This is a genomic window from Peribacillus sp. NPDC056705, from assembly GCF_043656335.1.
Genome location: NZ_JBHTYI010000028.1, coordinates 1 through 57,671 on the forward strand (window position 1 = coordinate 1; position 57,671 = coordinate 57,671).

Here is a 57,671-nt window from a genome sequence, read left to right on the forward strand (position 1 = left end):
TCCCTTATAAATCCATTTGGATACAATTCAAATACTCAAAATATTTTAAAATTATTTTTTTAAATATGTCCTGGTGTTATTTGTATTAATAATACTAGCTGAGTAGGCACATGCTATTAATATTTGGTATATTTCTATATAGTAAGTAACTAAACCATATTCCATAACAGCTAATCCAATTATTAATGAAATGAAAATTGCTGCATAACTATTGTTCTTTAACGACCTAAATAGTTTATAAATAATTCCTAAATATAAACTATAGTAAACCAATGTACCAAAAATCCCCATACCTACAAGAAGCTCAATATAATTATTGTGAGAATAAACTGAAAATGAGCTCACAGAAACAAAATTGTCGATTCCGTAACCCAAAAAGGGTTTCTCTATAAATAATTGCATACCATTTTCAATCATTTTCATTCTTACTAATGTACTTTCATCAACAGCTCCTTGACCTAAAAATGCATTTATTAAGCCTTCAATCCGAATACCTAATAAGCTATAGAGTACTGGATTAGTCATCGTGATATTCCATAATAAATATATAATAAAGATCATAATTGGAAGTACAATAAAAATACGTCTTCTTTTTTTTATTGTTAAAAAAGTAAGAAATATCAATCCCATTAAAAACATTAAAAAGGCCTTTCGTGAACCCGTCAAAAAAGTAATTAACAAAAATATTGCACCCAATATAAAATAAGATGTTTTTTTATTTTTTTTACCAAAGTATATAATAATGAGTGATGAAATAGTCATTTTAAGTGCTAAATCATTAGCATTTAAACCTATACTTTCCCCTAATCTTGCACTTCCCCAATAATTTATAGGTGTATATATAATTAATAATACAGTTGTATACAATGCACTTATAATTATCGAGATTAACACAAAATTTAATTTTTTTTCATCATTATTAATAAATAACACTAATGAATTACCTATTAATAGAATTTTAAGTACATTAATTGTCTGCATAGCTGCAGCCTCTTGATTAACTGCATATGTACATGATAAAAGACATATTGTAAAAAAAATAGCACTCCATAATGCATACATTCCAATTTTTCTATTTTTTTTCATTGATATAAAACCTATAAGAATGATATAACAAAATTCAAAAGAATATAGTATTAATCGCTCGTTTTTATATACGAAACTTAATAATATTAAAACAAATGTAGCTCCGTAACAAATAATTTCAAGTATATCCTTTTTTTTTATATTATAATTTGATAATTGAGCTTCCATAACTTTCCCCTTACTAGTTATTGATACTGTAAAGTAATCTCTAAATAGAATTATCACTTATGGTTTATCGTGTGATATACAAAGTTCCTTTCTATAATCTCTTCCCACATAGAAATTATATTTTCTATTTTCATACCTTGTACAGATTCTTTTCCATTCTTACCTAAATTATATGCTTTTTCTTTATTATTAATAAGTTCACGTATTGCCATAGCTAATTGTTCTTCATTACCAATCTCGATTATTAATCCATTATGATTATTTTTAATAACTTCATTTGAGCCAGCACAATTTGTTGATACGCATGGCACCCCCATCAACATGGCTTCTAATAATGCATTCGATAATCCTTCATAGTTTGAAGAAAGTACAAATATTTCAGCATCCTCCATTTTCTTATGAATGTTTGAAACATTTCCTAAGAGAAGTACTGCATCCATGATTTCTAATTCATGTATTTGATTTGTAAGTTTCTCCCTTAGTTCCCCTTCTCCATAAATAAATAATTTATATTCTGGAAATTCATCATATATTTTTTTAAACGCACTAATTAATAATGAATGATTTTTTTGTTCTACTAAACGTCCTACTGCCACAATTTTTTTCTCTTTCATGTTTGCAGCTTCCATAGTTATATTAATAGGATTTGAAATAATCATACTTTTTCTTTGAATTCTTTTTGGAAAACATGACTTTGCCCAAGTTGTTTGAAAAATTACACAATCTGCTAGAGGATATAATATATATGTTGCAATTCGTACTAAAGCAGATCTTCCATCCTTTTTTGGATCGTTTCGCTCTGATACAATTATTCTTTGATTTAACCCAATACAAGAGAGAATGGTTATAATATTAATACGGGCAATAAAAGAAACGATTCTGTCTGGCTTATTTTCAATAATATGTTTTCGAATACTATTTATCCAGCTCGGCAACTTCCTAATCCTGGAACCCCCTTGTTTTCCTATTAGTTTTACGTTAATACTTCTATTTAGTTCATACTCATTATTGTCATCAAGAAGTGTTAGAATATCTACCTCCCATCCCCTTTCAGCATAATTGTTTGCTAAAAGGGATATTACTCTCTCCGCTCCGCCTCTTCTCATACTTCCTATTAAAAAAACTATTCGTCGTTTATTATGATTGTTATTCATTGTCGGGGTACCCCTTATTTTATATATTCACTATATAATTTTCTCATTTCTTCTTTGACAACTGTGTTATCGTACTTTTTAACTTCTTCAAAATTCCTTTTCCCCATTAACTTTCGGAGATCAGCATCACTTATTAGTTTTTCAATACTTGTTGCAAACCCATCGACATCTTCAGGCATATTTAGATATCCCCCATTGCCATCTTCTATGAGATCTGTATTCCCTCTTATTGATGAACAAATGATAGGTAATCCTGTGGCCATTGCTTCCATTACAGATACAGGTAGTCCTTCTTGATATGAAGGGAATAAAAAAAGATCAGCGGCCAAACAAATTTCTGGGATATCATTTCTATATCCTAAAAATCTTACATTATTTTCAATACCCAAATTTTTGCTAAGTTCTTTTAAATAATTCTCTAATTCCCCTCTTCCACAAATCAAATATACAAAATTTTTGTGTTTCAACTTTGCGATTGCTTTTAGAGCAGTCTCATGATTTTTTCTTTTTATCATTTCACCAATGGATAACAGAACTACATCATTCTTTGTTATACCTAGCTCCGCACGCTTTTTGTCCCTATTAATTGTAGATGTTAAAAATTTGTTAGTATCAACACCAATTCCGGGAACATATATAACCTTCCTTGCTTTAAATGTTTGCCCTCTGTCATAGTCCTCTTTATTAATTGTTATGAGCACATCAGTAAATTTAGATAAGAATTTTTCAACCGGATAATAAACCAACCAATTAATAAGTGATGCTCCTTGATAAAAATGAAAACCATGGGCAGTATATATTACAGATGAAATTCCCAAAGATTTAGATACTAACCTCGCTAATACTCCTCCCATTGGAGAATGACAATGAACTATATCAAAATTCTCTGATTTCATTATCTTTTTAAATTGTTTATATGCTTTTATATTTTTTAGTGAGAATGGTGACCTTTGTATATCAAAAGGCTGTCTAATTATATCTAAGTCATTCAATCTCTCATTCGCATCACTAAAATTAGCAGCAGCATGTATCTCATATCCAAGTGATTTAAGAACTTCTATATTACTTTGTTCAAACAGATAGAACTGTCTACTTACTGTTGAGACAATCAAAATCTTTTTCATTTAAATCCCCCGACATAACTTTTTAAAATCTCCACAAATGATGAACTTGATGACAACCAACTTGTTTACAACCAACCTTTTGATAAAAGTTAATAGCACCAATATTCCGCACTTGTGTTCCAACTCTTATTTCACCACAGCCACGTTGATGTGCTTCATTTTCAACTGCTTTTAATAAACTTGTACCAATACCACCATTAGCAACATTTTGAGACACAGCAATAAGCTCTATAACACAGGCATTATCTGAATAAGAATGTAATAGAAACCCGTTTATTTCCCCAGTCTCATCCTTAGATAACGCATAAAACTTCTCGGACTTATCAAATGAATTTATTAGCCATTTATGATAAACTTGATCGCCACCACGTTTAGCCATTTCTGGATCCTCTGTAAACTTCGAGAACTGAAAATCTGCAATCTCAATCACTTGATCATTTCTTCCTAACGATTGATGAACTGTGATGTTTTTTTGTACTTCATGCGGACCCTTTATCTTCTTGACAAACTGAATATTCACATCAGCCAAAAACGCAGAAGTATCCTTCCCGATTTTCTGTGCATTTTCAGGTTCTGAATTTAGATTCACAATGGAGATAAACTGATAATCTTTAAATTTAGTTTTCAATTCAACCCATTCATTTATTGAAAGTGGCCTATTTAAAGTGGCTTTGGCACTTGTAACACCAAAATATTCTGTATCCCATTCTAAATCGTAGAAGGTTACCGCATTCTCTGTTATCTCCTCTTTCATTTATTCTCTTGCCTCCTACATTCCTATTCTCTTGTTCTCACTTTACTTTTTACTATTCTCAGAAACAAATACATCTTCACGCTTTAATACGGATACCACCGTTTTAAAAAATATTTTTATATCAAGCCAAAAGGATAGGTTATCAATATAGTATATATCGTGTTGAATCCGTTCTTTCCACGGGACAGTATTCCTATAATAAGCTTGATTAAAACCAGTTACACCAGGTCTAACGTCTAACTTACGATTTTCGTTACCCTCGTATATCTCTGCATGTTCTGGTAAATCTGGCCTAGGTCCAATGATACTCATGTCACCTCTAATAATATTTAAAAGTTGTGGGGTCTCATCTAAACTGGTTTTACGAATAAACTTACCAATCTTTGTTAGCCTAGGATCGTCTTCCGCATTAAAGGTTGACCCATCCTCATTTCTTAGATCGGGTGCATTCATTTTCATAGAACGGAATTTATACATTTTAAATACTTTTCCACTTTTACCAAGTCGTGGTGCATTATAAAAAATCGCCCCTTTGTCTTGCAAGTAAATAATTGGACCAATAATAGCCAAGATAATAAACCAAAATGGCAGAGCTATTATTGCTATTATTAAATCAAATACTCTTTTAAAAATGCTCTTATACATTCTTTAACCCCACTTGAGACCCCACACTTAAAACTTCATTAATTATTTTTTTATAACTCGCTATCACATACTCAACATCCTCATCACTAAGCAGCGTATGAAGCGGCAATGTAATTTCATTCTTATACATCTCAAAAGCATTAGGGTAATCCTTAATATCAAACCCTAAATTTTTATAAGCCGTTAACATAGGTAATGGCTTATAGTGGACATTACATGAAACTCCAGCTTCAGCCATCTTAACGATTATTTCGTTTCTCTCTGCTTCATTAATTCCCGGAATCCTAGTCAAATAAAGATGTCCCGAGGATGCAAAATCCTCGCCATAATGTTGCAAGCTTTGAATACCTAATGGCAAAAGTGCTTTATCGTACATCTCAATAATCTCTTTACGTCTTTTCTTAAGTCCTTCATATCTCTTTATCTGAATTAAACCAAAACCTGCCATAATATCTGTCATATTACATTTGTAGGCAGGATAAACAATATCATACTCCCAAGAACCTTTTTGGGTTTTCGCTAGTGCATCTTTAGATTGACCATGAAGACTATATAACATGTATTGCTTATACATCCACTCATCATCTAATCCAAGGTCATTTCTCCAAACGACTGCACCACCTTCAGCAGTTGTCAGATTCTTAACTGCATGGAAAGAGTAGCAAGTAAAATCAGCAACTTGCCCACATTTCATACCATTCCTCTCAGCTCCAAAAGCATGAGCAGCATCTGTCATTACAATTACTCTATTTATCAACTCTTGAAGTTCATTATTAGCCCTAAACAGTTCTTTTTTACTCTCTACTATTTCGAATATTGAATCGTAATCACACATCTTTCCTGCAATATCAACTGGAATAATCGCTTTTGTGTTCTCAGTAATTGCATTAGCAAGCTGTGAATAATCCATTTGAAAGGAATCAGAGGCTGTATCAACCAGTACAATTTTTGCACCTACATGATCAATAATTGAAGCAGTTGCTGTATAAGTATATGCTGATGTTATGACCTCATCTCCAGGGCCAATTCCTAAAATACGAAGAGTGAGCTCCATCGCTGCTGTTGCGGAATTTAAACAAACCGCTTTATTTGTCCCTACATATTCTGCTATTTTTTTTTCAAACTCTTTTGTTCTTGGTCCAGTAGTAATCCAACCAGATTTCATTGCTTTTATGACTTCTCCAATTTCCTCATCTGTAATATCTGGTGGAGAAAATGCTATGTTTCTTACTTGTACGTCAACCACTTTAGTTTCCTCGCTTTTTTCAAGTTTAGATTTAATTATTTGAAATTATTATTTGGAATTTTTCTTAATTAGTCCAATCAGGAAGACGGAAAAACAATACAGATTCAAATTGACTGATTAAAAGGTCATTTAATTCCTATGCATTAATCTTTTCTGAGGAAATATCCTTAACCGTTTGTTCTAAAAACTCTACTAAATCACCCTTGATTTCTTCATTCTGCAATGCAAACTCTATCGTCGTTTTCACAAACCCTAACTTCTCCCCAACATCATATCTTTTTCCTTCAAAATCATAAGCAAAAACTTGCTGTAATTGGTTTAACCGTTGAATCGCATCCGTTAACTGAATTTCACCGCCTGCACCAGCTTCCTGCTGATCAAGCATACTGAAGATTTCAGGAGTCAGGATATATCTTCCCATTATTGCCAAATTGGAAGGAGCAGTTCCTAAGGCTGGTTTTTCTACAAAGTTCTCAACTTGATAAAGTCGTCCATCTTGAAAAGCGGGGTCAATTATCCCATAGCGATTGGTTTCTTCCTTAGGTACGGTTTGCACTCCGATAATTGAATTGTTTGTTTCCTCAAACTGGTTCATTAACTGCTTTAGGCAAGGCGTTTCACTCTGGACAATATCATCACCTAAAAGTACGGCAAATGGCTCGTCCCCAATGAATTTACGAGCACACCATACTGCGTGACCTAATCCTTTTGGTTCCTTCTGCCTAATGTAATGGATATTAGCAAGTTTAGAGGAATATTGTACCTTATTGAGTAACTCTACTTTTCCTTTTTCCAATAGATTTTGTTCGAGCTCTGGAGCGTAATCAAAATGATCCTCAATCGCACGTTTGCCTTTTCCAGTTACGATTATTATGTCTTTTATTCCTGATGCAACGGCTTCCTCCACTATGTACTGAATCGTTGGTTTATCAACGATTGGGAGCATCTCCTTTGGCATGGCTTTAGTGGCAGGCAAAAAACGAGTACCCAATCCTGCTGCCGGAATGATTGCTTTTGTGATTTTTTTCACTTATTAGTCCTCCTACTTATTGCTATTTCACTACCGAGAAAGTTTTGTTCTTTCTTCGATTTGCTAAATTTATAACGAATTCTTTAAGTTCTGTTATGGAAAAATTATCATAAGAGCTTAAAAGATGCTGTATTTCCTCTTCCTGTTCCAGCACCGCTTTCCCTATGAAAATTTTAGGAAATACTGCTTCACTATGAACCTCTTTTTCCCCTAATAGCTCTTCGTACATTTTCTCACCAGGACGGATTCCAGAGAATTCAATCCCAATTTCGTCTATGGAATAACCTGATAGCTGGATAAGGTTAGTTGCTAATTCGACAATCTTAACAGGTTCACCCATATCAAGAACGAATATTTCTCCGCCTCGAGCCAAAGAACTTGCCTGAATGACTAATCTGGATGCTTCGGGTATGGTCATAAAATACCTTGTCATATCTGGATGTGTGACCGTCACTGGTCCACCGGACTGTATTTGTTTTTTAAATAAAGGAATGACACTCCCTCTGCTGCCTAAAACATTTCCGAAACGAACCGCAACAAATTTTGTTGAGCTATTTCTTGCTAACTGCTGGATGATCATCTCAGCAATACGCTTCGTTGAACCCATGACGTTTGTTGGGTTAACGGCTTTATCGGATGAAATCATCACAAATGCACCTACACCAAAAGTATCTGCCGCCTCTGCAACATTCTTTGTACCAAAAACATTATTCTTAATTGCTTCACGAGGGTTGTATTCCATTAGTGGAACATGTTTATGTGCAGCCGCATGGTAAACAACATCAGGCCTGAAGGTTTCCATCACTTCAAAAATTCTATCTCGATCTTGAATATCTGCAATTAAAGGTATTATTTCAATTTGATTTGCATATAACTTTTTCAGTTCCATATCAATCTGATAGATACTATTTTCTCCATGTCCTAGGAGAATAAGTTTTCCGGGTGAGAATCTGCATATTTGACGGCAAATTTCTGAACCAATTGAGCCCCCGGCCCCAGTTACCAAGATCGTCTTGCCCGTTACATATTCAGAAATACTGGTTATGTCCAATTCAACGGGTTCTCTTCCTAATAAATCTTCCACTTCTACTTCTTTAAATTGATTTACCGCTACTTTTCCTAACATAATATCTTCAAGCATCGGCATGATTTGCGTTTTGGCATTCGTTTTCACACATTCATCAAAAATGACCTTCAATTCTTTTTTACTTAATGAAGGTATTGCAATGACGATATTATCTATATGATATTTCCCCACCATTTCTGGGATATGTTTTGAGTTACCCACAACTGGTATTCCTAAGATGTCTAGCTTATCTTTTTTCGGATCATCATCTATGAATGCTACTGGTTTAAGTTCCGTATCATGATTGTTAAGAAGTTGACGTACAACCATGGTTCCAGCAGATCCAGCTCCGATTACCAATGTATTCCTCGTTTCCTTCCGATTATTTATCAAACGGTCACGCAGCATTCTCCAAGAAAATCGCGACCCGCCAATAAGGAGGACATGCATCATCCAGGTCAATGCTATGGCCCTTACATAAACATCTTGAAAAACCATTAACTGAATGGCGATAACAGAGATGACCGATAAGCTTACGGCTTTAACAATGGACAGTAACTCTCTTATACTTGCATACTCCCAGGCCTTCTTATACAGTTTATAAATAGAAGCAAAAAAATGATGGCTGATTAATAGGGAGACTGATGTGACTAACAGTGTTGGTAATTTAAATATTTCCAAATAGGGATACAAGAATAAATAACTTACATAAATGGCCGATAATACTATTAATGAGTCTAATAGGGCCAAAAGTGTTAATCGTTTTCGGTAGGCCAACCACATTTCCCCCTTTGATATTGTTGATTTACTCTCTATTAAAAACAGTCTATTTATGAATGTATTCTATTTCACATGCTTTTCATTGTTTATATAAGAATGAATGATACTGTTTATGTTTCTGTATTTTTTGACTATTTTAAAAATACCAATATGATTTAAGGGCATTTTGTCGTTGAACTATTGGTCGTTCAGAAACAATAAACCCTAAAACTTTATAAGAAGACAAAATTTTTTTAATATTAAATCGTTTCCTAATTATCTATCACTTTAAAAGATTCCGAAAATTTTTCTTTTAAAAGGCACTGGTTTTTCAACAGCAGGACTTTGGTTCTTTAATAGCTGTTCAGCATTTTCTTTAAAATAAAATGTACGTTGTATTCCATATGACTTTGTGATTGTTTCATAGGCATGTTGTAACGTGAACCCTCTAGAGCCAATATTATGGGCATCTGTTGCAATAAAATGGGCCAAATTATGTTCGATTATCTTTTTTGAAAATGATTGGATACTCTTACCGAAGTTCCCGATTATACTGCCAGAGGTAAGTTGAGTTAACGCGCCCTCCTGAACCAATTCAAATAATAGTTGATGATTTGATATCAATTCCTTATTTCTCTCCGGATGTACGATAATCGGTGTTATTCCTTTAAGCAGCAGTTCGTAAATCACTTCATGTGTATATGTAGGAACCCTTCCCGACGGGAGCTCTAACAATAAAAATGTACCGTTATCATCTAAGGTTAGGATTTCTTTTTTTTCAAGTGAATTAAATATGTCCCGATGAATTCTTACTTCTTGCCCGAGATGAATGGTAAGAGGTATATTATTTTGTTTTAAACTCTCATTTAAGCTCATTGCCCGATCAATGATGCCACTTTTAATATTTACATATTTCTCATTTAAGTGATGTGGCGTGGCAAATAAATGGGTGATTCCTGATTCTACCGCTTTTCTTGCCATATTCATGCTTTCATTCATGTCCGCGGATCCATCATCAACCCCTGGGAGAATGTGACAATGTATGTCAATCAAATTTTACACACTCCTTTGTAAAGCGAATAGGGAAAAAGGCCTAATCCGTGAATAATAGGAATTATTACCCCGATTAATAGTAGCATATAAAACTGCCATTAAACAGGGTGTTATTTTGTCGAAAATTGTTTTATTTCGTTAAGATTGATAGTAATAATAATTGCTGTTATCCGTTTCAACACCATTCAAAACGACTCCAAGAAAGGATGTATTAGCTTTCACTAAAAGCTCCTTTGCTTTTACGGCACTTTGTTTGTTTGTCTTGCCGCTCCCCACTACCATGATCACGCCATCACATTTATTGGCTACAATTTGGGAATCCGGTACTACTAGAACGGGCGGTGTATCAAAAATGATATAATCATACATTTCTTTTAATTCATCAATCGCTGTTTCTATCGCTTTGGAATTTAATAATTCCGATGGGTTAGGGGGTATTGGTCCACTCGTCAGAATTTCCAGATTAGGCACATTCGTCTTCATGAGTACTTTTTCTATGCTCATTTTCTTCGTTAGCACACTCGTAAGCCCCTCTATATTACTAAGACTAAAGGCATAATGAACCGATGGTTTCCTTAAGTCTGCATCCACAAGCAAAACCTTTTTCTCCTCCTGTGCCAAAACAATCGCGAGGTTAGCTGCTGTCGTCGATTTTCCATCATTTGGCTCCGCTGAGGTTACCACAATGGTTTGGATGTCTTTATCCACTGAGGAAAATTGAATATTCGTTCTAATTAATCGATATTGTTCAGTGATAGGTGATTTGGGGTTAGTCTGTGCAATTAAATTCACCTGTTTTTTATCTTTACTTCTCAAAAATCCCGCTTCCTTTCCTACTGCTTCTTATCCGGATTATCCTTTATTATGTACTTGTGTAATCTTTTGAATCGATCCAAGGATGGGTAATTCTAGGAGTCTCTCAATATCATCCTCGTCCTTGATCGTATTGTCCATATACTCAAGTAGGAATGCCAAGCCGACTCCAGCCATCAATCCGACCACCACCGCAATTGCGATATTCAATAGTGGATTAGGTTTTACAGGACTAGGATTCTCCTTAATTTCTGCCTTGGCTAGTAAGCTCACATTGTCGACGTTCATGATATCCTTGATTTCCTTTTGGAACGTTTCAGAAATCGTGTTTGCAATTTCTACAGCCTGTGACGGATTACTGTCTTGAACCGTTAATGAGAAGACTTGTGAATTTTCTTGGCTGTTAATCGTGATTTTTTCACTTAGTTGTTCAACGCTTTGGTCTAATTCAAGCTCATCAATGACCTTCTCCAAAATGGCAGGGCTTTTTATGATCACGCTGTATGTATTGATCATGTCGATATTAGATCGTATTTGAGTCGAGTCCAATTGGTTCTCCGATTGCTTCTGGTTAACCAGGATCTGTGTCGAAGATTGATAAACGGGTGTTAATAAGAAATAAGAAATCGTTCCACTAATCAGAGCGGCAATTAATGTCAGCAGCATGATTAGCTTCCAACGTTTCTTTAATGTTTTAAAAATGTCTGTAATACTAATAGTTTCTTCCATTTCATCCTCCTGATATGTTAAAAATGACCTATTGCATTATACCATAATATTACCTATATATATGTATTTTCAAGGAAATTTACTTGAATTTTACAACGAAAGAATTCTTTTCTAACGCAAGAGTAATTTTACAAAAAAGAGAATGGTAATACAAAGGAAATAATTACTAAATTCGAAATATAGCATTAAACATGTATATTTAACCCATTTTCCAGAATATTCGGGACTTAAATTTCAATAAACTTAATTATACACCAAATACCAATCTATCCTATAAGATTTATCAATATTAAAATATTTTCTTGAAAATAACCTAACTAAATGCCTACTCATATAGGAAAATTCGTTTATATGTATAATTGTGTCAAGTATTTTAGTGCCTAGTTATCATTAAAAGTGAAAGGAAAATGTGTAAACTGAAAGTGATAGTTTCAATCAGTAAATAATTTTCATATTAATGGTTAGGTGTGGTCAGAATGATAGGTTACCGAGTTAAGTCGCTTAGGGAAGAAAGGAAAATGTCAATTAGTGAACTCTCCGCAAAATCCGGCGTTGCCAAATCCTATATAAGCTCATTGGAAAGAAACCTTCAAACAAACCCTACTATTTTAGTTTTGGAAAAGATCGCTAGAATCCTTTGTATTAAAGTGGATGCTCTGTTGAATGAACAAGCAGGCAAGAGCATGGATGAAGAGTGGATGGAAATCATGCACGATGTTATGGGGTCTGGCATATCGAAAGAGGAAATGCGCGAATTTATTCAAGATAGAAAGTGATGTCTATAAGGATGAGAAACTTTGAAACCGCTTTCCCTTCGCTTCTTAAGAAAAGCCCAATAGGGAAAAGGTGGAAATCCCCACTTTTTCCCCTTTTATTACTGCTTAAAATATTCCTTCATCACCTCGAACCATATGTAATGCCCTTGGTCATTGGGATGGATGTTATCATTAGTCAGTATGTCAGCCAATCTCATATTCTTTTTACTTAGCCTCTTTTCTATCTCTTCTTTACTATTCATATAAGTCCATTTATTGATTTTGATGACCTGCTCAGAAGCTTGAATATAATCCAAATAATCCAATCCTAAACTATTTTCCGTTTTACTATTGGCAACTGGATTTGGTGAAATGATAAGAACCTTTGTATTTGGCAGCTCTTTCTGTAACTTTGTCATGATGCTTTCCAAATCTTTTTCCGTCTGTTCCAAGCTAAGTGATTGATAATGATTATTTATCAACGAATTTTCAAAAATAATCAGATCGGGATCATCTTGTATCACGGCTTCAATTTTCCTACCTTTCAGCAAATCCTCTGTTGAATACCCCTCATGCCCATGATTAATGAACCGTAATGTTTCCAGATCTTCACGATCTGCTCGCAAACTCTTCTCTAAAAGCCCTGCCCAACTCTTAGAAGCATTACTTGCACCGGTTCCTGAAGTACCATTACTTCCCACTAGGGATACTATAACCTTATCTTGCGTAAGCGACTTATAATGCAGGAAATCTATTAACGGCTGCTTTTTATTATTTTCCGGTTTTAAACTTTGTATCAATGCATCCCTTTCTTCTGTTTCCTTTTCTTTTGCTTTTGCTGCAGCTTCTCTAGCCTCTATCCCTGCTGTCTGGCTTATGTTTTTCCAATGCAGATGGCCAAACACCACTACTGCTAAGCAAAATCCTGTGATAATGATTAAACCATATTTCCTCATCTTTACCTCCCATATTTGAACATTAATGACTGACATGGAAGTCTTATAAAATAGAGTAAATTCTTATTTGAGTACTTTTACCTAAACTCTATTTCACTTTATTCGGTTATTTTTCTCTCATTAATTATATCCATCAAATTTTAAACGATAAAGAATATTTTTCCAATTTCTTCCGACATTAGTCGACATTGTAATATACCATCTTCGCCTTTTGAGGTGTGTTCAATATGATAGGTGAAAATGAAAGGAATTTTTTTAAAGGACTTTTGTTTGGTACACCTTTGAGCATACCGTTATGGATTTCTTTTTGGGGATTGGTAAAATTGATCATTAATAGTTTATTTTAGAGTCCTAGGGTTCTTTTTATTTTATTGTAGTCAATATTACTTAGATTTAAGATGATCTCTTAATTCTTATAGATTGTTCTCCATAACTTCAGTAAAATGAGAATGATAATTACTATCAATTAAGGAGAATAACTATTATGGGTGTACCTTTATTAAAAGAAGAGCTTCCGGTTGTTAATAAAATCTGGTCGCGTGATTTTATTATGATTTTCTTGGCTAACTTTTTTGTTTTTTTATCCTTTCAGATGACTTCCCCTACCCTTCCGCTTTTTGTAAAGGAGCTTGGCGGAAATGAACGGTATATTGGGTTAGTTGCTGGCATGTTTTTATTTTCTGCCCTGATTGTCCGCCCTTTTGCTGGACAGGCCTTGGAAACAAAAGGAAGACGTTTTGTTTTCCTGTTCGGTTTAACCCTTTTGGCTGTATCGATTGGTTCGTTTGGATATATGATGAGTATTTTCCTTCTTTGCGCCATGAGGATTGTACAAGGGATTGGCTGGGGATATGCGACCACGGCTTCAGGTACGATTGCCTCTGATCTCATCCCAGCAAGGCGTCGGGGTGAGGGAATGGGATACTTCACTTTATCGGGGAATTTGGCGATGGCTTTTGGTCCTTCATTCGGGCTTTTCTTGGCGGATGTTTTAACCTTTCAACATTTGTTTTTATTTTGCGGTGTATTAATTCTTGCAGCTTGGATCATGGCTTCAACAATTACTTATAAAAAAGTAGATCATGCTCCTGCCCCAGCTAAAACTAATAGGTTTGACATTTATGAAAGAAGCGCTGTTGCTCCGTCCGTGCTTGTTTTTTTCATTACGGTGACTTTTGGCGGGACTGCTACCTTCTTACCGCTTTATACAATCGAAAAAGGTCTGACAGGTATTCAAGGATACTTTTTTCTTTACGCTTTAGCGCTTATTTTCACACGTATGTTTGCTGGAAAGGTCTATGATCAAAAAGGACATCAGGCTGTCTTCATTCCGTCCACTCTTTTTATCGTAGCGGCGATGCTATTGCTAGCCTGGATGCCAAGTAACATGATTCTGTATATGGCAGCTATTTTTTATGGCATTGGATTCGGTGCTGTCCAACCGGCTCTTCAAGCGTGGTCTCTTGAACACGCTGCCCGAAACCGAAAAGGGATGGCCAATGCCACTTTCTATTCCTTCTTTGATCTTGGAATCGGTTTCGGTGCCATCCTCTTCGGACAAATTGGCTATCTTTTCGGATATATAAGCATTTACATAATGGCAGCAGTCTCTGTGGGGATTTCAATATTGGCTTATTTATGGATTTTAAGAAAAATGAAGTAATTATAAATTAAGGGACATCTTTGTGGATGTTCTTTTTTTTGAAAGGCTCTTTTAGTAAAGATTGTTGTTTTTAAAATGAAACGATTTAAGGTTGATTGGAGCGGAAGTGCGAGACTCCTGCGGGAGCAGCGGAAAGCGAGCACTGGAGGGGAAATCAACCACACCACATTACTTGGTAAATGGCAACAAAGCATTCGAAAACAGCCTATTGTAAACAGAAGTGATTTTGCAGAACAGTATATCGTATTTGCCTTAGCACATTTTTTAACCCCATGTAAAGTATGTAATGGTTTTATTAGTTTTAAGTAATGTTATTGTATTCCCTGTTTCCTTCTCTCTATTTCGTTGTATGATAGAAAAAAAAGGAGTTTTGGGAATGATTATTCTGCAGTATTTTGGAAAAGTTTTTTCATTCATGCATAAGGATATACCGGAAACTCATGTTAAGTGCCATGTTTGTGCAGGTACAGGTGCGTACGATATTTATACAGATTGTCTTACCTGTAATGCAAAGGGATTGATTAGTAAAGTTGAGTATAATAGGAGGCTTGAAGAGGGTGAGATTTAAAGAATTTCATGAGGTCGATATATGTAAACCAGAAGCAATATTGGCTATTGCTTCTTTTTTTTGTCCAAAACGTGCCGTTTGCCCCTAATAAAGGAATTTTTCCTAATTTGAATGTATAAAGACCACCAATTTGGTGGCCTTATACCCTTTTTGTCTCAGGTGGACGTTCCATTCAGAACAATCAAGAAGCAGAAGATTGCTTTTCAGAAATAGTAAATTCACTCTCTTCCTCTAAAGGGTTATATTCATTTTGGAAAATTATGTTTTGAATGTAGTCATAGGTATTTTTAGTATTATGACCACTTGTGCACTCCATTAGTTTTGAAAACTGTGCAGTATGGAAAGGAGATTGCGGGTTATTGTAACTGTATACAATTTCAGAATGCAAATCATTGAATGTCTCTACTATGCCGCCAAAAGCAATCTCTTTCTGGAGAATGTTAGGAGCGCCATATTCCACTTCTGCCAAGGCTTTGTCTTCCCAATAGAAGATCACATTACTACCACCTGCAAACGCATAAAAAGTAATGGAAGAATAATCGGATATGACAACTTTACTGCTCAATAGAGCATCCTTTATGTCTCCTATATAAAACGATTCTTCGTATTTATCATAAATATCTGGGAACTGTTCTTGAAGTATGATTCTTGATTTAGGATGGAGTATGACATTAATTTTTTTATCTTTATAGAACTTCTCTTTTCGAATCAATTCCAAGAATGAAAAATACCGGTCTAAATAGCTTCCAGCTTCAATGCTTCCTGTGAGGTCCCATGGTCGCCATGTAAGCATAAATGTAATTTGATTTTTTTCACTTTGTTGTTCCTGGACATATAAATCGATATTAGGCAGCCCTGTTACCATCAATTCTTTTTCCGTATAACCTGTATTATTAAGGAATAAGTTTTTCTCGAAATTGGAATTTACGAGCATGTAATCAGGTGCAATCGGCACTTTACGGTTAAAGTAACCACGTTCGAAAATATTGGTCGCCATACATGGTCCATGTTGCAACATTATTTTTTTATCAGTTGAAAGAACCTTTTTCTTAATTAAGTAATCGTTATCGTACAATCGGCGTTGTATATGTCCCACAAGATCGGAAGATTGAAAACTTCTAGCTAAAAAGATGTGATAGAAAGCAAGAAAGCTATTTTTCTCAACAAGGGCTCTGCCGTATTGTTGCTTATGATTTTGATATTCGGGGTGGCCTTTTTCCAATATATAAACGCAGGAATCCCCCATCTTGAATGCATATTTAAACAGTTCAAAGGCAGATTCCGAAGCCCCTGCACTGAACTTTTCAAAATAGATATCGTATTTTTTTTTGTTTAGTGAAAAAAGGCTAATCAAATAAGCAAATCTTTCTTTTATTATAATGCTTTTGGCCATTATACTTGTCAATACGATAACGTATTGACCTGTAATAGACTTTCGGATAAAAAGTTCACTATTCATCTGCCCCAAACGATAGGAACGGGTGTTATACAGATAATGATTTTTATCGTATATGTGCTTAGAGTCTGATTTAAAATTATACCAATAACTATGATCAGCGTGACTGAGTTTGATAAAAATAGGCGTATTAATCTCGCTAGTGTTTACATAATGTTGATAAATTTCCTTCATTGGCACGAAAGACCAGTAAGTATGAATGAGTATGGATATCTTCCCTGTCTTCATTGCAAATTTCTCTCTTATTTTGACTGGAAAGAGAAAATGCACTTTAAAATTTACGCTTTTATCGTAACCGAACGATAAATATACTTCTTTGAACGAATAATTTCTGACACGCATGACCCCAACAAATAAGAAGCGAAAGAATAAAAGGAATACTAAACCTTTGAAAAACGGGGCTTTCTCTATTTTATCCAGCGTTTTGTCTATCTGCAGATTTTTTTGGCGTGTTTTCACGAAGGAAAGTTTGCAGTTCGTGTCTACGAAGAAAATGATTCTTTCATCCTCTAATTTCCCCTCTTTATTAACATAACCTTTCGTTAACGTGATTGTTTGTAAGATTGTCATTGGTTCATATTCTGAGAGTGTAACCGTATTGTTCGTTTCCTTACTATACACGAAATACTTCATATTGTATTTCCTTTTTTTACTAATACTCTTTGTGCCATTGAAAAGGCAATAGCCATCCGATAAAATAGGAATTCCATTTTCAAGATGACCATAAATTGTTTCTTGTTTCAATTCTTTCCCCCCATGTTTTCCGGAACTTATAATCCTGCGACATTTTTGCCAGTACCTTAGTCACACCCTATATTTTTAAAAAAGACAATATACCTATGATAGTATAAATAGTTAAACACTTCAATGTAATTATTATTTTAAAAAACTTTTACCCTTGAGAAAAAATGCTAGTTCGTCTAAAGTATCCGTAGGGTGACTTTCCCCTATTTAGCCGTAATATGATAGAATTGTTCGGCACACTAAAGAAACAAGCAGCGAGGGGATTATGGCGACTATGAGGAAGATTATTGTAATCTTATTTTTTACATTTTTATTATATGGATGTGAAACAACGGACAAGGACATTCAGCCTGATACTGAAAGAAACGTCAAACAGGAAAACTCTGATTTGGCCAATGAGTTACATTTAAATTCCAATGGATTTTATGAATATCATTCAAATACATTAAACATACAAATTCAACCTGTTATTAAATCAAAACTGAAATATTGGGTTTCAACCATAAAAGTAAAGAATGTATCACAAGTTAAATCTGAATTTGCAGGCGGTAGTTTCAGTAGTAAAAAAGAAGAAACATCCGAAATAGCAAAAAAAAGCAAAGCTGTGTTTGCAGTTAATGGCGGAGGTATTCAGTTTAAATCCAGGAGCACTGTCATTCGAGATGGAAAAGTTTTCAGAACGGGTTTTGCGCCACTAGAAATCAGAAAAAATGGCAAACTCTTTATTGGTGATGGAAGAAGAACGTCAGAAGACATGCTTGAACAAGGCGCATTACATATCTTTGATTTTGGGCCTGAGTTATTGATTAATGGAAAGGTTCCTTCTTTTAAGAACCAAGATTGGTTTACAACAGTCCGTGCGCCAAGAACTGCGATAGGACAAAGGAAACCATATGAATATATCATTATAACGGTGGATGGTCGTTCGTCTGAATCCAATGGCATGACGTTTGCAGAGCTTGTAAAGGTATTTCAATCCAAAGGGGTAACGTGGGCTTACAATCTAGATGGAGGTGGCAGCACTACCTTATATTACTTGGATAGCATCTTAAATCACCCTTCAGATGGAGAAGAAAGACAAATATCAGACATATTATATTTTACTGAGTAGCATAATTTTTAATTTATACAAACAATAATTAAGCCCCTCTCCATTTAGAGAAGGGCTTTTATTATGGATGAGATATCACAACTACGAGAATTATTAACTGTAAAGCATTTGGCAAATTATTTAAATGTCAGTGAAAAAACGGCTGATGAATACATGGGAAGTCCCGATTTTCCTTTAATTCGTTTAAAACGGGCCAAGAGGGTTTTGAAGGCTGACTTTTTAGACTGGTTACAATCAAAGTAAGAATAATACAAGCAGAAGTCGTTTGGAAATTGTATGCTAATAAAAAGTTTTTAAAAAAGATGAGGTGATACGTAATCGCAGCACCTTATTTGTATTTTAAAATGAGGATAGCAATTTTGATAAGATCTGATTGATTGAACTTATGTTAGTCTGCAAAGCTATCCAGTAAAGCGTACACTCCCTGATTTATGACAATGTCTTCTGTATCTTTTTTGCCTTTATCTAAAGTCACTCCCCTTTGTTACAAGTCATTTCCAGAAGTGATTATGCATTGAAATTCAATAAATTCATTGACTGTATCTTTACCTGCCTTCTAATTTGCAATATCTTTTTAGCTTTCTAAAGCTTATATAAAGCAGACCTCTCGCTTTACCAAATTCCAAATCAAAAAACCTGGGTTAAATCCTTCGGTTTATAGTGCAGCTTCTAAAATCCAAGTAAGGTTGCCTTTTGCACCTTTATCCAAAGTGACGATGGCAGCCTTTGTCTTAGCTTCCCATTTTCCCAGAAGACTCCCTCTACCAGTGTGTAAAGGGCTAGAGCCCAACAGTAAGGGGAGATGAATGTTTGCATATGTCAAAGCAACCTTTGACAAACATACGTTCTATAGGTAATAATAACTATAAGGGGGGGGTGAAACCAATGGTTGTAAACAAAGCTTATAAATTTCGAATCTATCCAACGAAAGATCAACTAGTTCAAATCAATAAAACGTTCGGCTGCTCCCGTTTTGTCTATAACTTCTTTTTAGGCAAACAAAAGGAGAAAGATGCCTTCTGGTATATCTGTGAAGAAATGAAGCAGAACGGCCAATTACCCTCTAATGAATGGAAAGGTTCTTTTCTGAATAAATACGCAACAATCAAAGAACTTCCAGCATTAAAGAAAGAGTATTCTTTCCTGAAAGAAGTAGACAGTATTGCCTTACAGAAATCGGTGGAAAATTTAGCTGATGCCTATAGTCGATATTATAAAAAGCAAAACAAATCACCACGCTTCAAATCGAAAAAGAATCCTATCCAGTCCTACACGACTAAACATACGAATGGAAATATCGGAATAATAGGAAACCAAATCAAATTACCTAAACTCGGTCTAGTTCGTTTTGCTAAAAGCCGCGAAGTCGAAGGTCGAATCATCAATGCCACAATCAGGCGGAACCCATCGGGGAAATATTTCATTTCCGTTTTAGCTAAAACCAAGGTACAAGTACTTCCTAAAACGAATCGTTCGTGCGGTGTAGATGTTGGCTTGAAGAACTTTGCTATTCTTTCAGATGGTACGGTCTATCAAAACCCAAAATTCTTCCGTACGGTCGAAAAGAAATTGGCCAAAGCCCAACGGATTCTTTCAAGGCGACAAGAAATAGCCTTGATTCAAAAGAAACCATTGGCTGATGCCAAAAACTATCAAAAACAAAAACGAAAAGTGGCTATCCAACACGAAAAAATTTCAAATGCCCGAATGGATTACTTACATAAAGTTTCTACCGAAATCATCAAAAACCACGATGTTATTGGAATGGAAGACTTGAAGGTGACGAATATGATGAAAAATAACAAACTAGCTAAAGCGATTAGTGAAGTGTCTTGGTACCAATTCAAAAAATTGATGGAATACAAAGTTAAATGGTATGGTAAACAAATCGTGACCGTATCTAAAACGTTTGCTTCTAGCCAATTGTGTTCTAGCTGCGGGTACCAAAATAAAAACGTTAAACATCTGAATCTTCGTGAATGGGATTGTCCTTCTTGTTCTACTCACCACGATCGAGATATTAACGCAGGACTCAATCTAATGAATGAAGCCATAAGGCTTCTAACCGTAGGAACTACGGGGATAGCCTAATTAAAAATTGGCTGATAGGCTAATGTTCTTAGGAAACCCCCACTTCAATCAGACTATAAGGTCGATAAGTGATGGGTAGTTCAATGTGAAGATCCTTTCGGTAATATCATTGAACTTTACAGCCGAAGCACGGAATTGATGTATGGAAATAGAGATTGACAAGAGCAGCCCCCAATTTGAGTATTGGGGGCTGTTCTTGTTTTTCTATCACTTTTTAACCGTTACTTTTCTTGATTCGCTTACGTTTTTCGCTTTGTCTTTGGCATAGGTATATAGATTCTGCCCGGCTTTTTGTTTGGGGATTTTAACCGAGAATGTACCTTTTGCCGTTGCTGTGGCAGAGCCGATCACTTTTCCTGATGCTTTGATGGATACTGTGGAGTTGGCTTCTGCTTTGCCTGTTACTTTTGTCGTTTTTGTGGTTACTGTGTTGACCGTCGGTTTACTTGGTGCTGTTTTGTCTGCGACGGTCACGGTTTTGATCGAGCTAACATTTCCTGCTTTATCGGTTGCTGTAACGGATAGGACTTTTCCGGCTTTTTGTTTTTTTGACATCGTTACGGTGAAATTCCCTGCGCTGTTGGAATTTGCTTTACCTAAAATCGTACTGCCGGTTTTGACAGTGACGGAAGAGCCCGCTTCCGCTTTGCCGGTTACTTTGACGGTATTGTCACCTACCGTATTTACGGAAGGTCTTGCAGGAGCCGTTTTATCTGCCACTTTAAATGAAACGGGTATACTTTTATTTCCCGATTCATCGATTAGCCTGGTAGAGATGGTCGTTCCGGCTGTTTGTTTGGCAATAGTCGCCGTAAAGGTTTTTTCGCCGTTGATTTTCACTGTGGCGAGTTGGCTTTTATCGGTATAAATGGATACTGTCCCCGTTTTAAAATCAGTCGGGATTTTCCCGTTGATCTTGGTGTCCTTATCGGATATCGCGGTCACGGCCGGTTTGGTCAGCGTCTTCATCTCGAGTGCTTTTTTGGCATTGACCCGCCCGTTTCCATAGTATATGTCTTTCCCTTTTGCACCTAGGTCCACGGCTGAATCATAGAGGCGGTATTCGACCTCCGTTTTGTTAAGTTTGGGCTCATTGGACCAAATCAGTGCCGCTACACCCGCCACCATCGGTGTGGCCATCGATGTTCCGCTCATCCAGCCGTATTTACCATAAGGTAAGGTTGAAAGGATATCACTTCCTGGTGCCGCGATATCGACTGTTGAATGGTAGTTGGAATAACTGGGACGCTTGTCCCTTGAGTCAGTGGCAGCTACAGAAATGACGTGGCTGAATGCGGCTGGGTACACACGCTGCACATTTTTCCCCATATCCCCTTCATTCCCGGCAGCCGCGACGATCAGTACGCCTTTTTTATAGGCTTCCTGGACGGCTTTATTAAAGGACTCCGAATAACTGGTGTCTCCTAAACTCATATTGATGATGTTAGCCTTTTGCTGAACGGCATAATGTATTGCTTCAATGATATCGGCCGTATTGGCATACTCTCCATCAAAGACATTGATCGGCATTAGTTTAACATTCGGGGCAACACCCGTTCCGCCTATGCCGTTGTTCGCAGAACCGGCAATGATACCCGCGATATGCGTTCCATGCGCCCCTTTTGGTACGATATGCTTCCGATTTTTTATCGTATCATAGGCATTGACGATCTTCCCTTTTAAATCTTCGTGATTGCGATCGATGCCGTCGTCAATGATGGCCACGATCAATTCCTTCGACCCCATGGTTTTGGTCCACGCTGCACTCGTACCAAGCTTTTTATGATGCCATTGGTCTATGTAAGCTGGATCGTTCGGACTTTCCATTTTCTTAAAAATGTAGTTTGGTTCTGCATACTCCACATTCTTCTGTTCTTCAAGTTCCTCGATCACGTTGTCTGTCGTTTCCCCTTTAGGAACCTCCACTTTTTCTATCAACTCGTTGATCGGCTCATCGTTCGTCTCTTTATATTTGACGATGACACCATCAGATTGCGGGATCTCTTCTGCAGAAGCAGAATCTGGCTGGTAGTTTGGCAGAATCATAAACAGTAATAATACCGGCAATAAAACCTGAATAAGTTTGTGCATACAATCACTCCAAAAATATGATTAAGAATAGCTATCGATGAGGTTATATCATGAACCAATTCTACTATTTATTCCTAACTAGATTGTATACCGTCTGATTTGGATTTACTAACCTTTTTATCTAGTTAAAATAGCTTATTTAAATACCAAAAAACCGCTATAAATTTGCACTTTGATTTCCACTCCAGGCACTCGCTTTTCCCGCTGGAGTCTCGTACCTTCCGTTCCAATCAACTTATTCAGATAAAAACACTTTTGTCTAAATAAGGGGGCCGAAGTATCAAAACCCGAATTCATGTTTTTTACTTTTTATATGGATGAAACACGATATTGAAGAAATTTGCGGCACTCCTGCCGAATTACTGGCTTGCCGAGACACCACAGCCGCTTGCTTTGATGAGGCTTGGCAGTCAGTCGGCTGAAAGGGAGCTGATTTCTGAAATCAACTGGAACTTTTTAAAATAAAAAAACTGCAGGCAAACCCGGTTTTCCTCGAGTTTGCCTGCAGTCCATCGCTATAAAAGGTTTAATGGCCACCTAAATAGGCATTCTTGATTTCTTCGCTTGCAGTCAGTTCCTCTGATTTGCCAGATAGGACGATTCGGCCGGTTTCGACAACATAGGCTCTGTCCGCTATGGATAGTGCTAAGTTGGCATTTTGTTCGACCAGCAGGATCGTTGTACCTGTTTTGTTGATTTCTTCGATGATATTAAAGATTTGCTTCACCAATAATGGTGCGAGTCCCATCGATGGCTCGTCCAATAACAGGAGCCGGGGCTTGGCCATGAGGGCCCTTCCCATTGCGAGCATTTGCTGTTCCCCGCCGGAAAGGGTTCCGGATTGCTGTTTCAGGCGCTCTAGCAAACGCGGGAATAATTCATAGACTTTCTCCATATCCTGCTTGATGCCTGCCTTATCTTTGCGTAAATAAGCACCAAGCTGAAGGTTTTCTTCAACCGACATGTTAGCGAAGACACGCCTGCCTTCAGGGACATGGGAGATGCCCATTTTCACGATGGATTGTGCTGCCTTTCCGCCTATGGATTGCCCTTCATAAATGATTTTCCCTTGTTTTGGTTTTAATAGTCCGGAAATGCTTTTCAGCATCGTGCTTTTTCCGGCTCCGTTGGCCCCGATAAGGGTCACGATTTCACCTTCGTTAATAGAAAGCGAGACTCCTTTCAAGGCTTGAATGTTTCCATAATAGACATTGATGTCCTCGATTTTTAACATTATGAAACCTCCTCGCCCAGATAGGCCTCGATGACTTTTGGATTGTTACGGATTTCCTCTGGCTTTCCTTGAGCGATCAGTTGTCCGTGATCGAGTACGTATATGCGTTCGCAAACACCCATGACGAGCGGCATATCATGTTCTATCAATAATACGGTCAAATCGAATTTCTCACGGATGAGGGCAATCAGGTTCATGAGTTCGTGCGTTTCCTGGGGATTCATCCCCGCAGCCGGTTCATCCAGTAAAAGCAGTTTCGGGTTGGCCGCAAGTGCGCGGGCGATTTCCAAACGTCTTTGTTTACCATATGGCAGGTTCTTCGCCTTTTCATCCTTATATTGATCAAGGTTGAAGATCTTCAGGAACTCAATCGCCTTTTCATCCATTTCCTTTTCGCCTTTAAAATGGATCGGCATGCGGAAAATCGAACTTAAAATGCCATGCTTCGAAAGCGAATGATAGGCCACTTTAACATTATCGATCACGGATAGTTCACTGAACAAGCGAATGTTCTGGAATGTCCGGCTGATCCCTTTTTGCGTGATTTTATATGGAGGCAGTTTTCTTAAGTTCTCACCTTCCAAAGAAATGGTGCCCTCTGTAGGGACGTAAACTCCTGTCAGCAAATTAAAGAAAGTTGTTTTTCCAGCGCCGTTCGGCCCGATCAAGCCAATTAATTCTCCTGGATATAACTCGACGTTAACATCAGAAACGGCTTTAAGCCCTCCGAACTGGATGCCGACTGAATCGACTTTAAGCAGCGGTGTTTTTATTTTTTTCATGGCTGCTTCCTCCTTTACGTTTGAACATGGATGTTATTTCTTTTGTCCCCATTAAACCTTGTGGACGATAGAGCATCATCACGATAAGCACAAGGCTGTAAATGATCATTCGCGTTTCCGGATAATCCTGCAGGAAAGTCGTGACTACCGTCAGTAATATCGCGGCCAATACGGCACCGGAAAGGCTTCCAAGACCGCCAAGTACCACTAGGATCAAAATATCGAATGATTTCAGGAATCCAAAGTTCGATGGCTGAATGATATAGAAGTTATGAGCGTAAAGCCCTCCAGCAATACCGGCAAAAAAAGCACCGATTGCAAACGCGACAACTTTGTAATACGTCGTGTTGATTCCCATCGAATCGGCAGCCGTCTCGTCCTCGCGGATCGATATGCAGGCCCTGCCGTGGGTCGAGCTAGTAAAGTTTCGGATGACGATGATCGTAATGATGACGGAAGCGAATACCCACGGCCAAGTGGTCAAATGGGAAACCTGCATGCCGCTCGCGCCGCCGACATAATCGATATTCAAAAGCATGATCCGGACGATTTCCCCAAAACCGAGGGTCGCAATCGCCAGGTAGTCACCTTTTAAGCGTAAGCTTGGAATTCCGATGATCAATCCCGCCAACGCTGACGCCAAACCTCCGACTATCAATGCCGCATAAAACGGCATTTCCAGCTTCATCGTCATAACGGCTGAAGCATAGGCACCGACTGCCAGGAATCCGGCATGTCCGATGGAGAACTGTCCGGTTATCCCGATGATCAAGTGCAGGCTAGTTGCCAGAATGATATTGATCCCGATGAACATGAGCGTATTTTGATAAAAAGGATTTAGCGATCCGCCGCCTATTAACACTTGAACTACGGCGAAAAAGATCAATGATAGTGAAATCGAGAGCCAAAAACCTTTTGCTCGCTTAATTGTAGTCATTGCTTTGTCTCCCCTATACTTTTTCTTTTTTGTTTTTACCGAATAAGCCTTGTGGCATGAAAATCAAGATAAGAATCAGTACGACGAAGGCTACAGCATCACGCCATAATGAGTAACCGGCGGCACTGACCAAAGCTTCGATGACACCTAGCAATAAGCCACCGACCATCGCGCCCGGTATAATCCCGATCCCTCCAAGTACGGCGGCAACGAATGCCTTCAATCCCGGAAGCACACCCATGAGCGGCTCAATCTTAATATAGTAAATACCGAAAATGACGCCTGCTGCCCCCGCTAATGCGGAACCGATTGCAAAGGTGGCAGAAATCGTATTATTTACATTTATCCCCATCAGCTTAGCTGCATCCGCGTCGAAGGAAACGGCACGCATCGCTTTTCCAATTTTTGATTTATGAACGATGATTTGAAGGATGATCATCAGGACTACGGCCACTCCAAAAATCAAAACCGATTGACTATTGATGGAAACTCCAAAAATATCGAACTTTTCTGTCGGCAATACATCATTCGGATAAGCTTCCGGCTGTGCACCGCGGACGTAGATGAATCCGTATTCGATCAAAAGGGAAACACCGATGGCCGTGATAAGTGCCGCAATACGTGTTGCGTTACGCAATGGCTTGTACGCGATACGCTCGATCAAAACCCCAAACAGCGCACAGACCGTCATCGAGATTAATAGGGCGGGAATGAATGACAGATCCAGCACCGTTATCGAGTAGAACCCAACGAATGAGCCGACCATGAATACATCGCCATGTGCGAAGTTTATCAATTTAACAATCCCGTAAACCATCGTATATCCGAGAGCGATAAGGGCATAAATACTTCCTAGTGAAATCCCGTTTATTAACTGTTGTATCAATTCCATGTTCGACTCTCCTTGAAAATCTAATTTTATGAATGATTAGTCCAAACTCTTTTCATTCCGTAATGGGGATGTTCAGTGACCTGGTATGCTTTGAAAATGAGAATTCGCCAGCACCTTCTTATTGACGAAGGGCCGGCGAAATGATGGAGTTTTCCTCCGAAATTAAGGATTGATTTTTGTGTTGAATACTTGTTTTCCCTCTTTAAATTCAAGGATGGTAGCAGATTTGATTGGATTATGTTTTTCATCCAATGTGAATGTACCTGTTACTAGCTCAAGGTCCGCCGTTTTTTCCAGCGCCTCTTTGATTTTTTCTGAATCCGCTGAACCAGCACGTTTAATCGCGTCTGCAAGGAAGTATCCTGTGTCATATCCTAGAGCGTTAAATGCATCCGGGGATTTATCTTTGTACTTCGCTTTGAACGCTGACACAAAATTCTGAATTTTCTTATCAGGGTCACCTGAAGAATAATGGTTCGTGATGAATGTGTTATTTAGAGCTTTTGCACCGGCAATTTCAACTAGCTTAGGAGAATCCCAGCCGTCGCCGCCCATGAATGGAACGTCAAGTCCAGTTTCACGTGCCTGCTTCACGATTAGGCCAGCTTCCTCATAGTAACCAGGAAGGAAAATGAAGTCAGGTTTTGCCGATTTCAAACGAGTCAATGTAGAACGGAAATCAGTATCCTTCGCAATGTAAGCTTCCTCAGCCACGATTTTTCCGCCATTTTTTTCGAATTGTTCTTTAAAGGCTGCTGCTAACCCTTTTGAATAATCACTTGCGCTGTCAATATAGATGGCTGCACTCTTCGCTTTGATTTCTTTAGTGGCGAAATTCGCAGCTACCGTTCCTTGGAACGGATCGATGAAGCTTGTCCGGAAAATATAATCGTTCAATTTATCCTTGCTGAAAGTGATTTCAGGGCTTGTACCAGATGGTGAGATGACCGGCACTTTATTATCTTGGGCAATCTGCACTTGGGCAATCGAGTTCGTGCTTGTCGCTGCACCGACGATCGCTGCAACCTTATCCTGTGATGTCAGCTTGATCGCTCCGCTTGTCGCTTCAGACGCTTCAGATTTATTATCGACTTTTATAAGTTTGATTTTTTTACCGTCAATGCCTTCTTTATTGATTTCTGCAGTCGCAAGCTCCAGGCCTTCTGCAATCGATTGTCCATATGAAGCTACGCCGCCAGATAATTCAAGGTTGACACCAATCTTGATCGTATCTCCATCCCCGCTTGTTTTTTCTGATGAACCAGAGCCGGAACAACCAGCCAGCACTCCTGCAGCAAGTGTAAGAGAAAGGAATGCACCTGCTAACTTTTTCTTTTTCATAAATAATCCCCCCATTTTGTAATCAAACTCTGATGCATGAATATTTATTCAAGATGCCTCAGAAAAAATTGATTAGATGAAATGTTTCAAATTAAATTAATATTTCGAAAAATAGTTTACCGCATAATTTTCATTCCGTCTATACAATAATTGTGAGAAGATTTCGCTAAATAGGATATTTTTCACAGGTAGAACTATATCATTTTTATCTTCGTATATTTTAAATATTGCGAAAATATGCTATATAATCAGAAAAAACTGATAATTTAATTATAGTGGTATTGTAAACTCTTTAATTATTGCTCAAAAAAATTTATTCATTTTCTTATTTTCTTCATCCTATTACTTACATTTTTACCAAAATACAAGTATATCGATAGGGAATTAAACCCAGTTTTTTCATTGTTTTTTAGTCTTAATTCCTATATCAAAATTGAATATTACTATACTGGATGTATAAAATCATGCATGAATATCCCTTGCTTTCATTTCCCTGCATATTATGCATATCAATCAAAAAAACCGCCAAATGGCGTTTACGATAACCAAAATGGTTTTAGACAGTTGTTCTTTCTCAGTTAATAAAGCTTATAATAAACTAAGGTTATCAGAATCTTTTAAATAACAGAACATTCATTGTTCCGTTAAAGGGCCAGTTTAATTGAACAAGGGATTGGCATGACACCTTAATTAGTTAGCTATCTACAACACGCCGCAAATGAATTTTGACCAAAGGGATTAAATTGGGGGGAATGGAAAATGGATGTCAAGACACTTTTGTTACAACAATGGGCAAGCTGCTTAGATGAAGAAGATTGGTTTCCACCACTTGAAAAAGTGCTAGAAGACATCACTTTTGAACAGGCAATTTGGAAACCAGCTGATGGGGCAATGAATTCCATTTGGGAATTAGTTTGTCATTTACTTTTCTTTGAAAAGAGATATCTGATGCGATTTCTTGGTGAAACAGCGAATGAACCACAGGCAGAAAATAATGACTCTACATTTCGATTACCAACTGAGACGTTAAAAAATTGGAAGGAAACAAAACAAGAATACTTTTATGTTCATCGTGAACTTGGAAAAATACTAGCAAAATCAGAACATGAAGATTTGTATAGACAGGTTCCAGGAGATAATCCATTAGTGCTTGAACTGAAGAGTTTAGCCATGCACGACGCATATCATATTGGGCAAATTGTATTCCTTAGTAAAATGCAATGAGCTTGGCCAGAGAAACGCAGCTTTTAATGAAGCTTCATTAAAAGCTATTCCATTATAGGGGGTTTTAATGGAATAAGAACGGGAACGTCCAAATCGGACGTTCCCGGTATTTTACCTAAAAAACGACAAATACTGCTTAACAAAGCCTAAAATTTGAATACAACTCCTTTGGTCTACAAACTCAAACGGCCAAACGGCAGTTCAATGGCCTCCTAAATAGGCCATTTTTATTTCTTCACTTGAAGTGAGTTCATCGGCATTGCCCGAGAGGACGATCCGGCCCGTTTCAACGACATAAGCCCGATCTGCAATGGATAGGGCAAGGTTGGCGTTTTGCTCGACCAAAAGGATCGTTGTGCCGGACTCACTGATTTCCTGGATGATGTTGAATATTTGCTTCACCAGAAGCGGTGCAAGGCCCATCGAAGGTTCATCGAGCAATAATAAACGTGGTTTCGCCATTAAAGCCCGGCCCATTGCAAGCATCTGCTGTTCTCCGCCTGAAAGCGTGCCCGCCTGCTGTTTGATTCTCTCCAACAGTCTCGGAAATAATTCATAGACCTTTTTCATGTCTTTATTAATGTTCTCTTTGTCTTTTCGCAAATAGGCGCCAAGTTCCAGGTTTTCGGAAACCGTCATGTTAGCAAAGACACGGCGCCCTTCAGGTACATGGGATATGCCCATTTTCACGATGGACTGGGCAGCTTTTCCTCCGATCGGATTGCCTTCGAACAGAACTTTTCCTTGCTTTGGTTTTAACAGGCCGGATATCGTTTTGAGCAGCGTGCTTTTTCCCGCTCCGTTCGCCCCGATCAATGTCACGATCTCCCCCTCGTTTATCTCCATGGAAACCCCTTTCAACGCTTGGATATTGCCATAATAAACATTGATGTCCTCTATTTTCAGCATCAGGAAACCTCCTCCCCTAAATATGCCTCGATAACCTTTGGATCGTTGCGGATTTCTTCCGGCTTTCCGTGAGCGATAAGCTGTCCATGATCAAGGACATAAATCCGTTCGCATACCCCCATGACCAATGACATATCATGTTCGATGAGCAAGACGGTAAGATTGAATTCCCTCCGGATAAAAGCAATGAGGTTCATCAATTCTTTCGTTTCATGCGGGTTCATCCCAGCTGCGGGTTCATCCAGTAAAAGGAGTTTCGGATTGGCGGCAAGAGCACGGGCAATTTCCAGCCGCCTTTGCTGTCCGTATGGAAGATTCTTCGCTTTTTCATCCTTAAAATGATCAAGATTGAATATCCTCAAGAATTCCAGCGCCTTTTCATTCATTTCCTTTTCCCCGGAAAAGTGTCCCGGCACCCGGAATATGGAGCTTGCTATTCCATGCTTGGCAAGCGAGTGGTAAGCAACCTTCACGTTATCGATCACGGATAATTCACTGAAGAGGCGAATATTTTGAAAGGTCCTCGAAATCCCTTTCCGGGTAATTTTATATGGCGGCTGCTTATTTAGATTTTCCCCGTTCAAGGCAATCGTTCCTTCTGTAGGAACATACACCCCCGTCAATAAATTGAAGAAGGTCGTTTTCCCGGCTCCATTCGGTCCGATCAAGCCCACTAGTTCCCCTGGAAATAATTCGACGTTCACATCGGACACCGCTTTCAATCCGCCAAAACGGATACCCACCGAATCTACTTTAAGCAACGGTATTGTGGCTTCCATCCTTTTTGCCCCCTTTCGTTTTTTTATGTTTGAACAATGATGTGATTTCTCTTGTTCCCATTAAACCCTGCGGGCGGAAAATCATCATCAGGATCAGGACAAGACTGTAGATGATCATCCTCGTTTCCGGATAATCCTGAAGGAATGTCGTCACGATCGTCAATAGAATTGCGGATAAAACCGAACCTGAAAGACTTCCAAGACCGCCAAGTACGACGAAAATCAGTATATCGAAGGATTTCAGGAAACCGAAATTCGATGGCTGGATAATATAAAAATTATGGGCATACAGCGACCCGGCAATTCCGGCAAAAAATGCTCCGATGACGAAAGCCGCCACTTTATAATAGGTCGTATTGATTCCCATCGCATCTGCCGCCGTTTCGTCTTCCCTCACGGATATGCATGCACGCCCGTGAGTCGAATTGGTAAAATTCCTGATAACTAAGACGGTGATCATGACACAAGCAAACACCCATGGCCAAGTGGTCAGGTGAGATACCTGCATCCCGCTTGCCCCGCCTACATAGTCAATATTCAAAAGGACGATCCGGACAATTTCCCCAAATCCAAGGGTAGCTATCGCCAAGTAATCCCCCTTCAGGCGCAAGCTGGGAATCCCGATCACCATACCCGCAACAGCTGCGATGACGCCTCCAGCCAATATTGCTATGATGAAAGGAAGTTCCAGCTTCATTGTCATGACTGCGGAGGCATAGGCCCCAACCGCTAAAAAACCTGCATGTCCGATCGAAAACTGCCCGGTTATTCCAATGATTAAATGAAGGCTCGTCGCCAGCATGATATTGATGCCAATGAACATGAGCGTGTTGATATAAAATGGATTGAGGATACCGTGTGAAATGATATACTGCATGATTCCGAAAAAAATAAGTGCGAGCACGATCGAGAGCCAAAAACCCTTTGAATTCTTTAAAGTAGTCATCGCCATGTCTCCCCTATACTTTTTCTCTTTTATTTTTACCGAACAGTCCCTGCGGCAAGAAAATCAAAATCAAGATAAGTACGACGAAAGCCACACCATCGCGCCATAATGAGTAACCGGCTGCACTGACCAAAGCTTCGATCACCCCAAGCAGCAGACCGCCGACCATCGCTCCCGGAATGATCCCGATGCCGCCCAAGACGGCTGCAACAAATGCTTTAAGGCCAGGAAGGACACCCATCAACGGTTCGATTTTAATATAGTAGATTCCAAAAATGACACCGGCCGCCCCTGCAAGGGCCGAACCTATGGCGAACGTAGCCGAAATCGTATTATTCACATTGATTCCCATCAGCTTTGCCGCTTCGGAATCGAATGAAACGGCACGCATCGCTTTGCCGATTTTGGTTTTATGGACAACGAATTGTAGGATGATCATTAATATGATGGAAACAGATAAGATCAATATCGATTGACTGCTGATGGAAACTCCCAATATATCGAGTTTATCCATCGGAAGGACATTATTTGGATAGGCTTCCGGCTGGGCGCCCCGGATGTAAATCAGCCCATTTTCTATAAGAAGGGAAACACCGATGGCCGTTATCAAGGCCGCAATCCGTGTTGCATTACGAAGGGGTTTGTAAGCAATGCGTTCAATTAAAACGCCAAAGATGGCACATGTGACCATCGAAATCAATAAAGCCGGGATGAAGGATAAGTCCATTACGGTAATGGCGTAAAACCCTACAAATGAACCGACCATGAATACGTCTCCATGGGCGAAGTTTATGAGCTTGACGATTCCATATACCATCGTATAACCAAGCGCGATCAAAGCATAAATGCTTCCGAGTGAAATGCCATTTACCAATTGCTGAATCAGTTCCATATTGCACTCTCCCCGTTAAGGTGTTTTTTAAGTGAATATAGAATAGGGGGAACTTGCCCCCTATCCACGTTAGGTATTATGGATTGATTTTTGTCTTGAACGTTTGTTTGCCATCTACATATTCCAGAATGGTCGCCGATTTGATCGGATCATGATTTTCATCAAGGTTCAGTGTTCCGGAAACTAATTGAAGATCTTTGACATCTTCCAATGCTTTTCTGATTTTTTCAGGAGAAGCATCTCCAGATCTCTTGATGGCATCGGCCAGGTAGTACCCAGTGTCATAGCCAAGTGCGGCAAAGGCATCCGGTGTTTTACCGTATTCCTTTTCGAAGGCTGCAACGAAATCCTGGATTTTGGCATCTTCATCTTCCGGGGAATAGTGATTCGTGATATAGGTATTTTTTAAAGCATCCGCTCCGGCAATTTCAACGACCTTCGGGGAATCCCAGCCGTCCCCGCCCATGAATGGAAGGTCTATGCCGTCTTCACGTGCCTGTTTTAAGATCAATCCGACTTCTTCATAATAACCAGGAAGGAAAACGAACTCCGGCTTTGCGGATTTGATACGTGTCAATGTAGAACGGAAATCAGTATCTTTCGTTACATAAGCTTCTTCCGCCACGATTTTACCGCCCTTGGCAGTGAACGCTTCTTTAAAAGCCGCGGCCAGTCCTTTAGAATAATCACTTGCGCTATCCACATAGATTGCAGCCGTCTTTGCCCCTATTTCGTCAGATGCGAAATTGGCTGCCACCGTACCTTGGAATGGATCGATAAAGCAAGTTCTGAACACATAATCATTTAATTTTCCAGCTTTGTTGGTAATGTCGGGATTTGTTGCAGTTGGTGTGAGTAGAGGAACTTTATTATCTTGTGCGACTTGAACCTGTGCCAATGTATTCGTGCTTGTCGCAGATCCGACTACAGCCACAACCTTGTCCTGGCTGACTAACTTGATCGAACCGCTTGTAGCTTCTGCTGCATCTGATTTATTATCAACCTTAACGATTTCCAGTTTCTTACCATTGATGCCCTCTTTATTAATCTCTTCGATGGCTAGTTTCAAACCATCTGCAGCCGATTGGCCGAATGATGCCGTACCACCAGACAATTCAAGGTTGGCCCCAATTTTAATTGTGTCATCCGATTTTGAAGAACCTCCGCCTGAACTGCTAGTTTTCGAGTCGCCGCTACAACCTGCCAGCGCCCCTGCAACCAATGAAAGTGATAGAAACACTCCTGCTAGCTTTTTCTTCTTCATTTGAAACCCCCTTGTTTTGTGTGTTCTTTTAAACAAACAGAATATCTGAATAAAAACAATATTCTGAAAATAGTGTATCTCATTCTTTCGACCCCGTCTATATGATATGGATAAAAAAGTTATTAAAAGGAATATCTACTATTCGACAAAAAAAACTGACCCTTTATAGAGTCAGTTTTTTTTTATCAATCATTTACACGGCGAACTTCAATGTCTTTCAATATATCATTGATCACCCAGCTTGCTGCAATTAAACCTGCAACGGATGGTACGAAAGCATTCGAAGACGGTGGCATTTGGGCTTTACGGATTTTTGCCTCATCATTGCCGACTTCTTTTCGGACATCCTCACGAATGACAATAGGGCTCTCGTCGGAGAAAACAACGGGAATTCCCTTTGTTATTCCCTCTTTACGCAATCTAGTACGAATGACCTTGGCAAGCGGATCGGTATGCGTTTTGGAGATATCGGCAATTTGAAAACGCGTCGGGTCCATCTTATTAGCGGCCCCCATGCTTGAAATCACCTTGATATTCCGTTTCAGGCATTCCTTCATCACATGGATCTTATAAATGACCGTATCCGATGCATCAATGACATAGTCCAGGCCATAACTGAAGAATTCTTCAAACGTCTCTTCAGTATAGAACATTTTAAGAGCGATCACTTCGCAGTCGGGATTGATATCTTGAATGCGATTTTTCATCAATTCCGCTTTCGGTAGACCGACTGTTGATAATAGAGCATGGATCTGCCTGTTTACATTCGTGATGTCGACATCGTCTTTATCCACAAGAATAATACGGCCTACCCCGGTACGTGCCAATGCTTCGGCTGAAAATGAACCAACGCCTCCAACACCCAGGACAGCAACGGTCGTATTTTTCAGAATATCGATTCCTTCCTTGCCAATTGCCAATTCATTTCGTGAAAACTGATGCAGCATATATATTCAACTCCAATAAATTCTGTTCTTATTTAGCTTCCCAATTAACAATATATCATAAACATCATTAATGACAAGCGAAATATGAGCAGTCTAATCGGAATTGGTGCACTAGGTCATTTTTGATAATTTTTGAATGATGGTTGCCAATAGGAGAGTCCTTTCCGTCAGGCTTGGAATTTCCAAATACTCCTCTTCACTATGTGCATTACCTCCAATTGGCCCGAGCCCATCCACTGTCGCAATTCCCAAATCAGACGTGATGGAAGCATCCGAACCTCCACCCGTGGCCGTATCCGTGATCTCGATGCCGATTTCCTTCCCGGCCTGACGGATCGTCTCTAAAAGCAAGTTAGTTTTCACATTTTTTTCCATGGGGGACCGGTCCATTTTCCCGCTTAATGTCGTTTTCGTTCCTGGAATATAGGTTTCAGCACAGATTTTTTTCAGTTGCTGGAGGATGATGCCTTCCTGTTTTTTTTCCGAAATCCGCACATCCACAAAAGCAGCAGCATGGGAAGCGATCGTATTGACAGCGGAACCTCCTTCAATCATGCCAACATTGACACTGATTCCTTTCTGTTGATCATTCAACCGGTGTAAGGCGATGATCTTATGGGCCAATTCTTCAATCGCACTTCGTCCCTTTTCCGGTTCGATTCCTGAATGGGCAGCCACCCCGACGATATCCACTTTAAACTGACCGCAGCCTCTTCTTGCCGTGACAAGAGAACCATCCGTCCTAGCCGGTTCAAGAATTAACGCGAACTTCTTATTGGCCGCTTTTTCGGATATGAGTGAAGCGGACGACGGAGATCCGATCTCCTCATCACTATTAAGAATGATTTGGATATGCTTATAGCCTGTCTGCCCCGTCTGTTTCAAGCAAAGGACCGCATAAAAAAGCTCAACCAAACTGGACTTCATATCCGCTACACCAGGACCGTATGCCCGACTTCCTTTCACTTTAAAAGGACGTTTTTGCGCTGTGCCTTCCGGAAAAACCGTATCCATATGGGCGACGACCAGAATATGCGGCTGATGCGCATCACGATGCTGGATGACCAGCTGATTGCCATGATTCTGTTGCTCAACGATATTCACAATAAAATCCAGACTTTCAAATTTCGCTTTTAAAATCGAACCAATTTCATCAATACCCTTTTTCGTATGAGAACCACTATCTATATTCACTAGCCGCTCCACTAATTGAAGCATTTCCATCCTCTTTGCATACAATAAATCTTTCAATGCCCTCACTACTTTCTATCCTTGGCTGACTATCGCTCAACCTTACTATAATTTACGAATCTATATTGCGGAATGTTACTTAAATGCTGGAATTTAAGCTAATTCGATGGTTTTTGGGATTTTTTCGTTAGTTTGGGGTTTTTACTGGTGAGTTTGGGCTGTTTACTCGCTAGTTTGCACTATTTACTCGTGAATTTGGGCTGTTTACTCGTGAATTTCCGTCATTTACTCGTGAATTAATCCATCAAGTTTATAAACTCTATTTTTAAATTGCCCCGAATAAGGCAATTCCAGTGAAGATAGCATCCGTTGCATGATATCAATTGAATCGATTTGTAAAAAGAGCCGTGCTTGTTTATTTGTTATATTGGGTTTTATGAGGAGAGCAAAATCACGAAGAGTTTGAATGTGGGCATCTTTCGCGGCGTAAGAACATTGACTGCATGCCCATTTGCCCCAGTGATATTGCATATGGGGAGCAGAGCATTCAGGACATTGAACGCTTTTGAGCAGATCTTGCTCATCAATTTGATACAATTCGAGTATATCAGGATTATGAGGAGTGTTTTTATGCAGAATCGTGTTCGAAAGTCTATTCCTTTGCCTTTGGGTTAATAGCTCAGGAGGATACTTTTCTTCAAGAGTGTGAATTTTGGTTAACAGAGTTTCTTTTCCCGTGATTTTTTTGAAAATGGGGGTAAAACCTGGGGTAGTCCTGATGATGGTATTCGAGTTTGCATTGGCAATGAGCGTTTCAATCGGCAACGAGGGGAAATTGTTAAAAGTAAGCCAATCATTTAATCGGGATTTTTGCACGTCAACCTGGATTAGCGGATCCAGATATGCCTGTTCCTGTCCATCTTTTGTCCGAATCAATTGGGGATAGGTGCGGTCAAAATAGAGCGTTCCCGCAAAATTTTTCACTTCAATGATGATACCGTAATTCCGGGTGAATATTAGGAAATCCAATTGAAAATATCGGCTCCCATCGCAGCTTAATCTCAAATCATGAAATACACAATATTCTTTCGGAAGATTCTTCAGCTCTTTTCCGATACTCCGCTCCCCGTTATATCCTGCACGGATTTTCTGGAAGTCGTTCCTGATTCTTTCCTGTTTTGGATGATTGGCTGAAAGCCTCCTGCTTAATGCCTCCAGTTTGAGCATTTTCATAGGCATTTCACACGGTTTTAGCATCCATACATCAACTCCTTCTCCGTTAGCTTCTTTATAAATGCCCTTTTTTCCTGCTAGGAAATGAAATCACTCGTTTTACTGTGAGTTTGCGCTATTTAATTCATGAGATTTGTAGCTTACTCGTGAATTCGCGCCATTTACTCGTGAGTTTCCACTGTTTACTCGTGAATTTGCGTTTTACTCGTGAGTTTACGCTGTTTACTCGTGAATTTGCGTTTTACTCGTGAGTTTACGCTGTTTACTCGTGAGTTTGTGTCATTTACTCGCGAATTTACGCTGTTTACTCGTGAGTTTGCGCCATTTACTCGTGAGTTTGCGCCATTTACTCGTGAGTTCGCGCCATTTACTCGTGAGTTCGCGCCATTTACTCGTGAGTTCGCGCCATTTACTCGTGAGTTCGCGCCATTTACTCGTGAATTCTCGCCTTTTACTCGTGAGTTTCCACTGTTTACTCGTAAATTTGCGTTTTACTCGTAGATTAACGCCATTTACTCGTGAGTTAACCATTTTGACGCACAAAAAAACCCATGTTGTTTAACATGAGTTGCTTTGTAAGGTGTAAGAGTCCCAATTGTGCCGTTTACGCCTTTGTTTTGAACCCGCTCTCCGCAGGTGGGTGCTCGGTTCCTCGCGTTTGTAAGTCCTCTTCGAGGGAGGCTTTTACGCGGCCAGGAAACTAGTGCTCCCGGTAACTATAAGTGTTCGGTCAAAACTTATAGGTTAAAGAACGAACACATCAGGACTCTTACTTATTGAAGACATCATATCATAATGCTTAACACTGTTTCAAGAAAAAACACCTAGGTATTTTTTCATATTTTTTCCAAATGAATTATTTTTTAAGTGCAGCAAGTCTTAGGTTAAGTTCGGCCAATTGCTTGTCACTTACAGTACTTGGTGCGTCAACGAGCAGGTCGCTTGCGCTTGCTGTTTTCGGGAACGCGATGGTGTCGCGTAGGTTCGTACGGCCTGCAAGCAGCATGACCATGCGGTCCAGTCCAAGGGCAATCCCGCCGTGTGGCGGCGTTCCGTATTCGAATGCATCCATTAGGAAGCCGAATTGTGCGTTTGCTTCTTCTTCGGAGAATCCAAGTACTTTGAACATTTTTTCCTGAACGTCGCGTTCGAATATCCGCAGTGATCCACCGCCAAGTTCGTAGCCGTTCAAGACAAGGTCATATGCTTGTGCACGGACGCTTGCTGGGTCTGATTCCAGTTTGTCCATGTCTTCACGGAATGGCATTGTGAATGGATGGTGTGCTGCATAGTAGCGTCCTTCTTCTTCGTCATATTCAAATAATGGCCAGTCCGTCACCCATAGGAAGTTGAATTTGCTTTGATCGATCAAGCCTCTTTCTTTACCAAGCTTGTTGCGAAGTGCACCAAGTGCATCGGCGACTATGCCTTTCTTATCTGCGACGAATAAGATTAAATCGCCCACTTCAGCTTCCAATGCAGATACTAATTGCTCTTGATCTTCTGCGAAGAATTTGGCGATTGGCCCTTTTACGCCGTCTTCTTCTACTTTCAGCCATGCAAGGCCTTTTGCACCGTAAATCGCTGCGAATTCAGCCAATGCATCAATATCTTTACGGGAATAGTCCGCATTTCCGTCCTTAACGACGATCGCCTTAACTTGTCCGCCGTTTGCAACAGCGCCGGTGAACACTTTGAAGTCACTGTCTTTGACGATTTCGGAAACATCTTTAAGTTCCATTCCGAAACGTGTATCCGGTTTGTCGGAACCGTAACGGCCCATCGCTTCATTGTACGTCATTCTAGGGAATGGCAGTGTTACGTCCAATCCTTTTACTTCTTTCATCACTTTAGCCATCATGTTTTCAGCGGTGTTGATGATATCTTCTTGGCTCATGAAGCTTGTTTCAATATCGATTTGCGTGAATTCAGGCTGTCTGTCAGCACGTAAGTCTTCATCACGGAAGCAGCGGGCAATTTGATAATAACGTTCGAAACCGGATACCATCAATAGCTGCTTGAAGATTTGCGGTGACTGCGGAAGTGCATAGAACTCACCTTCGTGTACACGACTAGGCACTAAATAATCACGTGCTCCTTCAGGTGTGCTTTTCGTTAAGATAGGTGTTTCGATATCAAGGAAGCCTTCACCGTCCAAGTAATCACGGATCGCTTTTGTTGTTTGGTTACGCATTTTCAGCGTTTCGAACATCGCTGGGCGACGCAGGTCCAAATAACGATATTTCAAGCGGATATCTTCTGATACATCGGTTCTTTCATCAATGATGAATGGAGGGGTCTTTGCTTCGTTTAAAATTGTAACGTTTTCAGCTTGAACTTCGACGGTCCCTGTTGTTACGTTCGGATTGAAGTTGGCTTCATCACGTTTGATGACTGTTCCTTGGATATCAAGGACGTATTCATTACGGATCTTTTCGGCTGTGGCCAGTGCTTCTGCCGAGATGTCCGGATTGAAAACGACTTGGACGACTCCGCTTCTGTCACGTAGGTCGATAAAAATGACCCCGCCCAAATCCCGACGTTTTTGTACCCATCCTTTTAATGTTACTTTTTCACCAATAGCTGCTTCTGTCACTTCACCATTGAAGTATGTTCTGCCAAACATGGTATTTCCCCCTTAAGCCTGAAGCTTTTTGAATTGTTCTACGAATGTAGCAAGATCCATTTGGACTTGTTCACCGGTTTCCATGAACTTCACATTGATTTTATTATTTGCCAATTCATCATCCCCGAGTGTCGCCACATATCTTGCTTCAAGGCGGTCGGCTGATTTGAATTGTGCTTTCACTTTACGGTCTTGATAGTCTTTTTCGACGGTAAAACCGGCATTCCGCAATTGATGGGCAAGTTTGACGGTATAATCCTTGGCTGTTTCACCTAATGAAACAAGATAGCAGTCAATTCCCTTTTTGATCGGAAGCTCGATGCTTTCTGCTTGGAGGGCAGCAATCAGGCGTTCAATGCTAAGTGCAAAGCCGATTCCTGGTGTTTCCGGTCCGCCAAGTTCTTCAGCCAGCCCGTTATAACGGCCGCCTCCGCAAAGGGTAGTGATGGCGCCAAAGCCTTCTGCATCACTCATGATTTCAAATGCGGTATGATTATAGTAATCCAAGCCCCGCACTAGGGTCGGATCTTCGACGAAATCGATTTCCAAATCGGTTAAGTGCTGTTTCACCTTTTCGAAATAAATACGGGATTCATCATTTAAATATTCAATGATGGAAGGAGCCGTGTTCATCAATTCGTGATCGTGATCCTTTTTGCAATCCAGGATACGCAAAGGATTTTTTTCGAGACGGTTTTGACAATCGCCGCAAAACTCGCCGATGCGCGGTTCGAAATGTTTGATTAACGCATTGCGATGCGCTGTCCGGCTTTCCTTATCACCAAGGCTGTTGATCACAAGTTTCAGCTTTTTCAAACCAAGTTCCTTGTAAAGGTTCATCGCAAGTGACAGAACCTCTGCATCGATTCCGGGATCCTTGCTTCCTAAAGCTTCAATGCCGAATTGAACGAACTGGCGGAACCGGCCTGCTTGCGGACGTTCGTAACGGAACATCGGCCCGATATAATAAAGCTTGACCGGTTGATTGGCCCACCCGAACATTTTGTTCTCGATATATGACCGTACAACCGATGCAGTGCCTTCAGGACGAAGGGTTAAGTTCCTTTCACCGCGATCTTGAAATGAATACATTTCTTTTTGGACGATATCGGTTGTATCCCCTACACCACGTAAAAATAATTCCGTATGCTCAAAAATCGGTGTGCGGATTTCTTTATATTGGTAACGGTGACAAATCTCACGCGCTGTGTTCTCGATATACTGCCAAATTTCCGTTTGGCCAGGCAATAAATCCTGGGTACCTCTAGGAATCTGAATAGACATATGTGTTTCCTCCTTTAAAGCAAGACGCCATTTCTGATACGGCGCTATACTGATTTTTTCCAAACAAAAAACTCCCGCCCCTTGTAACTTATCCGTTACAAGGGACGAGAGTTTGGATATCCCGTGGTGCCACCCTAGTTGAAGCACAAAAAAAGTGCCCCCGCTCAAGAACAGTTAACGCCTGTTTTACGTCCATCTCCTATTAAGTAAATCCGTTCGGAGTGAAGCCTACGGAGGGTTCTTTCATTAAGTCATCATGTGGAATGCTTTCAGCCTCGGCATTTCCTCTCTTTTCATGTGTTTCTTAATTACTCTTCTCCATCATTGGTTATTGCAGTAATAAGTCTGATATTTTATAATCATACGGACGTTAACATCAAATGTCAAGGCAGACTGAGGATTTTGTCGCATTTTATTGGTTCAAACGTTTTTTCAAATTTTTGATCGTCCGGACATTGACCCCGAATTCGGATGCCAATTCAACAAGGTTTGCGCTTTGTTCCTTTTGAATGAAATCGTGAAAATCGACACCCAGTACTTGATTGCCTCCGCTTAAGCTCGTTTGATCTTTTTCGCTGAATTTCATGTGGTTCCCTCCTAGAGTTATATAAGCTCTATTCTTTCCCAAAAAAAATGTTTTTTTGCACAGGGAAAGAGGGAAATTTTCATTGAACGAGAATACATACTTATAGACATTAAAAGGGAGAGACAACTTATGAAGAAGAAATCGGGTTTATTCAGCCTGACACTGATGCTGATATTTTCAGCGATTTTCCCCATCAACCACGCTTTTGGAAAAGATGAAGGGGAAAATATCGTAACGACCCAAGTGGTCAATGTCCGTGAAGGTGCAGGCCTCAGTTTCCCTATCGTAAAAAAACTGGAAAAAGGGGAATCGTATCCCATTCTGAATGAGGATGGCGACTGGATCGAAATCCGGATCGGCGTCGGCAAAACGGGATGGGTTGCCAATTGGTTAGTGGAGAAACAAACGGGGTCCGAAACCAATCAGGTCAAAAAAGAATCCGGACAAGGCGTGATAACAGGCAGCTCCGTCCGTGTCCGTACAGGTCCCGGCACTACATTTCAAACGGTTGGGTCCTTGAGTAAAGGAACGGCTGTTGACATCATTGAAAAGAATGAAAATTGGATAAAGGTCGAAATGGCTGATATCGAAGGCTGGGTCTCATCTGACTACTTGAAACTTCCCGCCGCATCAGGAAATGCAGTGAAGAAAGATTCAACTAAGGAAAAAGAAACGAATCAATCCGTAAAAAATGGTGTAACTTTGGTGGATCGGCTCAATGTCCGTTCGGAACCATCCACAAGCAGTGCCTCGCTCGGAAAGCTGAATAAAAATACGTCAGTGACCGTTTACAGGGTTGAAAATGAATGGGCTGAAATTGATTTCCAAGGAGTCCGCGGTTGGGTAGCTGAATCTTACATACAAGTAAACGATGATAAAGCTGATATGAAAAATGATACGGCAGGCGCCACCGCAAGGGTGACCGCTACGGGTTTAAATGTCAGGAAAGAAGCCTCTCTCTCAAGCAAGGTCATCGGTTCGGTGAACAAGGATGAGACTTACGCCGTTCTGCAAACAAAGGGAAATATGACACAAATAAAGCTCTCCGGTTCAAAAAAGGGCTGGGTCGTGAGTTGGTACCTGGAAAAAGAGAGTGCTGAAGAAACGGGGAAGAAAAAAAAGGTTGATGTAAAAGGAAACAAGATTACCATCATTCATGATGGTACGATCCTTAGAAGCGAGCCTGATGGCAACTCAGAGATTGTAAAGCAGGCCAATACAGGTGAAACTTTCTCCGCATCGGGTATGGAAGGCGACTGGTATTCCATTAAACTTAAGAGCGGAAAAACAGCTTATGTGGCCGGATGGATCGTGACGATCGAAGGGAATTCCGAGCAGATCCAACGGCCTGGCGTTGAGAAATACTTAAAGGATAAAACCATTGTGATCGATCCCGGCCATGGCGGCAGGGATAGCGGTACAATCGGCGTCGGTGGAACACTTGAGAAAAACCTGACGACTCGAACGGCAGAATTGCTGCGTGACAAACTTCAGGCGGCAGGAGCTAAAGTGATTCTGACCAGAAGCGGAAATACCTATGTTCCACTCCCTTCCAGGGTCAGCACTTCACATATACATAACGCGGATGCTTTCATCAGCCTCCATTATGATAGCACCAAGGACCAGATCACCAGCGGGATAACATCATACTACTATCATGACTATCAGCGTGCCTTGGCGGCTACACTGGCCAATTCACTCGGTTCTACCATGCAGGTGCCCAATCGTGGATCACGTTACGGGAATTTCCATGTTATCCGTGAAAATAAACGGGTGGCTACACTCATTGAACTAGGTTATTTAAGTAATCCAGTGGAAGAATTGACGTTAACATCGAATGAATATCAAGAAAAAGTCACATCGGCCATCTATAATGGATTGGCGCGGTATTTTAAATAAAGAGAAGAAAAGCCAGCTTCGCATCGAAGCTGGCTTTTCTTCTCTCACACCAACAAAAAAACCTGCCGCTGCAGGTTATTTTTTGCTTTCAAGCATTAATGTAACGGGACCGTCATTAGTAAGCTGAACATCCATCATGGCACCGAATTGACCTGTTTCCGTATGGACGCCTTTCTTGCGAAGTTCCTCGTTAAATGCTTCATATAATTCATTCGCCTCTTCAGGACGGGCGGCGTCCATGAAGTTGGGTCGACGGCCTTTACGGCAATCGCCGTATAAGGTGAATTGTGAAACTGATAAAATCGAACCTCCCACATCCAATAGTGAATGGTTCATCTTTTCATTTTCATCTTCAAATATTCTTAGATTGACAATCTTATCGGCCAAATAGGCTGCGTCATCGATGGTATCCCCATGGGTGATACCAACCAACAGGACGAGCCCGCTGTCGATTTGCCCGATTATTTGGTCTGCGACAACTACTTTTGCCGCTTTGGAACGTTGTAAAACAACTCGCATGGCAATAAAAACTCCTTAGTTCATTATCCTTCTGACGGAATAAACATCCGAAATTTGTTTTATGCGGTCGACGACCTTTTGTAAATGGGCAATGTTATGAATATAAATCGACATGTGAATGGTCGCCACCTTATTCCTGTCGGATTTACCCGAGACCGCTGAAATGTTGGTCTTGGTTTCATTGACGGCTTGCAGCACTTCGTTTAATAAGCCGCGACGGTCATAGCCGCTGATTTCAATTTCAACGATGTATTCCTTGCGTTCGTTAATCGTACTTTCCCATTCAACCGGTACGAGGCGATGATCGGCATCCCCGCTATCCAGGTTCGGGCAATCTTGTCTATGAACTGAAACTCCACGGCCTTTGGTTATATAACCAACGATTTCGTCCCCTGGAACTGGGTTGCAACAGCGTGATAAACGGATAAGCAGGTTATCAATCCCCGGTACCTGTACGCCTGAGTCACGTTTTTTAGATGTATTGGAGAAGGTTTTCAGATCGGCTACCGCTTCAGAAATATCTGCTTCTTGCTCTACCATTTTCTGCTTACGCCATTTTTCAGTAAGGCGGTTGGCCACCTGAAGGGCTGTTATTCCGTTATATCCGACTGCGGCATACATATCCTCTTCATTCAGGAAGTTGAATTTATCCGCAACACGCCTGATATTCTCGGCAGTCAGGATTTCCTTCAGGTCGAAATCCATATCCTTGATTTCCTTTTCAACAAGCTCTTTGCCTTTTTCGATATTTTCTTCCCGGCGCTGCTTCTTGAAGAATTGGCGGATCTTATTTTTCGCTTGAGATGTTTGCGTTAGCTTAAGCCAATCCTGGCTTGGACCATATGAATGCTTCGATGTTAAGATTTCTATGATGTCGCCAGTTTTCAGTTTATAATCCAGCGGTACCATTTTCCCGTTCACTTTGGCACCAATCGTTTTATTTCCGATTTCCGAGTGAATCCGGTAAGCGAAATCAATCGGGTTGGATCCTGATGGCAGTTCGATGACATCGCCTTTTGGAGTGAAAATGAATACCATATCGGAAAAAAGATCTATTTTAAGGGATTCCATGAATTCCTCGGCATTAGTCGCATCATCCTGGAATTCAAGAATTTCCCGGAACCAAGTCAATTTTTCTTCCAGTGAAGGCTGTTCACCGACATCTTTTCCCTCTTTATAAGCCCAGTGCGCGGCAACCCCGAACTCGGCAATGCGGTGCATATCGGAAGTTCGGATCTGCACTTCCAGCGGATCGCCTTTCGGTCCGATCACCGTCGTATGAAGTGATTGATACATATTCGGCTTCGGCATCGCGATATAGTCTTTGAATCGGCCAGGCATCGGCTTCCAGCATGTATGGATGATCCCTAAAACGGCATAGCAATCTTTTATGCTATTGACGACGATCCGAACTGCAAGCAAATCATAAATTTCGCTGAACTGCTTATTCTGCAAAGCCATTTTACGATAAATGCTGTATATATGTTTCGGTCTGCCGGAAAGGTCAGCTTTAATGTTGACTTCCTCAACGTTTTTACGCACTTCATCAATGACTTCTTCCAGATACTTTTCACGTTCTGCACGCTTTTTCTTCATCAGGTTAACGATTCGGTAATACTGCTGAGGATTCAAATACCTTAGTGCAGTATCCTCCAGTTCCCATTTAATCGTGCTGATACCAAGACGATGGGCAAGCGGTGCGAAGATTTCCAACGTTTCGTTCGATATCCTTCTCTGCTTTTCCTGCGGCAGATGCTTCAATGTCCGCATATTATGCAGTCTGTCCGCAAGCTTGATCAAGATGACCCGTATATCCTGGGCCATCGCCACGAACATTTTCCGATGGTTTTCCGCCTGTTGCTCCTGCTGTGATTTATATTTGATTTTCCCTAACTTGGTCACGCCATCCACAAGCATGGCGACTTCAGGACTGAAATTTTCTTCAATATCCTTCAAAGTGATCTCCGTGTCTTCAACAACATCATGTAAAAAACCTGCCGCAATGGTTGCAGGGTCCATTTCAAGATCAGCCAGAATGCCCGCCACTTGAATCGGATGAATAATATACGGCTCTCCCGATTTACGGAATTGTTCTCGGTGAGCATACTCTGCATACTTAAACGCTCTATGGATAAATTCAGCTTCTTCCGGCTGAAGATATAAGCTGGCCCGTTCCACAACCTGCTCGGCAGTCAATATTTGATCATTAGCCATTTAATCACCTTAACCCCACTTTAACTGCCACCGGATATGATCCGGATTGAGTATGATTGGTAGCACTTCCCTTTATTCTGCAAAACGTGACAATTTTTGCGAAAAAAAATAAATCCGCTTAAACGGATAAAAGTGCAAATAAACTTATTAGCAGAAAAACTCTTTATTATTACTATTATCGAAAAAAAAGGCAAGGATGTAAAGAGTTAAACGTGTATTTTATGAAGAATAGAGCATTTTTTCACTGGAAATTCGACAAAATCCAGCTAAAATGAGTAAAAATAGAAAAAGAGCACCCTGGTGAGTGCTCTCGTTTATTAAAAGCTCATTAATGTCAAGACATCATAGCCGTCTAATTTATCTTTACCATCCAAGTCTGTCAATTCAATAAGGAATGCAATCCCGGCTACAATTCCGCCAAGCTGTTCAACCAATTTGATCGTCGCTTCGATTGTTCCCCCGGTAGCAAGCAAATCATCCGTGATCAGGATACGCTGTCCCGGTTTAATGGCATCTTTATGGATTGTCAATACATCCTTGCCATATTCTAATCCATATTCGACTTTTATCGTTTCACGTGGAAGTTTTCCTTCTTTTCTCACTGGCGCAAAGCCCACTTCCAATGAGTATGCGACTGGACATCCGATAATGAATCCGCGTGCTTCAGGCCCTACCACCAAGTCGATATTTTTATCGCGGGCGTACTCGACGATTTGGTCTGTTGCGTATTTATAAGCTGCACCGTTATCCATTAATGTTGTAATGTCTTTGAAGACAATACCCGGTTTTGGCCAGTCTTGCACAATTGTTACATATTGCTTTAAATCCATTGCTTTGTTTCCTCCTCAAGGTCTGTTGCCTCATGAGCTAAATAATGATTGAACCAATCGAATAATTGCTGATAGGAAGAATAAACAAGCTCTTGTTCAAGCTCAAATTGCTCTTTCTTTCTTGTATACGATTCAGATTCGCTGAGATCGCGTTTTTTCGCATTGGTTGTGAGCATAATTAACCCATTCTCTATTGTAACAAAATCAAGCTCAAAAAACACCTTAGAAATAAAATCCACTGTATCTCTTGACCAGCCGCGATATTTGGCCAGGTCATCACCGTATCTTTTCACATCGAGCGGACCTTTTTTGGCAAGGAAGGCATAGAACCATTTAAAATGATCCCTTGTTGGCATCGTACTTAAGAAATGGTCCTGTTCATGGGAAAAGTGAGCGTAGATACGCGAAGGGTTCTTATTGGCGATCACCCGTTTCAAATATTCCCTGGACGGCGGCATGTCCATGAATGCCAAATGACCTTCGAAGCAGTCGAGCTGCTCAGCATCCAGTTCATTCTTGATAAGAACAAGATCTGGATGTTTTTGCAAAAAGGGGTATCTGCGATAAATATCTTCCGAGAAAATGACGATTTTCCGGTTTTGTACAGGAATGTCGGCAAGCCACTTCTCTGCCTGTCCTTTGCCGCGGTAATCGAATAACTGCCAATGGGTCACCGAGACATCCTGGACAAAGATCTGGGGCTTTTTCATATTATTCCACTCATTGATGGAAAGCTCACCAATAACCGAGACTTCAGCGTGCGGAGCAATTTCATCGACAAAATGGCCGAGACCGAAGCCCACACCGTCTAGTTTGTGACTATCACCATCTTCCAGCTGGACCTTCAAGTGATTTTGGTTCGCACCAATTTTGCGGACACTTGAAAGCTGGACGGAATCTATCAAAATCTTCGGCTTAGGATTCGTAACCCCAAATGGCGCCAGCAAGCTCATCTCCTGAATCGTTTGAATGGAAACTTCAGCTAAAGTCGTTGCCCCGTCCAAGTTTGTAATGGGTGTGAAGTCTTCTTCGTTCAGTTGTTCCTTCGCAATCAAGTTCATGCGGTCCCTGAGCTCCTGAACATCTTCAATTTTCAAAGTCATTCCAGCAGCCATCGGATGTCCACCGAAATGAGGCAGCATTTCACGGCAGGCGGAAAGACTTTGAAATAGATCGAAACCGGCGATGCTCCGGGCAGAGCCTTTAGCTAACCCCTTTTCCCGGTCATAGCTCAATACAATCGTTGGCCGGTAAAAGCGTTCAACAAGTTTAGAGGCCACAATCCCCACAACTCCGGCGTTCCAGCCTTCCCTGCCGATGATGAGTACACCATTGGACTCCGGCGGGAAGTTTTCCTCGACTTCAGCAATCGCTTCTTCCGCCATTGCCGCAACCATTTCCTGTCGCTCTTTATTGATATCATTGATTTCATTGGCAAGTTCAATCGCTTCTTCCAGACTTTGTGACAACAGTAAATCGACAGCGGGATCGGCATCTCCAAGGCGCCCGACAGCATTGATCCGCGGTGCCATCGCAAAGCCGATCGATTCTTCATTCAATGCTTCCTGCTGAACATTCGCCACTTTCATTAAGGCAACAAGTCCCGGGCGGCGCGTCAAACGTAACTGCTCGATGCCTTTCGCGGCAATGACGCGGTTCTCCCCTTGTAAAGGCACTAAATCCGCTATCGTGCCGATTGCCGCTATCTCAAGCAAATCCTCAGGCAATTCCCCAAGCAAGGCGTGTGCCAGCTTAAATGCGACCCCTACTCCGGCAAGCTCTTTGAATGGATAGGAACTGTCCTCAAGTTTAGGATGGATGATTGCCAATGCCTCAGGCAGTTCCGGTCCCGGTTCATGGTGGTCGGTCAAAATATAATCCATGCCAAGCTCGCCGGCAAGTTTCGCTTCATCGACTGCAGAAATTCCGGTATCGACGGTTATTAATACCTTCACCCCTTGCTCAGCTGCAAGGCGGAATGCCATTGGATTCGGGCCATATCCTTCTGTAAACCGATTCGGGATATAAAAGTCAACATCGGCCCCCAATCTCGTCAGCGCCGTCATCATCACTGTGGTCGATGTCACGCCATCTGCATCATAATCACCGAATATACGTATTTTCTCTCCATTTTGAATCGCTTCTTTTATTCTATATACTGCTTTATCCATATCCTTCAATAAAAATGGATCATGAAATGTTTGATTTTTTACAAATAAAAATGATCGGGCACTTTCAATCGTATCCAGGCCTCGATTCACAAGCAGGGCTGCAACCAAAGGTGTGATATGAAGCTCTTCAGCTAGTACAGCAACTTTGTTTTCATCGGCAGTTCGTAAGTTCCACCGGGTTTTTGGCTTTAACATTTATTCACCCCTCAACTTACTCATTATACAAAACGAATATACCAGTTTCAATTTTATTTTAAACTCATAATTGGCTGCATCCCCTGTTCGATAAGCTTAGTCAACAAAAAGAAGGCTGGCATCATGCCAGCCCCCTTTCACCTATTAAACTTGTCCTTCAAGACTTTGTTTCTTTTCTTTCGCGGTATTCAGCGGACCTTTCTTCTTCAATTCCCTGATTTTCAAATCAAGCCAGAATTGGGAAGCGATCAATAGCGATGAATACACGCCGCAAATTAAACCGATAAACAGGGCAATGGAGAAGTTACGGATAGCTTCACTGCCGAAGATCATCAATGCGATGACCGTGATGAGGACGGTCAAAACCGTGTTAATGGATCTCGTCAAAGTTTGCCTGATACTGATGTTCACTATGTTTTCAAGTTCTTCGACGGTTTTGATTTTACGGCTGAAGCGCAGGTTTTCACGAATACGGTCAAAGGTTACAATCGTATCATTGATCGAATAACCGACGATCGTCAGAACCGCAGCAATGAAGGTGATATCCACTTCGAGCCGGAGCAAGCTAAAAATCGTGATGATGAAGAAGGCATCATGTATGAGCGCGACCACGGCCGGTACGGCCATTCGCCATTCAAATCGTATCGATACATACAATATGATTCCGATTGATGCGATCGCTAAAGCATACATGGCATTTTTCGCAAGCTCTTTTCCTACAGTCGGTGATACGGTGCTAACATTCGGTTCCGCTCCGTAATCCTTCTTGAAATGGTCCTTCAATTCAGCGATTTCCTGTTTATCGAGGACACCGACTGTCCGAACGACAGCATTTTTATTGTCTTTACCAGCGAGCCTGACATCCTTGATATCATCCGCGTCGATACCGACCTTTTCCATTTCGGTTTTGACTTGCTGAGTCGTCAAGACGTCCTTGGACGCAATCTCGATTCGGGTACCGCTCGTGAAATCAATCCCAAGATTCAATCTGAAGACGAGCAGGAAAATGATCCCGATAATGGTGACACCGATTGAAATCCCATAAAAAACTTTCCGATGTTTGACGAAATCAATTTTATCAAAGCGTGTTGGCAACGACATTAAATTCATTTTCTCGGATAAATCGTGAATGTATTTCTTCTTTACGCCAAACCATGATGCACGTTTGTCCAGGAACCCGCTATTCACCCACAGGCTCATAAAGAGGCGTGTACCATAGACGGCTGTAATGAAACTCATTAAAATCGAAATGATCAAAGTGGTGGCAAACCCTTTAACCGAGCTTGTTCCATAATAGAACAGAACAGCCGCAGCCAGCAGGGTCGTTAAGTTGGCATCCATGATTGTACCAAGTGAATTCTTGGTACCTTCTTTATAAGCCGCTTTAACCGATCTGCCAAGTTTCAATTCATCCCTGATCCGCTCATAGGTTATGATATTGGCGTCGACGGCCATCCCGACCCCGAGTACCAATGCTGCAATACCAGGCAGCGTAAGGACCGCATTCATCCAATCAAACACTAAAAGCGTCAAGAAAAGGTATATGCTCAACGTGACGACCGCAATGAATCCCGGGAAGCGGTAATACACAAGCATGAAGATAAAAACAAGTGCAATTCCGATGATTCCTGCGAAAATAGTATCATTCAGTGCACCCGCACCGAACTGGGCACCTACAGAAGTGGAATACTTTTCTTTTAAATCTACAGGCAAAGCACCGGCATTCAGAAGGGCTGCAAGCTCTTTCGCTTCTTCCACCGTGAATTGGCCGGTAATATAGACCTTCTTCGTATTGAAAACTTCCTTGACAGATGGAGCTGAAATCATATTGTCTTGGGAAGACGTATCTTTAATAGAATCTTTTCCTTCCTCGAAATCCAGCCAGATTGCAAGTACATTTGTCGGACTTGGCATCGAGGATATTTTTTGAGTGATGTCCTTAAATTTATTTACATCTTTCAATGTGACTTCGACAACCGGTTTATTATCTTGGAACGTTTGTTTCGCGCCGCCTTCTTTCAGGTCGGCACCGGTCATCATTTCCTTATCGTTGTAGTCACGGAAGGATAATTTAGCTTGTGTCGAGAGGATTTCGCGAGCGTTGTTTTGGTCTTTGACTCCAGCCAATTGAACGCGGATCCGGTCTTTCCCTTCGATTTGAATGTTAGGTTCGCTAACGCCCAAAACATTGACACGCCGCTCAAGCGAGCTTACTGTAGCCCGTAAAACATCCGGGGTGATCTTTTCCCCAGACAGCGGTTTTACTTCATATAACACTTCAAAACCGCCTTGAAGATCAAGACCGAGCTTGATATCCTTTAGGATTCCTTTTGAAGTCGTCCCCATCGCTGCGAAAATCAATAGTGCGATTAGAAAAAACGCAACGATCCTGCTTCTTTTTACCATTATGTAGTAGGCCCCTTTCTATAATACGCCTGTTCCTGAAGTTAAAAAAACTGTCATTTTTAGTTTATATGATAACTGCAAACCCTTTGCTTCTTGAGAAAAAGGATACAGCTTCCCTGCTTTTTCCAAAAAAAGCATAACCATATCTATTATGAGTCATATACAAACAGCTGTCAATTTAAGTATATCTTTGCCCTATTCTTTAAAAAGTTCCTTCAGTTCTTCTTCAGAAAGCGGCTCAAATAGATTTGGTGATTTATATGCTTCAACCATTTGGAAGTTCATGAACTGATTGCTCGAAAATGTCACGATATCTGCGACAAGTTCATGAAGGTGAATATTTTCCTGCGGACGCTTCCATTTATTTTTCGTTAATGTTCCCCAAATGTCTTCCTCCGTTACGGCATTCAATCCGACCATTTGGAATTCCTCACGCTTGCTCTTCAAAAATGGACGTACCTTTAGATAATACCTTTGATAGGGATGATTCTTTTTTGCCATCACTTTGCCTCCAGTAAAAATGATTCTCAAATAAATGCGCATTTTCTTAGAAGGGTTTCGATCATTTGTTAGAACGCAAACAAACACTTTTGTCATGCTTTGTCCAAGTACAAGCATATAGATAATTGTATAGCATAACCGCTTTTTTGAGAAGGCAGGGAGGGAGTTCTATGTCCAAATTTTTAAAAGGGACGCTGATTTTATTAATCGCAAGCCTGATTACAAGAGTTCTTGGTTTCATTAACCGCATTGTCATCGCCCGCTTCATCGGCGAAGAAGGCGTTGGTTTATATATGATGGCTTTACCGACCCTCTTTCTCGTCGTGAACATAACCCAGTTAGGCTTGCCAATCGCCATTTCGAAATATGTGGCTGAGGCCAATGCCAGAGGTGATGAGCGGAAAATCAAGAAAATCCTTGTCGTCTCTTTGGCCTGCACCATTACTTTATCGTTGATTTTCACTCCTGCGATGCTGCTTTTCGCGCCGATTTTATCAGATTACCTATTCACTGATGAACGGACGGTATGGCCGCTCATGGCGATTGCCCCTATCGTACCGATCATCGCCATCTCATCCGTACTGCGCGGTTATTTCCAAGGCAAGCAAAATATGAAGCCCTTCGCTTTCTCCCAAGTTATCGAACAGGTGGCCAGAATCACTTTCATAGCCGTCCTGACGAAGGCCTTTTTGCCATATGGAATTGAATATGCAGCAGCCGGTGCAATGTTCGCATCGATTATCGGTGAACTTGTATCCCTCTTCTACTTATTGACAAGCTTTAAATTAAAGAAACATTTTAAGTTCAGAAAGGGTTTCTTCAAGAATGTCAAATCCGGAAAAGGAACGTTCACGGAATTGATGGGGATCGCCCTTCCCTCCACCGGAAGCAGGATGATCGGATCGGTTTCGTGGTTTTTTGAACCGATAGTGGTAGCCCAAAGTTTGGCAATCGCCGGAGTCACCGCAGCCGCAGCCACCAGTCAATACGGGGAGCTGACAGGGTACGCACTGCCTTTACTCATGCTTCCATCTTTCGTTACATCATCATTGGCGACGGCACTTGTCCCGGCTGTGAGTGAAGCCCGTACGACCGGAAACTTTTTACTCGTTGAACACAGGCTTCAGCAGGCCCTGAAAATCACCTTTATCACAGGCTGCTTAGCTATCGTGATTCTGTTCATCTTTGCCGAACCGATTTTACAAGTCATGTATGGCTCTTCGCATGCTGCTGTTTTCATTAAATTCCTGGCACCTTTTTTCATTCTTTATTACTTTCAATATCCGCTGCAATCCATGCTGCAAGCATTGGATCTTGCAAAGGCCGCAATGTTCAACAGCCTGGCTGGGAACATCCTTAAAATCGGTGTGATCTGGCTGCTCGCGTCAAAGGAAAGTTTCGGGATCATGGGTGCCGCAGTGGGGATAGCTGTCGGTACGATGCTCGTTACCTTCCTGCATTTTTCAACCGTGCTGAAGGTCGTTCCTTTCACGCTTCATTTCCGCAGCTATATATCCGCTTTGGTCCTTGCTTTAATTTCAGGATGGGGCGGTTATTATCTTTATCAATTCCCGCTCTCCTCACTGCCACTTGGCACACGGCTTATGTTTTCCGTGACGATCGTTATCCTGCTGTTCACATTTTCCCTGCTCATGACCGGCAGCATAAAAAAGGCGGATCTGATCAGGATACCTGTAGTGGGCGGCTTTTTATCAAAATTCGCTTGGAAATAAAATGAACCGAAGCATTAAAAGGCTTCGGTCATTTCTTCGTTTCATTTTTATCGATATAGAATTGGCCATCTATGTACCCACAAATCGAAATCTCTGTAATCTTAGTTTCTCCCCGTTTTTTCAACTGGTGCCGGAGCCAAAAATGATTTTTGCCAATTCTATCGAGATTCCTCTCCTGTATTTCCCCGTCTATTATAAGGGGATAAGGTGTTTCCTTGGTTTTAGACCTTTTACCTTTGGTATGCTTGATGATCGAAAGCTTTCCTGAGGATTCGAGGATGGCGAATTGCACTTCATTTAAATCACTTATCCCCTGTTCACGCAGCTGGGTCAATAAATCATCGAAATTATATCTTTGCCTACGCATCGCTTTTTCATCTATTTTCCCTTGATTGATGATGATCTGCGGCTTACCGTCCACGATGTTTCGAAATCTTATGCTTTTCAATGAAATGTAGGCCATGATTATTTGGATGAAAGCAAGTACGAACATCGGTATGGTTTGCCTGAAAAATGGTTTTTCCAAATCTTCAAAGGAAAGGACGGCGATGTCCCCTATCATGATGGATACCACCAAATCAAGTATGCTCAGTTCCCCAACTTCCCGCTTACCCATCAATCGGAAAAGTAATAATATGACTAGATAGATCACTGTTGTTCTAAAAATAATAGCCAGGGTATCCAATGAATAACACTCCTTCATCCATAGCATGGCTTGGGAGCTGAAAAATTACTCCACAATCTTTTCTAATTTTGCGGGAAGCTCCTTAAACCTGGTCTAAAGGTTCGATATCGGGAATATGCTTGTACAAACACATAAACAGGCTATACGTATCAGCCTTTCAAAAAGGAGGAATACCCATCGAAACTAAAAAAATGAGTGTCGCCGTGATTTATGGCGTAGGCTCCATCTTTGTCATAGCGATGATTGCTAGTTTAATCGTTTCCATCCTTCTTCGTTTTACTTCATTGACGGAATCATCCCTGACATACGTGATCATGATCGTGTCCTTTTTATCGCTGTTCATTGGTGGATTCATTTCAGGAGGCAAAGGGAAAAAGCAAGGACTATTCTTGGGCGGGAGCACTGGGCTGCTTTATCTGTTGGTCGTGTTCCTTTTTCAATATTTAGGCCACGATGCACTCTTCACCATCAAGCAATGGATATACTATGGCTGTTTTGTGATTACGGCCATGATGGGCGGCGTGCTTGGGGTCAACATGAGTTCCGACTCCCGTCCCGATTAAAAAACAAACGAAAACCGGGCACATGGCCCGGTTTTCGTTTGTTTTATACGGATACTTCTTTATTCGGTGCGCTTTCCGTAATTTCACGGATTGCTGCACGGTCAAAAGTCAGTTTTGTGCCGTCTGGTGATTTAATGACGATTTTCAGGTCATCGATTGCATCGATTGTTCCGTGCATGCCGCCGATTGTAGCAACTTTATCACCTTTTTTCAAACTGCTTTGCATGCTTTGCGTAGCCTTTTGGCGTTTTTGCTGCGGGCGGATCAATAAGAAATAGAACAATACGAACATTAAAATCAATGGAAGTATTTGTGTTAAAGAACCCATTTTGTATATTCACTCCTTTCGTTCATTAAAATATTTATGGAATTAGAAGTTTCTCGCATTTGGTTCATTGAAACCATACTGCTCAAAAAACTCTTCCCTAAAGTCTCCAAGACGATCTTCTCGAATAGCTTGTCTGACCTGTTCCATCAAGTTTAACAGAAAGTGAAGATTATGGTAAGTCGTAAGACGAATCCCAAAGGTTTCTTCACATTTAATCAAGTGGCGGATATATGCCCGGCTATAATTCTTGCAAACATGGCAATCGCAATTTTCATCGATTGGACCGAAATCGCGTGCATACTTCGCATTTTTCACAACCAGACGCCCATTGCTTGTCATGAGCGTACCATTACGCGCAATTCGCGTCGGCAGTACACAGTCAAACATATCGATGCCGCGGAGTGCACCATCGATCAATGAATCCGGTGAACCGACTCCCATAAGGTAACGCGGTTTGTCAGTTGGCAAAAGCGGACTTGTAAACTCAAGGACGCGGTTCATGATATCCTTCGGTTCCCCTACGGATAGTCCTCCAATAGCATAACCCGGGAAGTCAAGGGAGACAAGGTCTTTTGCACTTTGTTTGCGAAGATTTTCAAACTCCCCGCCTTGAACGATTCCGAACAGACCTTGGTCATTTGGGCGCTCATGTGCATTCAAACAGCGTTCCGCCCAGCGCGACGTCCGTTCTACCGACTTCTTCATATACTCTTCAGTCGCCGGAAATGGAGGACATTCATCGAATGCCATCATAATATCGGAACCAAGCGCATTTTGTATTTCCATCGCTTTTTCCGGAGATAAGAATAATTTATCGCCATTCAGATGGTTCCTGAAATGCACGCCCTCTTCTTCAATTTTACGGAACTCGCTCAAACTGAAGACCTGAAAGCCGCCTGAGTCGGTCAAAATCGCCCGATCCCAGTTCATGAACTTATGCAATCCGCCAGCTTCCTTGATGATTTCATGCCCCGGACGCAGCCATAGGTGGTACGTATTGCTCAGGATGATTCCTGCCCCCATTTGTTTCAAATCTTCCGGGGACATCGTTTTGACAGTAGCCATCGTTCCAACCGGCATAAATGCCGGCGTTTCAAAAGAACCATGCGGCGTATGGACGCGGCCTAGCCTTGCCCCTGTCTGTTTACATGTTTTGATTAACTCATATCGTATTGCAGTCAACGCAATAACTCCCTTCAAGAGCCTCACACTCTTATATTACTTAATTAACATTGCATCTCCAAAACTAAAGAACCTGTATTTTTCTTCCACAGCCGTTTCATAAGCATGTAGGACCTGCTCCCTGCCTGCGAGTGCAGAAATAAGCATGATTAAAGTAGATTTGGGCAAATGGAAGTTCGTTATCATCGCATCGATCCCTTTGAACTCATAACCAGGATAAATGAAGATGCTCGTCCAGCCATTCTCTTCCTTGAAAACCCCATCATTGCGGGACGCAATCGTTTCCAATGTCCTTGTGGACGTTGTGCCGACCGTA

51 protein-coding genes, 1 other RNA gene, 1 pseudogene and 1 other annotated feature (1 of these 54 running past the window's edge) are annotated in these 57,671 nt (G+C 40.6%); of the genes and pseudogenes, 11 read left to right on the forward strand and 42 right to left on the reverse strand.

Features of this window, described 5'->3' with window-relative positions; all coding sequences use genetic code 11:
• Nucleotides 1-51: 51 nt before the first annotated feature.
• The 11 genes from ACFRAK_RS22350 to ACFRAK_RS22400 all read right to left on the reverse strand — a co-directional run bounded on the left by ACFRAK_RS22350 (nt 52) and on the right by ACFRAK_RS22400 (nt 11,627).
• Nucleotides 52-1,254: an O-antigen ligase family protein gene (locus ACFRAK_RS22350; RefSeq protein WP_394572522.1), complete on the reverse strand. Its 1,203-nt coding sequence runs from the start codon at nt 1,252-1,254 to the stop codon at nt 52-54.
• Nucleotides 1,255-1,307: 53 nt separating this feature from the next.
• Nucleotides 1,308-2,408: a glycosyltransferase family 4 protein gene (locus ACFRAK_RS22355; protein WP_394572523.1), complete on the reverse strand. Its 1,101-nt coding sequence runs from the start codon at nt 2,406-2,408 to the stop codon at nt 1,308-1,310.
• Nucleotides 2,409-2,422: 14 nt separating this feature from the next.
• Complete coding sequence (locus ACFRAK_RS22360; protein ID WP_394572524.1) at nt 2,423-3,532, reverse strand: glycosyltransferase family 4 protein; 1,110 nt, start codon at nt 3,530-3,532, stop codon at nt 2,423-2,425.
• A 22-nt stretch (nt 3,533-3,554) separates the two neighbouring features.
• On the reverse strand, nt 3,555-4,286 hold the full coding sequence (locus tag ACFRAK_RS22365) for a GNAT family N-acetyltransferase (RefSeq protein WP_394572525.1): 732 nt from the start codon (nt 4,284-4,286) through the stop codon (nt 3,555-3,557).
• A 42-nt stretch (nt 4,287-4,328) separates the two neighbouring features.
• Entirely contained in the window at nt 4,329-4,931 is a 603-nt protein-coding gene (locus ACFRAK_RS22370; protein WP_394572526.1) for a sugar transferase, read from the reverse strand.
• Nucleotides 4,924-6,177, reverse strand: a complete 1,254-nt coding sequence (locus ACFRAK_RS22375; protein ID WP_394572527.1) for a DegT/DnrJ/EryC1/StrS family aminotransferase — start codon at nt 6,175-6,177, stop codon at nt 4,924-4,926. The genes ACFRAK_RS22370 and ACFRAK_RS22375 overlap by 8 nt, the downstream gene beginning before the upstream one ends.
• Before the next feature lie 136 nt (nt 6,178-6,313).
• Nucleotides 6,314-7,207, reverse strand: a complete 894-nt coding sequence (galU, locus tag ACFRAK_RS22380; RefSeq protein WP_394572528.1) for a UTP--glucose-1-phosphate uridylyltransferase GalU — start codon at nt 7,205-7,207, stop codon at nt 6,314-6,316.
• A 22-nt stretch (nt 7,208-7,229) separates the two neighbouring features.
• The gene (locus tag ACFRAK_RS22385; protein ID WP_394572529.1) at nt 7,230-9,050 is read right to left on the reverse strand and encodes a polysaccharide biosynthesis protein; all 1,821 of its coding nucleotides are present in this window, start codon (nt 9,048-9,050) and stop codon (nt 7,230-7,232) included.
• 270 nt (nt 9,051-9,320) lie between these two features.
• Nucleotides 9,321-10,085, reverse strand: a complete 765-nt coding sequence (locus ACFRAK_RS22390) for a tyrosine-protein phosphatase (protein WP_394572530.1) — start codon at nt 10,083-10,085, stop codon at nt 9,321-9,323.
• 138 nt (nt 10,086-10,223) lie between these two features.
• Nucleotides 10,224-10,901 carry a CpsD/CapB family tyrosine-protein kinase gene (locus ACFRAK_RS22395; RefSeq protein ID WP_394572531.1) on the reverse strand — a complete coding sequence of 226 codons (678 nt, stop codon included), beginning with the start codon at nt 10,899-10,901 and terminating at the stop codon, nt 10,224-10,226.
• A 36-nt stretch (nt 10,902-10,937) separates the two neighbouring features.
• A complete protein-coding gene (locus tag ACFRAK_RS22400) occupies nt 10,938-11,627 on the reverse strand; it encodes a YveK family protein (RefSeq protein WP_394572532.1) in 690 nt (229 codons plus the stop codon).
• A gap of 476 nt (nt 11,628-12,103) precedes the next feature.
• On the opposite strand from ACFRAK_RS22400, the gene ACFRAK_RS22405 reads away from it, so the two are divergent.
• Nucleotides 12,104-12,403: a helix-turn-helix domain-containing protein gene (locus tag ACFRAK_RS22405; RefSeq protein WP_387604406.1), complete on the forward strand. Its 300-nt coding sequence runs from the start codon at nt 12,104-12,106 to the stop codon at nt 12,401-12,403.
• Between the two features lie 98 nt (nt 12,404-12,501).
• Here the strand turns inward: ACFRAK_RS22405 and ACFRAK_RS22410 are convergent, their stop codons facing one another.
• Entirely contained in the window at nt 12,502-13,338 is an 837-nt protein-coding gene (locus tag ACFRAK_RS22410) for an SGNH/GDSL hydrolase family protein (protein ID WP_387604408.1), read from the reverse strand.
• A 484-nt stretch (nt 13,339-13,822) separates the two neighbouring features.
• Here ACFRAK_RS22410 and ACFRAK_RS22415 point away from each other — a divergent pair, with 484 nt between their 5' ends.
• Nucleotides 13,823-15,001: an MFS transporter gene (locus ACFRAK_RS22415; RefSeq protein WP_394572533.1), complete on the forward strand. Its 1,179-nt coding sequence runs from the start codon at nt 13,823-13,825 to the stop codon at nt 14,999-15,001.
• A 376-nt stretch (nt 15,002-15,377) separates the two neighbouring features.
• Complete coding sequence (locus ACFRAK_RS22420) at nt 15,378-15,569, forward strand: hypothetical protein (protein WP_192205899.1); 192 nt, start codon at nt 15,378-15,380, stop codon at nt 15,567-15,569.
• 181 nt (nt 15,570-15,750) lie between these two features.
• On the opposite strand, the gene ACFRAK_RS22425 is transcribed toward ACFRAK_RS22420, so the two are convergent.
• Nucleotides 15,751-17,253, reverse strand: a complete 1,503-nt coding sequence (locus ACFRAK_RS22425; RefSeq protein ID WP_394572534.1) for a CDP-glycerol glycerophosphotransferase family protein — start codon at nt 17,251-17,253, stop codon at nt 15,751-15,753.
• A gap of 790 nt (nt 17,254-18,043) precedes the next feature.
• Here ACFRAK_RS22425 and ACFRAK_RS22430 point away from each other — a divergent pair.
• The 3 genes from ACFRAK_RS22430 (at nt 18,044) to tnpB (ending at nt 20,971) form a co-directional block, all read left to right on the forward strand.
• Nucleotides 18,044-18,880: a phosphodiester glycosidase family protein gene (locus tag ACFRAK_RS22430; protein WP_394572535.1), complete on the forward strand. Its 837-nt coding sequence runs from the start codon at nt 18,044-18,046 to the stop codon at nt 18,878-18,880.
• Between the two features lie 63 nt (nt 18,881-18,943).
• Nucleotides 18,944-19,123 carry a helix-turn-helix domain-containing protein gene (locus ACFRAK_RS22435; protein WP_387604416.1) on the forward strand — a complete coding sequence of 60 codons (180 nt, stop codon included), beginning with the start codon at nt 18,944-18,946 and terminating at the stop codon, nt 19,121-19,123.
• Nucleotides 19,124-19,765: 642 nt separating this feature from the next.
• Nucleotides 19,766-20,971, forward strand: a complete 1,206-nt coding sequence (tnpB, locus tag ACFRAK_RS22440; RefSeq protein ID WP_394572536.1) for an IS200/IS605 family element RNA-guided endonuclease TnpB — start codon at nt 19,766-19,768, stop codon at nt 20,969-20,971.
• A gap of 207 nt (nt 20,972-21,178) precedes the next feature.
• Here tnpB and ACFRAK_RS22445 read toward each other — a convergent pair whose 3' ends face one another.
• Nucleotides 21,179-23,062: a S8 family serine peptidase gene (locus ACFRAK_RS22445; protein WP_394572537.1), complete on the reverse strand. Its 1,884-nt coding sequence runs from the start codon at nt 23,060-23,062 to the stop codon at nt 21,179-21,181.
• A gap of 330 nt (nt 23,063-23,392) precedes the next feature.
• Between ACFRAK_RS22445 and ACFRAK_RS22450 the strand changes: the two genes are divergently transcribed.
• Nucleotides 23,393-23,527 (forward strand): hypothetical protein, encoded by a 135-nt coding sequence (locus ACFRAK_RS22450; RefSeq protein ID WP_394572538.1) that lies wholly within the window; start codon nt 23,393-23,395, stop codon nt 23,525-23,527.
• A gap of 61 nt (nt 23,528-23,588) precedes the next feature.
• On the opposite strand, the gene ACFRAK_RS22455 is transcribed toward ACFRAK_RS22450, so the two are convergent.
• From ACFRAK_RS22455 to ACFRAK_RS22475, 5 genes are all read right to left on the reverse strand, one after another.
• Nucleotides 23,589-24,296, reverse strand: a complete 708-nt coding sequence (locus ACFRAK_RS22455; protein ID WP_192205910.1) for an ABC transporter ATP-binding protein — start codon at nt 24,294-24,296, stop codon at nt 23,589-23,591.
• The gene (locus ACFRAK_RS22460; protein ID WP_034308746.1) at nt 24,296-25,078 is read right to left on the reverse strand and encodes an ABC transporter ATP-binding protein; all 783 of its coding nucleotides are present in this window, start codon (nt 25,076-25,078) and stop codon (nt 24,296-24,298) included. Before ACFRAK_RS22460 ends, ACFRAK_RS22455 begins: the two co-directional genes overlap by 1 nt.
• Entirely contained in the window at nt 25,050-26,015 is a 966-nt protein-coding gene (locus ACFRAK_RS22465; RefSeq protein ID WP_260284830.1) for a branched-chain amino acid ABC transporter permease, read from the reverse strand. Before ACFRAK_RS22465 ends, ACFRAK_RS22460 begins: the two co-directional genes overlap by 29 nt.
• A 13-nt stretch (nt 26,016-26,028) precedes the next feature.
• Nucleotides 26,029-26,907 (reverse strand): branched-chain amino acid ABC transporter permease, encoded by an 879-nt coding sequence (locus tag ACFRAK_RS22470; RefSeq protein WP_260284831.1) that lies wholly within the window; start codon nt 26,905-26,907, stop codon nt 26,029-26,031.
• A 162-nt stretch (nt 26,908-27,069) separates the two neighbouring features.
• A complete protein-coding gene (locus tag ACFRAK_RS22475; protein WP_387604424.1) occupies nt 27,070-28,248 on the reverse strand; it encodes an ABC transporter substrate-binding protein in 1,179 nt (392 codons plus the stop codon).
• Between the two features lie 759 nt (nt 28,249-29,007).
• Between ACFRAK_RS22475 and ACFRAK_RS22480 the strand changes: the two genes are divergently transcribed.
• Nucleotides 29,008-29,472 (forward strand): DinB family protein, encoded by a 465-nt coding sequence (locus ACFRAK_RS22480; protein ID WP_394572539.1) that lies wholly within the window; start codon nt 29,008-29,010, stop codon nt 29,470-29,472.
• 201 nt (nt 29,473-29,673) lie between these two features.
• Here ACFRAK_RS22480 and ACFRAK_RS22485 read toward each other — a convergent pair whose 3' ends face one another.
• From ACFRAK_RS22485 to ACFRAK_RS22545, 13 genes and pseudogenes are all read right to left on the reverse strand, one after another.
• Nucleotides 29,674-30,381, reverse strand: coding sequence for an ABC transporter ATP-binding protein (locus ACFRAK_RS22485; RefSeq protein WP_387604428.1), 708 nt, complete (start codon nt 30,379-30,381; stop codon nt 29,674-29,676).
• The gene (locus ACFRAK_RS22490) at nt 30,381-31,160 is read right to left on the reverse strand and encodes an ABC transporter ATP-binding protein (RefSeq protein ID WP_076365036.1); all 780 of its coding nucleotides are present in this window, start codon (nt 31,158-31,160) and stop codon (nt 30,381-30,383) included. The genes ACFRAK_RS22485 and ACFRAK_RS22490 overlap by 1 nt, the downstream gene beginning before the upstream one ends.
• Nucleotides 31,135-32,106, reverse strand: a complete 972-nt coding sequence (locus tag ACFRAK_RS22495; protein WP_394572540.1) for a branched-chain amino acid ABC transporter permease — start codon at nt 32,104-32,106, stop codon at nt 31,135-31,137. Before ACFRAK_RS22495 ends, ACFRAK_RS22490 begins: the two co-directional genes overlap by 26 nt.
• A gap of 13 nt (nt 32,107-32,119) precedes the next feature.
• Nucleotides 32,120-32,998 carry a branched-chain amino acid ABC transporter permease gene (locus ACFRAK_RS22500; protein ID WP_098369668.1) on the reverse strand — a complete coding sequence of 293 codons (879 nt, stop codon included), beginning with the start codon at nt 32,996-32,998 and terminating at the stop codon, nt 32,120-32,122.
• 76 nt (nt 32,999-33,074) lie between these two features.
• Nucleotides 33,075-34,262, reverse strand: coding sequence for an ABC transporter substrate-binding protein (locus ACFRAK_RS22505; protein WP_387604432.1), 1,188 nt, complete (start codon nt 34,260-34,262; stop codon nt 33,075-33,077).
• 185 nt (nt 34,263-34,447) lie between these two features.
• Nucleotides 34,448-35,209, reverse strand: a complete 762-nt coding sequence (locus ACFRAK_RS22510) for a tRNA threonylcarbamoyladenosine dehydratase (RefSeq protein ID WP_394572541.1) — start codon at nt 35,207-35,209, stop codon at nt 34,448-34,450.
• Between the two features lie 111 nt (nt 35,210-35,320).
• Entirely contained in the window at nt 35,321-36,469 is a 1,149-nt protein-coding gene (locus ACFRAK_RS22515; RefSeq protein WP_387706034.1) for a M20 family metallopeptidase, read from the reverse strand.
• Between the two features lie 216 nt (nt 36,470-36,685).
• The gene (locus ACFRAK_RS22520) at nt 36,686-37,657 is read right to left on the reverse strand and encodes an NERD domain-containing protein (RefSeq protein ID WP_394572542.1); all 972 of its coding nucleotides are present in this window, start codon (nt 37,655-37,657) and stop codon (nt 36,686-36,688) included.
• A gap of 158 nt (nt 37,658-37,815) precedes the next feature.
• Nucleotides 37,816-38,055: pseudogene (locus ACFRAK_RS22525) on the reverse strand (alanine-zipper protein); the annotation flags it as partial.
• 162 nt (nt 38,056-38,217) lie between these two features.
• Nucleotides 38,218-38,403, reverse strand: a non-coding RNA gene (ssrS, locus tag ACFRAK_RS22530) — 6S RNA.
• 86 nt (nt 38,404-38,489) lie between these two features.
• A complete protein-coding gene (gene aspS, locus ACFRAK_RS22535; RefSeq protein WP_387604438.1) occupies nt 38,490-40,259 on the reverse strand; it encodes an aspartate--tRNA ligase in 1,770 nt (589 codons plus the stop codon).
• Between the two features lie 12 nt (nt 40,260-40,271).
• Nucleotides 40,272-41,543, reverse strand: coding sequence for a histidine--tRNA ligase (hisS, locus tag ACFRAK_RS22540; RefSeq protein WP_387604440.1), 1,272 nt, complete (start codon nt 41,541-41,543; stop codon nt 40,272-40,274).
• Nucleotides 41,544-41,640: 97 nt separating this feature from the next.
• Nucleotides 41,641-41,877 (reverse strand) — a binding site (T-box leader).
• Nucleotides 41,878-41,955: 78 nt separating this feature from the next.
• Nucleotides 41,956-42,129, reverse strand: a complete 174-nt coding sequence (locus tag ACFRAK_RS22545) for a hypothetical protein (protein WP_034308777.1) — start codon at nt 42,127-42,129, stop codon at nt 41,956-41,958.
• 129 nt (nt 42,130-42,258) lie between these two features.
• Between ACFRAK_RS22545 and ACFRAK_RS22550 the strand changes: the two genes are divergently transcribed.
• Nucleotides 42,259-44,028, forward strand: a complete 1,770-nt coding sequence (locus ACFRAK_RS22550) for an N-acetylmuramoyl-L-alanine amidase family protein (protein ID WP_394572543.1) — start codon at nt 42,259-42,261, stop codon at nt 44,026-44,028.
• Nucleotides 44,029-44,103: 75 nt separating this feature from the next.
• Here the strand turns inward: ACFRAK_RS22550 and dtd are convergent, their stop codons facing one another.
• The 6 genes from dtd to ACFRAK_RS22580 all read right to left on the reverse strand — a co-directional run bounded on the left by dtd (nt 44,104) and on the right by ACFRAK_RS22580 (nt 52,864).
• Nucleotides 44,104-44,547, reverse strand: coding sequence for a D-aminoacyl-tRNA deacylase (dtd, locus tag ACFRAK_RS22555; RefSeq protein ID WP_387604444.1), 444 nt, complete (start codon nt 44,545-44,547; stop codon nt 44,104-44,106).
• Nucleotides 44,548-44,562: 15 nt separating this feature from the next.
• Complete coding sequence (locus ACFRAK_RS22560; RefSeq protein WP_260285292.1) at nt 44,563-46,761, reverse strand: RelA/SpoT family protein; 2,199 nt, start codon at nt 46,759-46,761, stop codon at nt 44,563-44,565.
• 317 nt (nt 46,762-47,078) lie between these two features.
• Nucleotides 47,079-47,591, reverse strand: a complete 513-nt coding sequence (locus tag ACFRAK_RS22565) for an adenine phosphoribosyltransferase (protein WP_061464220.1) — start codon at nt 47,589-47,591, stop codon at nt 47,079-47,081.
• The gene (gene recJ, locus ACFRAK_RS22570; protein WP_394572544.1) at nt 47,582-49,957 is read right to left on the reverse strand and encodes a single-stranded-DNA-specific exonuclease RecJ; all 2,376 of its coding nucleotides are present in this window, start codon (nt 49,955-49,957) and stop codon (nt 47,582-47,584) included. Before recJ ends, ACFRAK_RS22565 begins: the two co-directional genes overlap by 10 nt.
• Before the next feature lie 144 nt (nt 49,958-50,101).
• Complete coding sequence (secDF, locus tag ACFRAK_RS22575) at nt 50,102-52,363, reverse strand: protein translocase subunit SecDF (protein ID WP_394572545.1); 2,262 nt, start codon at nt 52,361-52,363, stop codon at nt 50,102-50,104.
• Between the two features lie 195 nt (nt 52,364-52,558).
• Nucleotides 52,559-52,864: a post-transcriptional regulator gene (locus ACFRAK_RS22580; RefSeq protein WP_192205933.1), complete on the reverse strand. Its 306-nt coding sequence runs from the start codon at nt 52,862-52,864 to the stop codon at nt 52,559-52,561.
• Between the two features lie 170 nt (nt 52,865-53,034).
• On the opposite strand from ACFRAK_RS22580, the gene spoVB reads away from it, so the two are divergent.
• Nucleotides 53,035-54,597 (forward strand): stage V sporulation protein B, encoded by a 1,563-nt coding sequence (gene spoVB / locus ACFRAK_RS22585; RefSeq protein ID WP_387604449.1) that lies wholly within the window; start codon nt 53,035-53,037, stop codon nt 54,595-54,597.
• A gap of 28 nt (nt 54,598-54,625) precedes the next feature.
• On the opposite strand, the gene ACFRAK_RS22590 is transcribed toward spoVB, so the two are convergent.
• Nucleotides 54,626-55,300, reverse strand: coding sequence for a DUF421 domain-containing protein (locus ACFRAK_RS22590; protein ID WP_394572547.1), 675 nt, complete (start codon nt 55,298-55,300; stop codon nt 54,626-54,628).
• 173 nt (nt 55,301-55,473) lie between these two features.
• Between ACFRAK_RS22590 and ACFRAK_RS22595 the strand changes: the two genes are divergently transcribed.
• The gene (locus ACFRAK_RS22595; RefSeq protein WP_260285439.1) at nt 55,474-55,845 is read left to right on the forward strand and encodes a TIGR04086 family membrane protein; all 372 of its coding nucleotides are present in this window, start codon (nt 55,474-55,476) and stop codon (nt 55,843-55,845) included.
• Nucleotides 55,846-55,888: 43 nt separating this feature from the next.
• Here ACFRAK_RS22595 and yajC read toward each other — a convergent pair whose 3' ends face one another.
• The 3 genes in view from yajC to queA are tightly spaced (at most 42 nt apart) and all read right to left on the reverse strand, a layout consistent with a single transcriptional unit that may run on beyond the window.
• Nucleotides 55,889-56,173, reverse strand: a complete 285-nt coding sequence (gene yajC / locus ACFRAK_RS22600; RefSeq protein WP_076365002.1) for a preprotein translocase subunit YajC — start codon at nt 56,171-56,173, stop codon at nt 55,889-55,891.
• Between the two features lie 42 nt (nt 56,174-56,215).
• Entirely contained in the window at nt 56,216-57,355 is a 1,140-nt protein-coding gene (gene tgt / locus ACFRAK_RS22605; protein ID WP_076365000.1) for a tRNA guanosine(34) transglycosylase Tgt, read from the reverse strand.
• A 36-nt stretch (nt 57,356-57,391) separates the two neighbouring features.
• Nucleotides 57,392-57,671: the 3' end of a tRNA preQ1(34) S-adenosylmethionine ribosyltransferase-isomerase QueA gene (queA, locus tag ACFRAK_RS22610; RefSeq protein WP_260285297.1), read on the reverse strand. 749 nt of this gene lie beyond the right edge of the window; the window shows 280 of its 1,029 coding nt (coding positions 750-1,029); its start codon lies off the right edge, out of view; the stop codon is at nt 57,392-57,394.

Excerpts from the sequence above, each read along its gene's own strand:
- ACFRAK_RS22355 (WP_394572523.1), bottom strand. The coding sequence starts at position 2,408 with ATGAATAACAATCATAATAAACGACGAATAGTTTTTTTAATAGGAAGT.
- tnpB (WP_394572536.1), top strand. The coding sequence starts at position 19,766 with ATGGTTGTAAACAAAGCTTATAAATTTCGAATCTATCCAACGAAAGAT.
- ACFRAK_RS22580 (WP_192205933.1), bottom strand. The coding sequence starts at position 52,864 with ATGGCAAAAAAGAATCATCCCTATCAAAGGTATTATCTAAAGGTACGT.
- ACFRAK_RS22590 (WP_394572547.1), bottom strand. The coding sequence starts at position 55,300 with ATGAAGGAGTGTTATTCATTGGATACCCTGGCTATTATTTTTAGAACA.
- ACFRAK_RS22550 (WP_394572543.1), top strand. The coding sequence starts at position 42,259 with ATGAAGAAGAAATCGGGTTTATTCAGCCTGACACTGATGCTGATATTT.
- ACFRAK_RS22510 (WP_394572541.1), bottom strand. The coding sequence starts at position 35,209 with ATGCTGCATCAGTTTTCACGAAATGAATTGGCAATTGGCAAGGAAGGA.
- ACFRAK_RS22545 (WP_034308777.1), bottom strand. The coding sequence starts at position 42,129 with ATGAAATTCAGCGAAAAAGATCAAACGAGCTTAAGCGGAGGCAATCAA.
- ACFRAK_RS22430 (WP_394572535.1), top strand. The coding sequence starts at position 18,044 with ATGAGGAAGATTATTGTAATCTTATTTTTTACATTTTTATTATATGGA.
- ACFRAK_RS22405 (WP_387604406.1), top strand. The coding sequence starts at position 12,104 with ATGATAGGTTACCGAGTTAAGTCGCTTAGGGAAGAAAGGAAAATGTCA.
- ACFRAK_RS22495 (WP_394572540.1), bottom strand. The coding sequence starts at position 32,106 with ATGACTACTTTAAAGAATTCAAAGGGTTTTTGGCTCTCGATCGTGCTC.
- ACFRAK_RS22410 (WP_387604408.1), bottom strand. The coding sequence starts at position 13,338 with ATGAGGAAATATGGTTTAATCATTATCACAGGATTTTGCTTAGCAGTA.
- dtd (WP_387604444.1), bottom strand. The coding sequence starts at position 44,547 with ATGCGAGTTGTTTTACAACGTTCCAAAGCGGCAAAAGTAGTTGTCGCA.
- ACFRAK_RS22595 (WP_260285439.1), top strand. The coding sequence starts at position 55,474 with ATGAGTGTCGCCGTGATTTATGGCGTAGGCTCCATCTTTGTCATAGCG.
- yajC (WP_076365002.1), bottom strand. The coding sequence starts at position 56,173 with ATGGGTTCTTTAACACAAATACTTCCATTGATTTTAATGTTCGTATTG.
- ACFRAK_RS22500 (WP_098369668.1), bottom strand. The coding sequence starts at position 32,998 with ATGGAACTGATTCAGCAATTGGTAAATGGCATTTCACTCGGAAGCATT.
- secDF (WP_394572545.1), bottom strand. The coding sequence starts at position 52,363 with ATGGTAAAAAGAAGCAGGATCGTTGCGTTTTTTCTAATCGCACTATTG.
- ACFRAK_RS22415 (WP_394572533.1), top strand. The coding sequence starts at position 13,823 with ATGGGTGTACCTTTATTAAAAGAAGAGCTTCCGGTTGTTAATAAAATC.
- ACFRAK_RS22565 (WP_061464220.1), bottom strand. The coding sequence starts at position 47,591 with ATGGATTTAAAGCAATATGTAACAATTGTGCAAGACTGGCCAAAACCG.
- recJ (WP_394572544.1), bottom strand. The coding sequence starts at position 49,957 with ATGTTAAAGCCAAAAACCCGGTGGAACTTACGAACTGCCGATGAAAAC.
- ACFRAK_RS22455 (WP_192205910.1), bottom strand. The coding sequence starts at position 24,296 with ATGTTAAAAATCGAGGACATCAATGTCTATTATGGAAACATTCAAGCC.
- ACFRAK_RS22475 (WP_387604424.1), bottom strand. The coding sequence starts at position 28,248 with ATGAAAAAGAAAAAGTTAGCAGGTGCATTCCTTTCTCTTACACTTGCT.
- aspS (WP_387604438.1), bottom strand. The coding sequence starts at position 40,259 with ATGTTTGGCAGAACATACTTCAATGGTGAAGTGACAGAAGCAGCTATT.
- ACFRAK_RS22520 (WP_394572542.1), bottom strand. The coding sequence starts at position 37,657 with ATGCTAAAACCGTGTGAAATGCCTATGAAAATGCTCAAACTGGAGGCA.
- ACFRAK_RS22370 (WP_394572526.1), bottom strand. The coding sequence starts at position 4,931 with ATGTATAAGAGCATTTTTAAAAGAGTATTTGATTTAATAATAGCAATA.
- ACFRAK_RS22490 (WP_076365036.1), bottom strand. The coding sequence starts at position 31,160 with ATGGAAGCCACAATACCGTTGCTTAAAGTAGATTCGGTGGGTATCCGT.
- ACFRAK_RS22420 (WP_192205899.1), top strand. The coding sequence starts at position 15,378 with ATGATTATTCTGCAGTATTTTGGAAAAGTTTTTTCATTCATGCATAAG.
- ACFRAK_RS22360 (WP_394572524.1), bottom strand. The coding sequence starts at position 3,532 with ATGAAAAAGATTTTGATTGTCTCAACAGTAAGTAGACAGTTCTATCTG.
- spoVB (WP_387604449.1), top strand. The coding sequence starts at position 53,035 with ATGTCCAAATTTTTAAAAGGGACGCTGATTTTATTAATCGCAAGCCTG.
- ACFRAK_RS22470 (WP_260284831.1), bottom strand. The coding sequence starts at position 26,907 with ATGGAATTGATACAACAGTTAATAAACGGGATTTCACTAGGAAGTATT.
- ACFRAK_RS22460 (WP_034308746.1), bottom strand. The coding sequence starts at position 25,078 with ATGAAAAAAATAAAAACACCGCTGCTTAAAGTCGATTCAGTCGGCATC.
- ACFRAK_RS22350 (WP_394572522.1), bottom strand. The coding sequence starts at position 1,254 with ATGGAAGCTCAATTATCAAATTATAATATAAAAAAAAAGGATATACTT.
- ACFRAK_RS22465 (WP_260284830.1), bottom strand. The coding sequence starts at position 26,015 with ATGACTACAATTAAGCGAGCAAAAGGTTTTTGGCTCTCGATTTCACTA.
- hisS (WP_387604440.1), bottom strand. The coding sequence starts at position 41,543 with ATGTCTATTCAGATTCCTAGAGGTACCCAGGATTTATTGCCTGGCCAA.
- ACFRAK_RS22560 (WP_260285292.1), bottom strand. The coding sequence starts at position 46,761 with ATGGCTAATGATCAAATATTGACTGCCGAGCAGGTTGTGGAACGGGCC.
- ACFRAK_RS22445 (WP_394572537.1), bottom strand. The coding sequence starts at position 23,062 with ATGCACAAACTTATTCAGGTTTTATTGCCGGTATTATTACTGTTTATG.
- ACFRAK_RS22480 (WP_394572539.1), top strand. The coding sequence starts at position 29,008 with ATGGATGTCAAGACACTTTTGTTACAACAATGGGCAAGCTGCTTAGAT.
- ACFRAK_RS22505 (WP_387604432.1), bottom strand. The coding sequence starts at position 34,262 with ATGAAGAAGAAAAAGCTAGCAGGAGTGTTTCTATCACTTTCATTGGTT.
- ACFRAK_RS22485 (WP_387604428.1), bottom strand. The coding sequence starts at position 30,381 with ATGCTGAAAATAGAGGACATCAATGTTTATTATGGCAATATCCAAGCG.
- ACFRAK_RS22365 (WP_394572525.1), bottom strand. The coding sequence starts at position 4,286 with ATGAAAGAGGAGATAACAGAGAATGCGGTAACCTTCTACGATTTAGAA.
- ACFRAK_RS22435 (WP_387604416.1), top strand. The coding sequence starts at position 18,944 with ATGGATGAGATATCACAACTACGAGAATTATTAACTGTAAAGCATTTG.
- ACFRAK_RS22425 (WP_394572534.1), bottom strand. The coding sequence starts at position 17,253 with ATGAAGACAGGGAAGATATCCATACTCATTCATACTTACTGGTCTTTC.
- ACFRAK_RS22400 (WP_394572532.1), bottom strand. The coding sequence starts at position 11,627 with ATGGAAGAAACTATTAGTATTACAGACATTTTTAAAACATTAAAGAAA.